55 protein-coding genes and 1 riboswitch (2 of these 56 cut by a window edge) are annotated in these 55,801 nt (G+C 66.0%); of the genes, 33 read left to right on the plus strand and 22 right to left on the minus strand.

Annotation, left to right across the window (positions count from 1 at the left end):
- On the minus strand, positions 1–301 hold the 5' portion of the coding sequence (locus tag NA5_RS24840; RefSeq protein ID WP_062990108.1) for a hypothetical protein. 14 nt of this gene lie to the left of the window's left edge; 301 of the gene's 315 nt are visible here — the first part of the coding sequence; the start codon lies at positions 299–301; the stop codon falls past the left edge of the window.
- 85 nt (positions 302–386) lie between these two features.
- On the opposite strand from NA5_RS24840, the gene NA5_RS24845 reads away from it, so the two are divergent.
- Together NA5_RS24845 and NA5_RS24850 are read left to right on the plus strand one after the other, a co-directional pair.
- The gene (locus tag NA5_RS24845) at positions 387–983 is read left to right on the plus strand and encodes a TetR/AcrR family transcriptional regulator (protein WP_062990110.1); all 597 of its coding nucleotides are present in this window, start codon (positions 387–389) and stop codon (positions 981–983) included.
- Positions 973–1,638, plus strand: coding sequence for a MerR family transcriptional regulator (locus NA5_RS24850; RefSeq protein WP_084484394.1), 666 nt, complete (start codon positions 973–975; stop codon positions 1,636–1,638). Before NA5_RS24845 ends, NA5_RS24850 begins: the two co-directional genes overlap by 11 nt.
- A 247-nt stretch (positions 1,639–1,885) precedes the next feature.
- Here the strand turns inward: NA5_RS24850 and NA5_RS24855 are convergent, their stop codons facing one another.
- From NA5_RS24855 to NA5_RS24865, 3 genes are all read right to left on the minus strand, one after another.
- The gene (locus tag NA5_RS24855) at positions 1,886–3,100 is read right to left on the minus strand and encodes an O-succinylhomoserine sulfhydrylase (RefSeq protein WP_062990114.1); all 1,215 of its coding nucleotides are present in this window, start codon (positions 3,098–3,100) and stop codon (positions 1,886–1,888) included.
- Positions 3,097–3,513 carry a rhodanese-like domain-containing protein gene (locus tag NA5_RS24860; RefSeq protein WP_062990279.1) on the minus strand — a complete coding sequence of 139 codons (417 nt, stop codon included), beginning with the start codon at positions 3,511–3,513 and terminating at the stop codon, positions 3,097–3,099. Before NA5_RS24860 ends, NA5_RS24855 begins: the two co-directional genes overlap by 4 nt.
- Before the next feature lie 14 nt (positions 3,514–3,527).
- Positions 3,528–3,643, minus strand: a riboswitch (SAM riboswitch).
- 65 nt (positions 3,644–3,708) lie between these two features.
- Positions 3,709–4,164, minus strand: a complete 456-nt coding sequence (locus tag NA5_RS24865) for an Rv0361 family membrane protein (protein WP_062990116.1) — start codon at positions 4,162–4,164, stop codon at positions 3,709–3,711.
- 307 nt (positions 4,165–4,471) lie between these two features.
- Here NA5_RS24865 and NA5_RS24870 point away from each other — a divergent pair, with 307 nt between their 5' ends.
- Together NA5_RS24870 and NA5_RS24875 are read left to right on the plus strand one after the other, a co-directional pair.
- A complete protein-coding gene (locus tag NA5_RS24870; RefSeq protein ID WP_062990118.1) occupies positions 4,472–5,860 on the plus strand; it encodes an FAD-dependent oxidoreductase in 1,389 nt (462 codons plus the stop codon).
- 124 nt (positions 5,861–5,984) lie between these two features.
- Positions 5,985–6,851 (plus strand): amidohydrolase family protein, encoded by an 867-nt coding sequence (locus NA5_RS24875; RefSeq protein ID WP_062990120.1) that lies wholly within the window; start codon positions 5,985–5,987, stop codon positions 6,849–6,851.
- A gap of 58 nt (positions 6,852–6,909) precedes the next feature.
- Here the strand turns inward: NA5_RS24875 and NA5_RS24880 are convergent, their stop codons facing one another.
- Positions 6,910–7,392 (minus strand): DUF456 domain-containing protein, encoded by a 483-nt coding sequence (locus tag NA5_RS24880; RefSeq protein ID WP_062990122.1) that lies wholly within the window; start codon positions 7,390–7,392, stop codon positions 6,910–6,912.
- Positions 7,393–7,521: 129 nt separating this feature from the next.
- Between NA5_RS24880 and NA5_RS24885 the strand changes: the two genes are divergently transcribed.
- The 4 genes from NA5_RS24885 (at position 7,522) to NA5_RS24900 (ending at position 9,984) form a co-directional block, all read left to right on the plus strand.
- The gene (locus tag NA5_RS24885; protein WP_062990124.1) at positions 7,522–8,265 is read left to right on the plus strand and encodes an SDR family NAD(P)-dependent oxidoreductase; all 744 of its coding nucleotides are present in this window, start codon (positions 7,522–7,524) and stop codon (positions 8,263–8,265) included.
- An 87-nt stretch (positions 8,266–8,352) separates the two neighbouring features.
- On the plus strand, positions 8,353–8,802 hold the full coding sequence (locus tag NA5_RS24890; protein ID WP_062990126.1) for an RpiB/LacA/LacB family sugar-phosphate isomerase: 450 nt from the start codon (positions 8,353–8,355) through the stop codon (positions 8,800–8,802).
- Positions 8,803–8,855: 53 nt separating this feature from the next.
- On the plus strand, positions 8,856–9,476 hold the full coding sequence (locus tag NA5_RS24895) for a DJ-1/PfpI family protein (RefSeq protein WP_245672380.1): 621 nt from the start codon (positions 8,856–8,858) through the stop codon (positions 9,474–9,476).
- A gap of 49 nt (positions 9,477–9,525) precedes the next feature.
- Entirely contained in the window at positions 9,526–9,984 is a 459-nt protein-coding gene (locus tag NA5_RS24900) for a MarR family winged helix-turn-helix transcriptional regulator (protein WP_062990130.1), read from the plus strand.
- Between the two features lie 83 nt (positions 9,985–10,067).
- On the opposite strand, the gene NA5_RS24905 is transcribed toward NA5_RS24900, so the two are convergent.
- On the minus strand, positions 10,068–10,823 hold the full coding sequence (locus NA5_RS24905) for an HAD-IIA family hydrolase (protein ID WP_084484400.1): 756 nt from the start codon (positions 10,821–10,823) through the stop codon (positions 10,068–10,070).
- Positions 10,824–11,230: 407 nt separating this feature from the next.
- Between NA5_RS24905 and fgd the strand changes: the two genes are divergently transcribed.
- Positions 11,231–12,241 (plus strand): glucose-6-phosphate dehydrogenase (coenzyme-F420), encoded by a 1,011-nt coding sequence (gene fgd / locus NA5_RS24910; protein ID WP_062990134.1) that lies wholly within the window; start codon positions 11,231–11,233, stop codon positions 12,239–12,241.
- Positions 12,242–12,435: 194 nt separating this feature from the next.
- On the opposite strand, the gene NA5_RS24915 is transcribed toward fgd, so the two are convergent.
- Positions 12,436–12,714 carry a hypothetical protein gene (locus tag NA5_RS24915; RefSeq protein ID WP_062990136.1) on the minus strand — a complete coding sequence of 93 codons (279 nt, stop codon included), beginning with the start codon at positions 12,712–12,714 and terminating at the stop codon, positions 12,436–12,438.
- A 267-nt stretch (positions 12,715–12,981) separates the two neighbouring features.
- Complete coding sequence (locus tag NA5_RS24920; protein ID WP_062990139.1) at positions 12,982–13,485, minus strand: nitroreductase family deazaflavin-dependent oxidoreductase; 504 nt, start codon at positions 13,483–13,485, stop codon at positions 12,982–12,984.
- A gap of 94 nt (positions 13,486–13,579) precedes the next feature.
- Between NA5_RS24920 and pta the strand changes: the two genes are divergently transcribed.
- Positions 13,580–15,652, plus strand: coding sequence for a phosphate acetyltransferase (gene pta / locus NA5_RS24925; protein WP_062990281.1), 2,073 nt, complete (start codon positions 13,580–13,582; stop codon positions 15,650–15,652).
- A gap of 90 nt (positions 15,653–15,742) precedes the next feature.
- Positions 15,743–16,990: an acetate kinase gene (locus NA5_RS24930; RefSeq protein ID WP_062990141.1), complete on the plus strand. Its 1,248-nt coding sequence runs from the start codon at positions 15,743–15,745 to the stop codon at positions 16,988–16,990.
- Between the two features lie 380 nt (positions 16,991–17,370).
- On the opposite strand, the gene NA5_RS24935 is transcribed toward NA5_RS24930, so the two are convergent.
- From NA5_RS24935 to NA5_RS24945, 3 genes are read right to left on the minus strand one after another with little or no spacing between them, the layout of a single operon-like run.
- Positions 17,371–19,749, minus strand: a complete 2,379-nt coding sequence (locus NA5_RS24935) for a serine/threonine-protein kinase PknG (protein WP_245672381.1) — start codon at positions 19,747–19,749, stop codon at positions 17,371–17,373.
- A 5-nt stretch (positions 19,750–19,754) separates the two neighbouring features.
- Positions 19,755–20,732, minus strand: coding sequence for a glutamate ABC transporter substrate-binding protein (locus tag NA5_RS24940; protein WP_062990144.1), 978 nt, complete (start codon positions 20,730–20,732; stop codon positions 19,755–19,757).
- Positions 20,729–22,108: a GlnX family signal transduction membrane protein gene (locus NA5_RS24945; RefSeq protein WP_062990283.1), complete on the minus strand. Its 1,380-nt coding sequence runs from the start codon at positions 22,106–22,108 to the stop codon at positions 20,729–20,731. The genes NA5_RS24940 and NA5_RS24945 overlap by 4 nt, the downstream gene beginning before the upstream one ends.
- 114 nt (positions 22,109–22,222) lie before the next feature.
- On the opposite strand from NA5_RS24945, the gene NA5_RS24950 reads away from it, so the two are divergent.
- Positions 22,223–22,918 (plus strand): NUDIX hydrolase, encoded by a 696-nt coding sequence (locus NA5_RS24950; protein ID WP_062990146.1) that lies wholly within the window; start codon positions 22,223–22,225, stop codon positions 22,916–22,918.
- Positions 22,919–22,931: 13 nt separating this feature from the next.
- On the opposite strand, the gene thiE is transcribed toward NA5_RS24950, so the two are convergent.
- A complete protein-coding gene (thiE, locus tag NA5_RS24955; protein ID WP_062990148.1) occupies positions 22,932–23,639 on the minus strand; it encodes a thiamine phosphate synthase in 708 nt (235 codons plus the stop codon).
- A 57-nt stretch (positions 23,640–23,696) separates the two neighbouring features.
- Between thiE and thiO the strand changes: the two genes are divergently transcribed.
- From thiO to NA5_RS24990, 6 genes are all read left to right on the plus strand, one after another.
- Positions 23,697–24,794, plus strand: a complete 1,098-nt coding sequence (thiO, locus tag NA5_RS24960) for a glycine oxidase ThiO (protein WP_062990284.1) — start codon at positions 23,697–23,699, stop codon at positions 24,792–24,794.
- Positions 24,791–25,003 (plus strand): sulfur carrier protein ThiS, encoded by a 213-nt coding sequence (gene thiS, locus NA5_RS24965; protein WP_062990150.1) that lies wholly within the window; start codon positions 24,791–24,793, stop codon positions 25,001–25,003. Before thiO ends, thiS begins: the two co-directional genes overlap by 4 nt.
- Before the next feature lie 4 nt (positions 25,004–25,007).
- Positions 25,008–25,769: a thiazole synthase gene (locus NA5_RS24970; protein WP_084484402.1), complete on the plus strand. Its 762-nt coding sequence runs from the start codon at positions 25,008–25,010 to the stop codon at positions 25,767–25,769.
- A gap of 687 nt (positions 25,770–26,456) precedes the next feature.
- Entirely contained in the window at positions 26,457–27,404 is a 948-nt protein-coding gene (locus NA5_RS24980) for an ABC transporter ATP-binding protein (protein ID WP_062990156.1), read from the plus strand.
- Complete coding sequence (locus tag NA5_RS24985) at positions 27,404–28,162, plus strand: ABC transporter permease (protein WP_062990158.1); 759 nt, start codon at positions 27,404–27,406, stop codon at positions 28,160–28,162. Before NA5_RS24980 ends, NA5_RS24985 begins: the two co-directional genes overlap by 1 nt.
- Before the next feature lie 528 nt (positions 28,163–28,690).
- The gene (locus NA5_RS24990; RefSeq protein WP_062990285.1) at positions 28,691–29,455 is read left to right on the plus strand and encodes an adenylate/guanylate cyclase domain-containing protein; all 765 of its coding nucleotides are present in this window, start codon (positions 28,691–28,693) and stop codon (positions 29,453–29,455) included.
- 182 nt (positions 29,456–29,637) lie between these two features.
- Here NA5_RS24990 and NA5_RS41390 read toward each other — a convergent pair whose 3' ends face one another.
- Positions 29,638–29,781 carry a CG2302 family histidine operon protein gene (locus NA5_RS41390; RefSeq protein ID WP_169811359.1) on the minus strand — a complete coding sequence of 48 codons (144 nt, stop codon included), beginning with the start codon at positions 29,779–29,781 and terminating at the stop codon, positions 29,638–29,640.
- A gap of 156 nt (positions 29,782–29,937) precedes the next feature.
- Here NA5_RS41390 and NA5_RS24995 point away from each other — a divergent pair, with 156 nt between their 5' ends.
- The 7 genes from NA5_RS24995 to NA5_RS25025 are packed head-to-tail and all read left to right on the plus strand — an operon-like array spanning position 29,938 to position 39,170.
- Positions 29,938–31,650: an acyclic terpene utilization AtuA family protein gene (locus NA5_RS24995; RefSeq protein ID WP_062990286.1), complete on the plus strand. Its 1,713-nt coding sequence runs from the start codon at positions 29,938–29,940 to the stop codon at positions 31,648–31,650.
- The gene (locus tag NA5_RS25000; protein ID WP_062990160.1) at positions 31,647–32,795 is read left to right on the plus strand and encodes an acyl-CoA dehydrogenase family protein; all 1,149 of its coding nucleotides are present in this window, start codon (positions 31,647–31,649) and stop codon (positions 32,793–32,795) included. The genes NA5_RS24995 and NA5_RS25000 overlap by 4 nt, the downstream gene beginning before the upstream one ends.
- Positions 32,792–34,390 carry an acyl-CoA carboxylase subunit beta gene (locus NA5_RS25005; RefSeq protein ID WP_062990162.1) on the plus strand — a complete coding sequence of 533 codons (1,599 nt, stop codon included), beginning with the start codon at positions 32,792–32,794 and terminating at the stop codon, positions 34,388–34,390. The genes NA5_RS25000 and NA5_RS25005 overlap by 4 nt, the downstream gene beginning before the upstream one ends.
- A 32-nt stretch (positions 34,391–34,422) precedes the next feature.
- Positions 34,423–36,549, plus strand: coding sequence for an acetyl/propionyl/methylcrotonyl-CoA carboxylase subunit alpha (locus NA5_RS25010; protein WP_062990288.1), 2,127 nt, complete (start codon positions 34,423–34,425; stop codon positions 36,547–36,549).
- On the plus strand, positions 36,549–37,709 hold the full coding sequence (locus tag NA5_RS25015) for an acyl-CoA dehydrogenase family protein (protein WP_062990164.1): 1,161 nt from the start codon (positions 36,549–36,551) through the stop codon (positions 37,707–37,709). Before NA5_RS25010 ends, NA5_RS25015 begins: the two co-directional genes overlap by 1 nt.
- Before the next feature lie 15 nt (positions 37,710–37,724).
- Complete coding sequence (locus NA5_RS25020; RefSeq protein WP_062990166.1) at positions 37,725–38,507, plus strand: enoyl-CoA hydratase family protein; 783 nt, start codon at positions 37,725–37,727, stop codon at positions 38,505–38,507.
- 51 nt (positions 38,508–38,558) lie between these two features.
- Positions 38,559–39,170, plus strand: coding sequence for a TetR/AcrR family transcriptional regulator (locus NA5_RS25025; protein WP_062990168.1), 612 nt, complete (start codon positions 38,559–38,561; stop codon positions 39,168–39,170).
- Here NA5_RS25025 and NA5_RS25030 read toward each other — a convergent pair.
- Positions 39,167–39,556 carry a hypothetical protein gene (locus tag NA5_RS25030; protein WP_062990170.1) on the minus strand — a complete coding sequence of 130 codons (390 nt, stop codon included), beginning with the start codon at positions 39,554–39,556 and terminating at the stop codon, positions 39,167–39,169. The genes NA5_RS25025 and NA5_RS25030 overlap by 4 nt on opposite strands.
- Positions 39,557–39,775: 219 nt before the next feature.
- Here NA5_RS25030 and NA5_RS25035 point away from each other — a divergent pair, with 219 nt between their 5' ends.
- Positions 39,776–40,549, plus strand: coding sequence for an SDR family oxidoreductase (locus NA5_RS25035; RefSeq protein ID WP_062990172.1), 774 nt, complete (start codon positions 39,776–39,778; stop codon positions 40,547–40,549).
- A 98-nt stretch (positions 40,550–40,647) separates the two neighbouring features.
- Here the strand turns inward: NA5_RS25035 and NA5_RS25040 are convergent, their stop codons facing one another.
- The 3 genes from NA5_RS25040 to NA5_RS25050 form a co-directional block, all read right to left on the minus strand.
- On the minus strand, positions 40,648–42,666 hold the full coding sequence (locus NA5_RS25040) for an ArnT family glycosyltransferase (RefSeq protein ID WP_062990174.1): 2,019 nt from the start codon (positions 42,664–42,666) through the stop codon (positions 40,648–40,650).
- On the minus strand, positions 42,663–43,919 hold the full coding sequence (locus tag NA5_RS25045) for a bifunctional glycosyltransferase family 2/GtrA family protein (protein WP_062990176.1): 1,257 nt from the start codon (positions 43,917–43,919) through the stop codon (positions 42,663–42,665). The genes NA5_RS25040 and NA5_RS25045 overlap by 4 nt, the downstream gene beginning before the upstream one ends.
- Before the next feature lie 69 nt (positions 43,920–43,988).
- Entirely contained in the window at positions 43,989–44,624 is a 636-nt protein-coding gene (locus tag NA5_RS25050) for an SAM-dependent methyltransferase (RefSeq protein ID WP_062990178.1), read from the minus strand.
- 140 nt (positions 44,625–44,764) lie between these two features.
- Between NA5_RS25050 and NA5_RS25055 the strand changes: the two genes are divergently transcribed.
- Entirely contained in the window at positions 44,765–45,487 is a 723-nt protein-coding gene (locus NA5_RS25055) for a TetR/AcrR family transcriptional regulator (protein ID WP_062990180.1), read from the plus strand.
- Positions 45,488–45,642: 155 nt separating this feature from the next.
- Here NA5_RS25055 and thiD read toward each other — a convergent pair whose 3' ends face one another.
- The gene (gene thiD / locus NA5_RS25060; RefSeq protein ID WP_062990290.1) at positions 45,643–46,485 is read right to left on the minus strand and encodes a bifunctional hydroxymethylpyrimidine kinase/phosphomethylpyrimidine kinase; all 843 of its coding nucleotides are present in this window, start codon (positions 46,483–46,485) and stop codon (positions 45,643–45,645) included.
- A gap of 92 nt (positions 46,486–46,577) precedes the next feature.
- On the opposite strand from thiD, the gene NA5_RS25065 reads away from it, so the two are divergent.
- From NA5_RS25065 to NA5_RS25085, 5 genes are read left to right on the plus strand one after another with little or no spacing between them, the layout of a single operon-like run.
- The gene (locus NA5_RS25065) at positions 46,578–46,850 is read left to right on the plus strand and encodes an LLM class flavin-dependent oxidoreductase (protein WP_062990182.1); all 273 of its coding nucleotides are present in this window, start codon (positions 46,578–46,580) and stop codon (positions 46,848–46,850) included.
- Positions 46,850–47,662 carry an ABC transporter permease gene (locus NA5_RS25070; RefSeq protein ID WP_062990184.1) on the plus strand — a complete coding sequence of 271 codons (813 nt, stop codon included), beginning with the start codon at positions 46,850–46,852 and terminating at the stop codon, positions 47,660–47,662. Before NA5_RS25065 ends, NA5_RS25070 begins: the two co-directional genes overlap by 1 nt.
- A complete protein-coding gene (locus tag NA5_RS25075) occupies positions 47,659–48,708 on the plus strand; it encodes a taurine ABC transporter substrate-binding protein (RefSeq protein WP_062990185.1) in 1,050 nt (349 codons plus the stop codon). The genes NA5_RS25070 and NA5_RS25075 overlap by 4 nt, the downstream gene beginning before the upstream one ends.
- Complete coding sequence (locus tag NA5_RS25080; RefSeq protein ID WP_371856455.1) at positions 48,692–49,501, plus strand: ABC transporter ATP-binding protein; 810 nt, start codon at positions 48,692–48,694, stop codon at positions 49,499–49,501. The genes NA5_RS25075 and NA5_RS25080 overlap by 17 nt, the downstream gene beginning before the upstream one ends.
- Before the next feature lie 33 nt (positions 49,502–49,534).
- On the plus strand, positions 49,535–50,680 hold the full coding sequence (locus tag NA5_RS25085) for a GTP-binding protein (RefSeq protein ID WP_062990189.1): 1,146 nt from the start codon (positions 49,535–49,537) through the stop codon (positions 50,678–50,680).
- Positions 50,681–50,744: 64 nt separating this feature from the next.
- Here NA5_RS25085 and NA5_RS25090 read toward each other — a convergent pair whose 3' ends face one another.
- Positions 50,745–51,368, minus strand: a complete 624-nt coding sequence (locus tag NA5_RS25090) for an NAD(P)-dependent oxidoreductase (protein WP_062990191.1) — start codon at positions 51,366–51,368, stop codon at positions 50,745–50,747.
- Positions 51,369–51,528: 160 nt separating this feature from the next.
- Positions 51,529–52,614 (minus strand): epoxide hydrolase family protein, encoded by a 1,086-nt coding sequence (locus NA5_RS25095; protein ID WP_062990193.1) that lies wholly within the window; start codon positions 52,612–52,614, stop codon positions 51,529–51,531.
- Between the two features lie 85 nt (positions 52,615–52,699).
- Between NA5_RS25095 and NA5_RS25100 the strand changes: the two genes are divergently transcribed.
- On the plus strand, positions 52,700–53,347 hold the full coding sequence (locus NA5_RS25100) for a TetR/AcrR family transcriptional regulator (RefSeq protein ID WP_062990195.1): 648 nt from the start codon (positions 52,700–52,702) through the stop codon (positions 53,345–53,347).
- A gap of 22 nt (positions 53,348–53,369) precedes the next feature.
- Here NA5_RS25100 and NA5_RS40630 read toward each other — a convergent pair whose 3' ends face one another.
- The gene (locus tag NA5_RS40630; protein ID WP_062990197.1) at positions 53,370–54,860 is read right to left on the minus strand and encodes an SH3 domain-containing protein; all 1,491 of its coding nucleotides are present in this window, start codon (positions 54,858–54,860) and stop codon (positions 53,370–53,372) included.
- A 176-nt stretch (positions 54,861–55,036) separates the two neighbouring features.
- Positions 55,037–55,801, minus strand: partial view of a thioesterase family protein gene (locus tag NA5_RS25110; RefSeq protein ID WP_062990199.1) — the 3' portion only. The gene runs 27 nt beyond the window's last position; only the last 765 of its 792 coding nucleotides appear in the window; its start codon lies off the right edge, out of view; the stop codon is at positions 55,037–55,039.

Consider the following 55,801-nt stretch of genomic DNA (forward strand, 5'->3'; position numbering starts at 1 on the left):
GGTTCGCGAGGCCCAAGGCGGAGTTGAGCCGATACGCCCCACCGCGTCCATGGAATACCGCCATCGGCAGCGCGCCCACCAAGGCGCCGCCGATACCGGCGTAGGCGTGCGCGGGCAGGTCGGCCCAGTATCCGATGACGACCGCGAGTGCGATTCCGAACGTCCCGGCCACCGCATTGCGCAGCGGATCGTTACCCCACACATTCGGAAACTGTTCGCCGACCATGCCTTTGACGAAATGCGGTACCGCGTTCGCGCCGAACAGTCCGGCCAGGGCGGACAACAGAATCGTGTGCCACATGACGATCCACCTTCTTTTCAGTCAACGGTTGTAGACCGAAATTAGCATGACGGTTCGTTTCGGTCAACGGCCGTAGACTGAGCGCATGAATTCTCGCCCTCGCAGCCGCGCCGAGCAACGGCAGAGCACACAATCCCGAATCCTGGACGCGGCCCGGCGGTTATTCGCAGAGGTCGGCTACGACCGGGCCACCATCCGCGCGATCGCCGCCGAGGCGCAGGCCGATCCCGGGCTGGTAATGCGCTATTTCGGGTCGAAGGACAATCTCTTCGCCCAGGCTTCCGGCTTCGAACAGGAAGACCTGGTCACCGGGACTCCCGAACAGGCGGCCGACCAACTGCTCGCCGCACTCGAAACCAAGCTCGCCCAACAGCCCACGGACGCACTCGCCGCGATCCGCTCCATGTTCACCCACCCCGACGCCGCCGCCGAAGTCCAATTCGCCATGGTGTCCCGGCAGCGGCAAGCCGCCCAGCACCTGGCCGACGACGATGCGGACTTGCGCGCCGGACTGATCGGCGCGATCACCATCGGGACCGTCATCGGTCGGCACCTACTCCAACTGGACGGACTGCGCGACGCCGAGCCCGAGCGCATCACCGCCCTACTCCGCGCCGCCTTCCACGACATCGCTTGCGGCCCAACGACAACCCCTCGGACCCGTGATCCAAATGACACTTGAATCCGACGTTACGTCAGGTTTTAGCGTGGTTGGTGCACATCGAGAGGAGGGCACGTTGGCCGAGCGGGTGTGGCGGGTCGGAGAACTCGCCAGGGAATCCGGCGTGACGGTGCGGACACTGCACCATTACGACCGGCTCGGGCTACTGGTGCCGTCGTCGCGGACATCGGGCGGACACCGGTGCTACACCCGGGCCGATGTCCGGCGGCTGCATCGCATCGTGGCATTGCGGGGCTTCGGATTTGGGCTCGAGGATATCGTGGCCGTCCTCCACGCCGAACCCGATCAGGATCCGCGCGACCTCGTACGGCAGCAGCTGGTGCTGGTCGAGGACCGCATCACCCGGGCCACCGGACTGCGTACCCGCTTGCTCGCTGTGCTCGACAGCCTCGACCACGCGGTCGAGCCATCGACGTCGGAATTTCTGCGATTGATCGAGGAGACCATCACGATGAACCAACCACTGACTCCAGAGGAATTCGCTCGGCTGAAGCGGCAGCGCGAAGAACACACGCGGCAGTTGAGTCCGGAAGAGCTTGCGGCATTGACGAAACGGCGGGAGGCGGCCTTCGCGGCGATGAGCCCGGCCGAGCGCGAGCGGTTGCAAGCCGCACGCGCGCAGATGATTCCGCCCGGCACCGAGCCTTCCGGCTGATCGCTGCGTTCGAGCCTGCTGGATCACCCCTGCAAGAATTCGATACAGCACCGGTGGCGATGCTCACTACGGCCGTCGACGTGCCTCCGCCATCATCTCCCGATACCGCGAAAAGCGGTCGCCTTCCCCGGTGCTGACGAGCCCGGCCCACGGAAAAAGGGCATGGATCGCCTCGCAGTCGATCAGGCAGGGACAGCTACAGACCATGTCATCGACCGCAACCATGCGGCCGCGCCTCGCAGACCAACTAACTCAGCGCGAAGTCCAAATCGCCCAGCAGATCCTCGACATCCTCCAGTCCCACCGAGATGCGCACGACGCCGTCGGATAGTCCGATGGTGGCGCGGCCTTCGGGGCCCATGGCGCGGTGAGTTGTCGTGGCCGGGTGGGTGATGAGGGTTTTGGAGTCGCCGAGGTTGTTGGAGATATCGATGACGCGCAGGCGGTTGAGGACCTCGAAGGCGCGCTTCTTGGCCTCGTCCTCGGGCGCGTTCAGTTCGAAGGTGACCACGGTGCCGCCGCCGCTCATCTGGCTGGTCGCCAGGTCGTGCTGCGGATGCGACTCCAGGTAGGGGTAGCGCACCCACGAGACGGATTTGTTGCCCTCGAGGAATCGCGCGATGCGCAGTGCGGATTCGGTCGAATGACGCACCCGCAGCGGCATGGTCTCCAAACCCTTGAGCAGGGTCCACGCATTGAACGGGCTCAGCGCCGGACCGGTATGGCGCATAAGGGTTTTCACCGGACCGTCGATGTAGTCCTGGGCGCCGAGGATCGCACCACCGAGCACCCGGCCCTGACCATCGATGTGCTTGGTGCCCGAATACACCAGCACATCGGCACCGAGTTCGAAACCGCGCTGCAGCAGCGGCGTGGCAAAGACGTTGTCCAGCACCACTTTCGCGCCCGCGGCATGCGCGAGTTCGGTCACCCGACGCACGTCAACCAGGGTCTGCATCGGATTGGCCGGTGTCTCGAAGAACACGGCCTGGGTCGGCACCGAAAGTGCCTGCTCCCACTGATCCAGATCATCGCCGTCGACGAAGACGGTCTCCACACCCCAGCGCGGCAGAATCTCGTTGCACACCACGAAGCACGAGCCGAACAGGCTGCGCGCGGCCACAAGCCGGTCGCCCGCGCCCAAAAGCGCACCGAGCGCGGTGAATACGGCCGACATACCGCTCGCGGTCGCGAAACATGCTTCGGCGCCGTCGATCAGCCGCAGCCGCTCCTCGAACATGGCGACCGTCGGGTTGCCGTAGCGGGAGTAGACGAAATGTTCGATATCGCCGGTGAACGCGGCCTCGGCCGCCTCGGCGCTCTCATAGACGAAACCGGAGGACAGATACAGCGCCTCGGCGGTTTCCTCGAATCCCGAACGGCGCAGGCCACCTCGCACGCCGAGCGTCGCGGGGCCGACGCCTTCGGGCAGCGGCTTGTCGAACGCACCACCGGTGATCATGACTGCCGCCACGGCAAGCCGATGGCGCGCCAGCCGGAGCCGCCGCGATGCCCGTACTCATCGATCGGGCCTTCGAAGCCCTCCAGCACATTGAACGACGGGGCGATACCAGCCCCGGTCGCGGCCACGGCCGCACCGACCGAACGCTGTCCGGAGCGACAGAGGAAGACGACCGGCGCCGCCGGATCGCGACCCTCCAGCGCCTTGCTCAGCTGCTCGACGAACTCACCGTTGCGGGCGCCGTTGCTGTCGACCCATTCGATCAGCACCGTCGGCCGGTCGATCGAACTCGTATCCGGCACACCGACGAAGCGCCATTCGGCCTCGGTGCGCACGTCTACCAAGACGGCTTCGGGATTGTCCTGCAACAGCTCCCACGCCTGCTGTGGGGTGATGTCACCGGCATATGTCATGCGATCCTCCTGTGAATCCACGCTTGCCGCACCTGGGATTGGGTCGCGGCCAGGTCGTCACCCGGAGCACCCCACCGCGGAGGAGGGTTGCCGACCAGCCAGCCGGGGCTTGGCACTGGTACTCATGACCTGAAAATGAGATTGCCTGGGCAGGGGCCGCCATGTCAAACCCCATTTCGCGTCCCGCATAAGCAATCAACCGCAGACGATCCAGCGGTCTTGTGAGCGGGTCAGATTCCAGGTCGCCGGGGTCTCCCGCCCGTCGATGGCGATGGTCACCGTCGCCTTGGCCTTATCGCCGTCGACCATCGCATTCTCAATCTTGGTCACCTTGATCGACTTTCCGGCCGCGGCCCCGCCGAACTGACCGGCGAGCGGCGTCTTGCTCTCGTCGAATCCCGAACACGCCACGCCGGGCGGCGGCGTGTTGTCGGTGGTGGCGCGGGCCTCCGCATAGCGCTGCACCGCCGCCGCGATCTTGTCCGATTCTGTGACATTTTTCTCAGCGGGCGAGAGCACCGCACCGAGCACGATCGCGAGCAGCACGACAGCGGCGAAGACGGCCGCCGCGATGAACGGCGCGATGGAGCGACGATCGGTCTGATCGACCTCGATTACGGGTTCTTCATCGGCGCCCTGCTGCTCTGTCATGGGTCGATCATCCCTGGTGGGCGGTGGTATCCGGCATTCGGCCCCGATACCGGCGACGCACGGATCCGATAGAAGCCCGCAGAGCGGGTAGTCACGGGTAGGTGGACCGGGGCAGCAAACACCCGGTGTACGCACCGCCGCAGGGTGCGCGCAGTGCCACCGATAGAATCGCCAGACTGCGGCGTGGCTGTCATAGCCGAGATGGCCGCCTGTTCGCATCGGCAGATGCGATCGAGAGGGTGCGTCTAGTTAGCCTAAGCTAAGACTGACGCCGTTAATTGTTTCGACCATAAGGGTGCGCGTAAAGATGACCGAAGACAGTGCAGCGACTCGCCCGCTTCGCATCGCGATCGTGGGCGCGGGACCGGCCGGTATCTACGCCGCCGACGCGTTGATGAAGTCCGATGCCGAGGTGAGCATCGACCTGTACGAGCGCATGCCCGCGCCGTTCGGGTTGATCCGCTACGGCGTCGCGCCGGACCATCCGCGCATCAAGGGCATCATCACCGCCCTGCACAAGGTGCTGGACAAGCCGCAGGTCCGCCTGCTCGGCAATATCGACTACGGCACCGACATCACCCTCGACGATCTGCGCACGTTCTACGACGCGGTGATCTTCTCCACCGGCGCCAACGCCGACCGCGCGCTGCCGATCCCGGGCATCGACCTGGACGGCAGCTACGGCGCAGCGGACTTCGTCTCCTGGTACGACGGCCATCCGGACGTGCCGCGCACCTGGCCGCTGGAGGCGGAGAAGGTCGCGGTCCTCGGCGTCGGCAATGTCGCGCTCGACGTGGCGCGGGTGCTGGCCAAGACCGGCGACGAACTGTTGCCGACCGAGATCCCGCCGAACGTCTACAACGGCCTGAAGGCCAATAAGGCGATCGAGGTGCACGTCTTCGGGCGCCGCGGCCCGGCGCAGGCCAAGTTCACCCCGCTCGAGCTGCGCGAACTCGACCATTCCCCGACCATCGAGGTCATCGTCGATCCCGAGGACATCGACTACGACGAGGGCTCCGAGGCCGCGCGTCGGCACTCCAAGCAGGTCGACATGATCGCCAACACGCTGGAGCAGTGGGCCATCCGCGACGTCGGCAACCGTCCGCACAAGCTGTTCCTGCACTTCTTCGAATCCCCGGCCGAGATCCTCGGTGAGGACGGCAGGGTCGTTGGTCTGCGCACCGAGCGCACCCAGCTCGACGGCACCGGCAATGTCAAGGGCACAGGCGTGTTCAAGGACTGGGACGTCCAGGCCGTCTACCGCGCCGTCGGCTACCTGTCGCAGAACCTCACCAACCTGCCGTTCGACGATCAGGCCGGTGTCATCCCGAACGAGGCCGGACGCGTCCTCGCCGACGAGGACGCCGACGGTGCGGACCGCTATCTGCCCGCCACCTATGTCACCGGCTGGATCAAGCGGGGTCCGGTCGGCCTGATCGGCCACACCAAGGGCGACGCCAACGAGACCGTGGCCTGCCTGCTCGACGACAGCGTGAACTTCACCCCGGCCGCCAAGCCGGAACTGGACGCGGTCACCGACTTCCTCGAGGGCAAGGGCATCCCGTTCACCACCTGGCAGGGCTGGTACCGCCTCGACGCGCACGAGCGCGCCCTCGGCGAGCCGGAGGGCCGCGAGCGCGTCAAGGTCGTCGAGCGCGAGGACATGCTGCGCGCCAGCGAGCCGCACAAGGTCTAGGGCGAGTGCCGCAGGGGGTGAGCGTTACCTCCTGTGGTACTCGACAAACCGACACGGCCGCGACGGCACGAAATCTGTCGGGTCCGTGGCAGCGGAAATTCCGTCACTGAGGCATTCTGTACAAGTGTTCGATGCCCATCTCCACATCTTCGACCCGCGGTTCCCGCTGGCCGAGAACGAGGGCTACCTGCCCGACCCGTTCACCATCTCCGATTATCGAAAGCGTATGTCGCGCTTCGATGTCGGCGGTGGCGCCGTGGTCAGCGGATCCTTCCAAGGCACCGATCAGACCTACCTGAGAGCGGCGCTGGCGGAGCTCGGCGAGGGGTGGGTCGGCGTCACCGCGCTGGACCCGGACACCACCGACGAAGAGATCATCGAACTCGACCGGATCGGGGTGCGGGGGCTGCGGTTCAATGTCAAGCGCGCGGCCGCGGATATCACCGCGATGACGCTGCAGGCATTGCGTGCGCACGACCTCGTCGGCTGGCATGTCGAGGTGTATATCGACGGCACTATGCTCAGCTCGATGGAGCCGGTGATCTCGAAGCTGCCGGTGCTCTCCATCGACCATCTCGGCATGTCCGAGGAGGGCCTGCCCTATCTGCTGGATCTGGTGGATCGCGGGGCGCGGGTGAAGGCGACAGGTTTCGGGCGCGTGCAGATGAAGGTGTCCGACACGCTGCGCCGGATCCACGCGGTCAATCCCGAGGCGCTGATGTTCGGTACCGATCTGCCCGGCACCAGGGCCGGGCGGCCGTTCGAGGATTCCGATGTCGATCTGATCTGCGATGTGGTCGGCACCGATATGTTCAAGGTGCTGGAGGACAATGCGCGGGCGTTCTATCGACTGCCCGCCCGCGAACGTGCGATTGCGGCCGATCCGATGCCGACGCTGCCGATCCACCGCACCGAACAGCCGACGTTGCCGCTGCGGCGCGATCAGCTACCCGAACCAGCGGATACGATTCCATTCCCGATCATCGAGTGAGCGGGGCCGCAGCGTGTGATGCCCTTGGTAATGGGGCGGCGCGCACTGACGCTGACGATCAGGCGATGATCGCGCCGATGACCCACACGCCCGTGGCCAACAGCGCACCGAAGAGCTCGATCAGCATCGATAATCCGACGCCTTTGAGCGCGTGAACCGTTGCCTGCCAAGCGGGTTGGTTGTCGCGGAGCCGCTGCAGCTCCGAAAGGTATACGCCGAGAACGAATCCCACGAACAACCCGACCACGGGGATGAGGAAGAAGCCCACGATTCCGAAGATCGCGCCGACGAACAGCGCGCGATTGGATACGCCCGCATCCTTCATCTTCCGCCCCGGCCAGGTGTATTTGATGACGCCGGACAGCACCAAGAAGGCTGTGCCGATGGCGACTACGATCCACGCCGTGGTGCCCCCGGTCATGAACGCCCACACCGCGATCGCCCCGAAGATCAGGATGGCCCCCGGCAGAATCGGGACGATGATCCCGACCAACCCGACCAGAATTACCAGGCCGACAACGACCTCACCCCAAGCTGACACTGCCGGTCCCTCCGCTTTCCGCGTCTTGTCACGCTGCCAGGATTCTGGCCTACTCCCATGAATTCCCGCTATATGTGAGGCCGCTCACAGGTTGTCACAGCCGACGCGGGAGCGAGCGTCTCAGTGGGCATGACGAACACAGAACAGACCACAGTATTGATCACCGGAGCCAACAAGGGACTCGGTCTCGAAGCGGCGCGGCGGCTCGGGGAACAGGGGTGGACGGTATTCCTCGGCTCGCGCGACGAAGCTCGGGGACAGGCGGCCGCGGACAAGCTCGCCGCTGATGGGGTGAAGGTAGTCATGGTCCCGCTGAACGTGACCTCGGACGAGTCGGTGGCCGACGCGGTGCGGCTCGTTCGCAAGCACACCGACCGGCTGGATGTGCTGATCAATAACGCCGGTGCGCCAGGAAATATTGTCGCGCCCGCGGACGCGACGGCTGACGAGATTCACTCCGTCTACGACACCAATGTGTACGGGCCGATTCGGGTCACGCATGCGTTTCTGCCACTGTTGCAGGCGGCGGACAATCCGCGGGTGGTGATGGTGTCCAGCGGTGGCGGTTCGTTCGCGGTCGTGACCGATCCGGATCAGCCCGTCTCGAAGATGCACGAACTCGCCTACAGCTCGTCGAAAGCGGCGCTGAACATGATTACCGTGCGTTACGCCCAGGCGCTTCCGAAGATCAAGTTCAATGTCGCCACTCCCGGCGAGGTCGCGAATCGTAAGTTCGCCGCCACTGATATGAACAATCACACCGGCCAACTGACGGTCACCGAGGGGACCGACTCGATCGTCGAACTCGCGACGATCGACGCCGACGGCCCGACCGGGATCTTCATCGACCGCCTCGGCCCTGTCGCCTGGTGAGCGGCGTGGTGGCCCGTCCTCGGAACCGGGGACGGGCACTCGCCATTTTCCCCGGTTGTGTGGTGCGGGCGTTATTACGCTTGGGGTATGCGAATTTCGGTTGCGGCGGATGAGCGGGTTGGGGTGGCCGAGGAGCTGGTGGTGGAGCTCGGGCGGCGGGGGTTCGAGACGGTGGTGCACGGGGCGTTGTCGGATAGCGAGCGCGATGACTGGGCTTGGGCCAGTGAGGCGGCGGCCAGGGATGTGGCCGAGGGGCGGGCGGAGCAGGGTGTGGTGTGCTGTTGGACGGGGACGGGGGCTTCCATTGCCGCCAACAAGGTGGCGGGGATCAGGGCCGCGCTGTGTACGGATGCGGCGACGGCGGCTGGTGCGCGGAAATGGAATGACGCGAATGTGCTTGCCCTGAGCCTGCGTTCGACTTCCCGGGCGGAGCTGACGGAGATTCTGGACGCGTGGTTCGGCGGTGAACCGAGTGCGGATGCGGAGGATCGCGCCAATATCGCGCATCTGGCGAAGATCGAACGCGGACATCATTGACAGTATGCTGTCATACATGACAGCATACTGTCATGGCTACGCAAATAGTTCACATGGCTGTTTACGACACGCTCGCCGACTGGGAGGTCGGCGCGGCGACCGCGCATATCAATCGCCCCCTCTGGCAGAAGGCGCCGGGAACCTTCCGGGTGCAGACCGTTGGGTTCACCGCCGATCCGATCACTACGACGGGCGGGATGCGCATCGTGCCGGATATGGTGCTCGCCGATCTCACGCCCGCCGCGAGCGCGATGCTGATCCTGCCGGGTGCCGACACCTGGGAGACGGGGGAACTCGAGCCCTTCGCGCACAAGGCGCGGGAGTTCCTGGACGCGAGGGTCCCGGTCGCGGCGATCTGCGGTGCCACTTTCGGATTGGCGAAAGCGGGCCTGCTCGATGGCCACGCGCATACCGGTGCCGCCGCGGAATACCTTGCCTACAGCGGATATTCGGGAGGTGATCGCTATCTGGACCAGGCGGCGGTGCTGGACGGCGATCTCATCACGGCGGGCCCGACCGCGCCGTTCGAATTCGCTCGCGAGGTGCTGCGCAGGCTCGATGTCTATGAACCGCATGTGCTCGACGCGTGGTACCGCTTGTTCGGTCAGAGCGATCCGGCGGCATTCGCCGAGCTTTCCGAGTACGAGGCGCAGCGGGCCACCGCTTCCGTGTGAGGAAGAATTCGCGGATGATCGCCGAAGCGCGCAGAACCGGAGTTCCGATATGACCGACACGCCCGAGCAGGAACTCTTCGCCGCGGTCGCCATCACCTCATTCCAGCTGAACGGTCAATTCCTCACCATCGCAGAGGAATTGGCCGCACCCGGCGGAATCACGGCGGCGTGGTGGCAGGTGCTCGGCGCGGTACTGCGCGAACCGCTGCCGGTGGCCGGAATCGCCCGAGCCATGGGGATCACCCGGCAGAGTGTGCAGCGAATCGCGGACCTGCTGGTGGACAAGGGACTTGCCGAGTTCCAGCCGAATCCGGCGCACCGCCGAGCCAAACTCGTCGCGGTGACCGACGCGGGTCGCGCGGCGATCAAACGCATCAACCCACACCACGCGGTCATGGCGAAGCGCCTGACCGACCAACTCGGCGCCGACCAACTAGCCCGCACCGTACAACTCATGACCCAACTCTCCGCCGCCCTGGACGCAATCACACCCGCCCCTGAGTCATAACTGGACGGATGATCACGTGGAAATCAAGGCGGCAAAACGCGAGAAGCCTCCGCCACCAGTGCCATCTGATCTTGATTCTCCGGTCAGGCGAAGGGTTTGTCGGTTCGGCCGACCAGGTCGGCTACCGAGTCGACGACCATGGTGGGGCGGTAGGGGAATTGCTCGACGGATTCACGGGTGGAGATGCCGGTGGTGACCAGAACGGTGCGCATGCCCGCCTCGAGACCCGAGACGATATCGGTGTCCATTCGGTCGCCGATCATCACCGTCGACTGGGAATGGGCGCCGATTCGGCGTAGGGCCGAGCGCATCATGAGCGGGTTCGGCTTGCCTACGTAGTACGGCTCCCTGCCGGTCGCGCGGGTGATCAGCGCGGCGACCGAGCCGGTCGCGGGGAGCAGGCCCTCGCGCGACGGTCCGGTCGCGTCCGGGTTGGTGGCGATGAAGCGTGCGCCCCGGTCTACCAGGCGGATCGCGGTGGTGATCGCTTCGAAGGAGTAGGTGCGGGTTTCGCCGAGCACCACATAGTCCGGATCGCTATCGGTCAGCACATAGCCGATTTCGTGCAGTGCGGTGGTGAGACCGGATTCGCCGACCACATAGGCGGTTCCATTGGGGCGCTGGTCATTGAGGAAGGTCGCGGTGGCCAGCGCCGAGGTCCAGATCGCCTCCTCCGGAATGTCGAGTCCGGTGTGGCGCAGGCGGGCCTGCAGATCGCGCGGCGTGCGGATGGAGTTATTGGTGAGCACAAGGAACGGAATCTCCTTGCTGCGCAGCTCGGCAAGGAACTTGTCGGCGCCGGGCACCAGATGGTCTTCGTGCACCAACACCCCATCCATATCGGTGAGGTAGGACAGGATCGGCTCATCTGGTGTGCTCACGAGTCAATTGTCGGCTATCCGCCGACTCCGCGCGCGGATACCAACTCCGATGCGACCATCCCCACACCGCACGGACTCTGCTGTCGCATATCCAGTGCGGACCTCGCAGAAGCTATGAGTTGTGCGCGATGCCCACTGGGTATGCGACAGCAGGGGGCGACCTTGGATGTGGGGGCGGGCTGACTATGGTCGAGGGGAGGCCGTGTGAGAACCGATCGCGCAGCGCTCAGGTAGGCCGATCGCGGCCCGGGAACTCCCGTGTCGCCCTTGCGGTTGTACCGGGATGCGGTCGCGGGATTCAGGCGGCCGACGGTGTGCGGAACCTCCCGCACGGACCGTTGAGCGAAGCGACAGGAGTGGCGCATATGGGTGATCTGAAGCTCGGATACAAGGCGTCGGCAGAACAGTTCGGACCGCGAGAATTGGTGGAAATCGCGGTGGCGGCCGAGGAACACGGCCTCGACAGCGCGACCGTGAGCGACCATTTCCAGCCGTGGCGGCACAAGGGCGGACACGCGCCGTTCTCGCTGGCCTGGATGGCCGCGGTCGGCGAGCGCACCAAGCGCATCCAACTCGGCACCTCGGTGCTCACCCCGACCTTCCGCTACAACCCCGCCGTGATCGCACAGGCCTTCGCGAGCATGGGTTGTCTGTACCCGGACCGGATCATGCTCGGTGTCGGCAGCGGTGAGGCGCTCAATGAGATCGCCACCGGCTACACCGGCGAATGGCCGGAATTCAAGGAGCGTTTCGCCCGGCTGCGCGAATCCGTCGACCTCATGCGCGCACTGTGGACCGGTGAGCGCACCGACTTCGACGGCGAGTACTACAAGACCGTCGGCGCGTCCATCTACGACGTGCCCAAGGGCGGCATCCCGATCTACATCGCCGCGGGCGGGCCGCTGGTCGCGCGCTATGCGGGCCGCGCGGGTGACGGTTTCATCTGTACCTCCGGCAAGGGCATGGACCTCTACACCGAGAAGTTGATGCCCGCCGTCGCGGAGGGCGCCGCCAAGGCCGGACGCACCATCGAGCAGATCGACCGGATGATCGAGATCAAGATCTCCTACGACACCGATCCCGAACTGGCGCTGGAGAATACGCGCTTCTGGGCCCCGCTCTCGCTGACCGCCGAGCAGAAGCACTCTATTACCGACCCGATCGAAATGGAGGCCGCCGCCGACGCCCTCCCGATCGAGCAGATCGCCAAGCGCTGGATTGTCGCCAACGATCCGGACCAGGCCGTCGAACAGATCAAGCCCTACCTCGATGCCGGACTCAACCACCTGGTCTTCCACGCCCCCGGCCACGACCAGTCCCGCTTCCTCGACCTCTTCCAGCGCGACCTGGCCCCCCGCCTCCGCGCCCTGGGCTGAGCCGAACCGCTCCGACCCGGCGGTCGTCCCGGCTGAATATCGTTGGCTCCCAACCGTCGATATTCGGCCGGACACCACAGTCGGGCCAATCCCGTTTCCGCGAGCTGTTCTAGCGCAACCTGGAATCCGCGCTCTCGGCAGACCCGCAACCGGTCGTACCGACCGAGCATCGTCAGCCCACCCGCCGTGTTCGGTCAGCTCCGGCGCGCTTGGTCGGGTCGCGCCGTGTTCGGTCGGGTCCCGTCATATTCGGTCGGTCCCCGCCGCGCTTGGTCGGATCGTCGTGTTGTGTTCGGTCGGGTCGCGTTGTGTTCGGTCGGATCGCGCCATATTCGGTCGGTCCCGCCGCGCTTGGTCGGATCGTCGTGTTCGGTCGCGTCGTGTTCGGTCGGTCCCGGCGTGTTCGCGGCGACGAGGGTGTGCTCGTCGCGCACGGTGATCCGCTCGGCGGCTATGTGCTCTACCTCGAGCACGGCCGAGTTGTGGTCGGGTCGCGTCGTGTTCGGACGGTCCCGTCGTGCTCGGCCGGTCGCGTCGTGTTCGGACGGTCCCGTCGTGCTCGGCCTGATCGCGCCATGTTCGGTTCCGCAATGGCCGGTCGGCTCGGCGGAAGGATCCGCGAGGCGAGTCGAACCGCGACGAACTCCGCCGCGGCCATTCGACTGGTCTCGGTGCGCTGGTCGGCTCGGACTCAGCGTGGCCCTGCGAAATCCGCAACTCATCGGGATGGTGCGGAATGGTCAGGCGCGGGTGAGGGCGAAGATGCGGAGGTCCCGGGCGGTGCGGGTGCGGTAGACGCTGTAGGCGCTGGTGATTTCGACGAAGCGGGCGAACAGATCGTCTTTATCGGATTCCACCAGGGTGGCGCGGACGGGGATGCGTTGGCCCGCGATGGCGACGGTGGCGTTCGGGTTCGCCAGCAGGTTGGTGGTCCAGGCCGGGTGCTTGTGCTGGCCGAAGTTGCTGCCGATCACGTAGATGGTGTCGCCGTCGTGCAGGCAGAGCAGTGGTTGGGTGCGCGGCGCACCGGATTTGCGGCCGGTGGTGGTCAGCAACATGACCGGGGCGCCGATCGGGCCGAGGAGGGTGTACTTGGCATTCGTGCGCTCGAGTATGGCCCGATCCAGCGGGGTGACCTTCCGAATCAGCCACGACCCGGGTTTGGTCGAAGCGAGCTTGGTCGCTAGGCGGGCAAGAAAATTGGTGTTCGAACCCCACTGCCGCTTCGGGAATTGCTCAGCCATGCCCGGACTATATCCGGATCGGCGCGAATCGGAATTCGTGATCGCTGTCTCGCCGAACGGTCCAGGTAGCCGCCGGTTCACTAAGCTCTCGAACATGGCCGATACCGCTCCATCCGCTGTGTACATCGCATCTCCGGAGGGTGACACCGGAAAATCGACGGTGGCCCTCGGCATGCTCCAGATGCTGTGCGCGACCACCGCCCGGGTCGGCGTATTCCGGCCGATCACCCGCTCCACCACCGAGCCGGACTACATCCTGGAACTGCTGCTCGAGCACAGCACCGCCGATATCGACTACGCGCAGGCCATCGGCGTCACCTACGAGCAGGTGCACGCGGATCCGGATGCCGCGATCAGCGAGATCGTGATGCGGTTCCATGAGGTCGCGAAGCTGTGTGACGCGGTGGTGATCGTCGGCAGCGATTACACCGATGTGGCCAGCCCGAGCGAGTTGCGCTTCAATGCCCGTATCGCGGTGAACCTCGGCGCGCCCGTTCTGCTGGTGGTGCGCGGTGCTGGCCGCACGCCGGACGAGGTCAAGCAGCTGGCCGAATTGTGCGCGCATGAGCTTTCTCTCGAACATGCGCATCTGATGTCCATCATCGCGAACCGTTGCGAGCCGGAGCAATTGGATGAAGTCCGCGCTGCACTGAAGGGCTTCGATGTACCGTCCTGGACGTTACCTGAAGTGCCACTGCTCATTTCGCCTACCATGGCCGAGCTGTGTACCGCGATCGACGGCGAAATATACAGCGGCGATGTGGAATTGCTGCAGCGCGAGGCGCTGAAGATCATGGTCGGCGGCATGACGGCCGAACATATTCTGGAGCGGTTGGTCGACGGCGTCGTCGTCATCGCGCCGGGCGATCGCTCCGACGTTTTGCTCAGCGTCGTGAATGCGCATGAGGCGGAAGGCTTTCCGTCGCTGTCGGGCATCATCATGAACGGCGGTATGCTGCCGCATCCGGCCATCGCCCGGTTGATGAACGGCCTCAAACCCAAGCTGCCGATCCTCACCACCGAGTTGGGCACCTACGACACCGCGAGCGCCGCCTACCGCACCCGCGGCCGTATGTCCGCGGGCAGCCCGCGCAAGGTCGATACCGCGTTGGCCCTGATGGAACAGCATGTCGAGGCGTCGGAGTTGTTGCGGCGCATCGAGATTCCGGATACCTCGGTGGTGACGCCGCAGATGTTCGAATATCAGCTGATCGAACGCGCCAGGGCCGACCGCAAGACCATCGTGCTGCCGGAGGGCGACGACGACCGGATTCTGCGCGCCGCCGGTCGGGTACTGCAGCGCAAAATCGCGGAACTGGTCATCCTCGGTGACGAGTCGGCCGTGCGCGCCCGCGCCGCGGAACTGGGCGTCGATATCTCGGCCGCGCGGGTACTCGACCCGCGCACCTCCGGTTACCTCGACGAATTCGCGGCCGAATACACCGAATTGCGCAAGCACAAGGGCATGACGCTGGAGCGGGCCCGCGAAACCATGGCCGATATCTCGTATTTCGGCACCATGATGGTGCACAAGGGCATTGCCGACGGCATGGTCTCCGGTGCCGCGCATACCACCGCGCACACCATCCGGCCGTCCTTCGAGATCATCAAGACCGTGCCGGGTGTCTCCACCGTCTCCAGTGTGTTCCTCATGTGCCTGGCCGATCGGGTGCTCGCCTATGGCGACTGCGCCGTCGTGCCCGATCCGACCTCGGAGCAACTGGCCGATATCGCGATCTCCTCCGCGCACACCGCGGCCCGCTTCGGCATCGACCCGCGCGTCGCGATGCTGTCCTACTCGACCGGTGAATCCGGCAGCGGCGTCGACGTGGACAAGGTGCGCGTCGCGACCAAACTGGTCCGCGAGCGCGCGCCGGAACTGCTGGTGGAGGGCCCGATCCAGTACGACGCCGCGATCGAACCCACCGTGGCCACCACCAAACTCCCGGACTCCGAAGTGGCCGGGCGCGCGACGGTCTTCGTGTTTCCCGACCTCAACACCGGTAACAACACCTACAAGGCGGTCCAGCGCAGCGCCGGTGCGATCGCCATCGGCCCGGTGCTGCAGGGACTGCGCAAGCCGGTCAACGACCTGTCCCGCGGTGCGCTCGTCGCCGACATCGTCAACACCGTTGCCATCACCGCGATCCAGGCGCAGGAGGGCTGATGTGCGGTGTGGCACACGGCGGAACAATGCGCCCGGATTCGCGGTTGCGGACCGAGTGCGGGACACGCGCGTGATGCAGGAGGTGCAGATATGAACGCGGCATCGCGGAGCGATTCGATAAGCGGCGGTGGCCACGATGATCTGGTGTTGGTGATCAATTCCGGCTCGTCGTCGATCAAATACCAACTGCTCGAGCCAGAGTCCGGCGTGGTCGCGGCATTCGGCATGGTCGATCGGATCGGCGAGGAGCAGGCCGGGATCGAGCATCAGGTCGACGGCCGAACCGTCGAACGTCGCGAGCCGATCGCCGATCACACGGCGGGGTTGCGGCTGGTCTTCGATGTGTTCGCCGAATCCGGCCACGATCTCGCCGCAGCCGGTGTGCGCGCGGTCGGGCACCGAGTTGTGCACGGCGGCGAGGTGTTCTATCGGCCGACGCTCATCGATGATGCCGTGGTCGCCGCCATCTCCGATCTGTCTTCGCTTGCGCCGCTGCATAATCCGGCGAATGTCGCGGGCATCGAGAGTGCGCGCGAACTGCTGCCCGGCGTCCCGCAGGTGGCGGTCTTCGATACCGCGTTCTTCCACGGCTTGCCCGATGCCGCCAAGACGTACGCCATCGACGCGAAACTCGCTGCCGCGCATGGTATTCGGAAGTACGGCTTTCACGGCACGTCACACGAGTACGTCTCCGGCCGGGTCGCCGCGCTGCTCGACCGAGATCCCGCCGACCTGAATCAGATCGTCTTCCACCTCGGCAACGGCGCATCGGCATCGGCCATCCGCGGCGGCCATCCGATCGACACCACCATGGGCCTTACCCCGCTGGAGGGGCTGGTGATGGGCACCAGGGGCGGCGATCTCGATCCGGGGATCATCGCGCATCTGGTCCGTGCGGCCCGCATGGATGTCGACCAGATCGACGAAATGCTGAACCGCAACGCCGGACTCAAGGGCCTGTCGGGTGTCAACGATTTCCGTGAGTTGCAGCGGCTGATCGACGCGGGCGATGCCGCGGCCCGCTTGGCCTATGACGTGTACATCCACCGGCTGCGCCGCTATCTCGGCGCGTATCTGATCGAGCTCGGCGGCGTCGACGCCATCACCTTCACCGCGGGTGTCGGCGAGAACAGTCCGCAGGTCCGCGCCGACGCGCTCGCCGGACTGTCCCGCTTCGGCATCGAAGTCGATCCGGACCGCAATACCGCCAGGGAGCGTGCCGCCCGGCATATCTCCGCACCGGGGGCCGAGGTGGCCGTGCTTGTCGTGCCGACCAATGAGGAATTGGCGATCGCACAGGCCGCGCTCGGCGTTGTCGCAGCTCAGCGTACTGATTGAGCGACCCTAGAAAACCTCACGGAATCCTCACAGTCGCTGCGGCAGTATTGGTGTCGGATCAGGTTCGCGCCGGACGCCGAAACCGGGGCCGGACCTCCGCCGCTATCGGGACCGCGACGCCCTCGCCGCTCCCGATGTGCCCGCTCCGGCTGCCCCCGGGGCGGGCCGAGCGCGGAACACCGGGGATTATCGGCGTGCCGACTGCTCCGCGAATCGCGATCCGAGCCCGGCCGGATTCCCTCCCGGCCGGGTTTTGCGTTGCGCTGCCGGTCGTTGGAAGGCGGGGGATTATCGGCGCGGGCCGACGGTTGCGAGGGTCGCTCGGTTCCGGTCCGGCGAGTTACCCATGTCCCTGCGGAACCAGTCGTCCGGCTTCGAACCTATATCCAGGTCTTTGCTCGGATCGAGTTCGCGAGGTCGACGAGGGCGTAGCGGTGATTGCGACCGGGGGCGGTGCGGGCCAGGGCGCGCAGTCCGGCCTCGGTGCCCGCGCGCAGCTCGCGCTCGGCGAACGGCGCGCCGAAGAGGGTGGCCTCGTCGCTCGCGGGCGTATTGCCCGATTGCAGCCAGGCCAGCGCGGCACCGAGGACGAGCACGCGCATCTGGGTAGCGCGGCTCTCCCCGCTGGGCAGGCTGGCAACACGTGCGGCCGAAATGTGCAGTGTGGATTCGGGGAGTTCGGCGATCGGCGCGGCGGTGAGCAGCAGCCATACCGCGGTCATCCGGGCCGTTGTGTAGTGCCGGGAGGTGGCGGGCACCTCATCGAGCGCGCGCACGGCCTCGTCGACCTGGCCCGCCGCGGCCGACTGCCTGGCCAGGCCGAATGCGGCGCTCACCACCGCGCGGTCGGTGCGCCACACGGTGGCGTAGAACTGCTCCGCATAGGCTCGCCATTGTTCGTGGTCGGCCGAATCCCAGTGCTGCAGAACGAGTTCCGCGGTCGCCGCGAGTGCGAGCTTGGGTGCGATCTCACCGGGCAGCACTCGCAGCACCGCATCGAAGCTGTTGTAGGCCTGTTCGTAATCCAGCTCCAGCAGCTGGGCGTAGCCGAGATACCAGTCGATGCGCCAATCGTGATCGCTGGGCAGTCGCGACAGCATATGCAGCACCGCCGCCGATTCGCCGAGTTCGAGCCGGAGCCTGGCCTCGGCCAGCGTCAGCTCCAGATCCCGTGTCTCCTGGGGTTTTTCCGGATCGGCCGCGGCGCGCTCATGTGCCTCCTGCAACGCCGCGAGCGCGTCGTTCGGCTCCGGATGTGCCACGGCCGCGAGCACCGGCACGGATGCGTCGGTCGGATCGATGAGTGGAACCGGAAGTGCCGCAGCCACTTCGCTGGCGCGCAGCAGGTTGCTTCTGGCGATGCCGTCGGCATACGCGTCGGTCTGACTGATCAACTCCTCGGTGCCGAAGCTGCCCCGCTGTGGACTGAAAACTGTGGACAGCTGTGGATGTTCGGCACCGGTGTCCATGGCGATAATCTCGCGCAATACACCCGCCAGCTGGGCGGACATGACGCGTGCGGAGGGGAAGCGGCGCTCGGGATCGGGATCGGTCGCACAGAGCAGCAGGCGATGGAAGAACTCGTAGCGTTGGAGCACCGGATGGTCGGCGGGATCGGGAATGCCGTCGAGATAGCGGCCCTGCTCCATCGGCATGCTCAGCGTCAGCACGGCAAGCGTCCGCCCGACGGTGTAGATGTCCGAGGCCACCGTCGGCCCGGTCCTGGCTATCTCGGGAGCCTGAAAACCCCTGGTGCCGTATAGGTTTCCGTATGCGTCGATGGTGGCGACGGCACCGAGGTCGATGAGTTTGACCTGATCCTCGGTGACCATGATGTTGTCGGGTTTGAGGTCGTTGTAGGTCAACCCGATCGAATGCAGATACTCCAGCGCGGGCAGGATCTCCAGCAGATACGCGATCGCCTCGGGGACCGGCATCCGCTGCGGCCGCGGGTAGGTGTCGAGAATATCGCGCAGGGAGCGACCGCCGACGTACTCCATGACGATGTAGCCGATGGACTCGCCGTCCGGGCCGGTGTGCTCGACGAAGTTGTGGATCTTGACGATGCTCGGATGTGCCACCTCGGCGAGGAATTGGCGTTCGGCCACCGCCACCGCTTGGGCCTCGGTATCGCCCGCGTGCAGCAGGCCCTTCAGCACCACCCAGCGGTCGCTGACATTGCGGTCGATCGCGAGGTAGATCCAGCCGAGGCCGCCGTGCGCGATGCAGCCCTGGACTTCGTACTGGCTCGACACCATATCGCCCTCGTGCAGCGACGGGCGGAAATCATATGGCGCACCGCAGGTTTCGCAGGTACCAGCGGTTCTCGCGGGACGGGTCGCGGTGGCACGGCCGACCGGATTGCCGCAGCGCCAGCAGAAGCGTCTGCCCTCGGAGACAACGGGATCGGCGAGCACCGCGGTGCGTGGATCGGCGGGCGGGATATTCGGAATGGTGACCAGTCCGGCGCCGAGTTTGCGCGTCGTCGGTCGCGACCGCGCGGTGCGCACGCTGCGACCGGAGGTGCGCACGATCGCGGCTGAGGTGGGCTCCGGCGCGTTCCATGCGCCAACGGTGAATTCGGCGGCCATATTGTCGCCGCGGACGGTTTCGCCGGAGGCGGTTCGGCGGCGGGTCTCGTGGGAGGCGCGGTGGTCACGGATCGTTTCGGCGGAGGACTGGTGACGAACCGTTTCATCGGAAGCGGCGCTGACATTTTCGCTCTCGGTCGAATCGGCGGCATCGTGCGGTGATGTCATCGCCGTCAGTCCTGATAGGTCGGCGCGGGCGGGGCTGGTTCCGGCCCGAGTGCGATGAGGTACTGCTGATACAGCCGGGCCCAGGTGCCGTCGTTGCGGATGCGCTCCAGCGTGCCGTTGACGAAGCGGACCAGATCGTCGTTGCCCTTGGGGATTCCGATTCCGTAGGGCTCGACGCTGATGCTGGGGCCGACCAACTCGGTGTACGCCGAGTCCTGTACACCGAGTCCAGCGAGAACGGCGTCGTCGGTGCTGATCGCGTCGACTTGACGCTGCTGCAGCACGACCAGACAGTCCGCCCACGTCGGCACCGTGAGGATGGTCGCGGCGGGCTGCTCGCGGCGCATGTGGTCCAGCGAGGTGGTGCCGGAGACGATGCACACCCGCTTACCGGCCAGATCGGCCAGACTTCGGATACCGGAGTTCTTCACCGCGAGCACACGCTGATTGGCCCGCAGATAGACGGTCGAGAAGGAGACCTTCTGCCGCCGTTCGCAATTGATCGTCATCGTCTTGGCGACGATATCGACGACATGATTCTGCAGCGCGGATTCACGCTCGGCGGATCCGAGACTGCGGTATTCGATCTGGTCTGGACTACCGAGCAGATCCCGGGCGACCTCCCTGGCGATATCGGCATCGAATCCGACAATCGTGCCGCTGACCGGATCTCGGAAGCTGAAAAGGTTACTGCCGGTATCCAATCCGACCACCAGCCGCCCGCGGGCGCGAATCGCATCGATGGTCGGTCCGTGGGCGGCCGCACCCGCTCCGGTAGGTCGCAGACTCGCGGTCGGATCGCCGCATTGCTCGTCACGTTCCGGTGGAATTGGTGAATCCGTCGGTATCGCAACGGCTTTGGCGGGCAGCGGCGGTTCGGTGTACTTGGTGGTCTTGGTATCGATCGTGTCCGAGCCCGCCGCGCACCCGGCGAGCAGAGCGGTTGCGGCGAGCGCGGCGAGCAGTCCGCGCACGCGGTTCATCGGTACTCCCGAAGTCGCGGCCAGATACCGAGGCCGACATAGGCCGCGGCCAATATGCCGAGCACCATCGCGCCCGGCGCCAGGAAGTCCAGTGACCTGGCCGCGCCGGAGATGTTGTCGCGCAACGTCTCGCGCGTCGCATCCAGGCCCACTCCCAGTGCTCGGTCCAGCGATTCCACTTGCGCCGTGGCGTCCGCCGAGCCCGGTCCGGTCGTCGCGGTCGCCGCGCCGACGAAATCGCCGTGGGCGAGGGCATCGTTCATGCGTTGATGAGCCGCTCGCCAACGGGTGAGTGCCTCACGGGCCTTCGCGATCTCATCGGCCTCGGGTGCGTCGGACGGATAGCCGCTGAGCAGTTCGTTGAGCCGGGTGACGCTGGACTCGTAGGTGCGGTCGTAGTCGCCGGTGGCGTCGCGGCGCACCAGCTTCAGTGTCTCCGCCGAACGCGCCTGCTGGGTCAGAATGCGGCTCTCGGTCAACCGAGAACTCGGCACCGCGCCGTGATCGCGGCCGCCGATCATCTCCGCGGCCGAGACGGATCCGGCGATCAGCGTCCACGCCAACAGGATCAGCATCCCGGCCGAAGCGAGCAGCAGTCCCGGATTGAGTACCCGGTGCCAGCGCTTCGACAAATCGAACTGCGCCCAGACCAACGCTCCCAACGCCAGGATCAATAGGCCGATCGCGGACCACGGCGGCTGCACGTGATGCCGCTGGGCCGCGCTCACGGCGTCGGAGCGGTGACTCTGCAGCTGTGCGGCCATCGGCAGCAGGACGGTCTGCATCTGATTCGATGCCTCGCTCAAATACGCGGCGCCGACCGGGTACCCGTTGCGATTGTTCGCACGGGCGGTTTCGACCAGACCAGAGTAGACCGGCAGGCCGGTGGCGATGCCCGTACGCAGCCGGGTATCCGGATCGTCATCGGTGGCCTGTCCAGCCGCGTGCCCCGATTGCGTCACCAATTCCGCGGACGCCTCGCCCAGCGCCTGGCTGTAGCGGTCGCGCACCGTCTCCGGTTCCAGACCGCCCGCGATGAACGCGGTACTCGCCGCGGCATCGGCGATGGACAGCGAGGTGTAGAGGTGATGGGAGGAGTTCGCGTCCGGCTCGGTGTCGTCGAGCAGGATGTCCAGCGACTGCTGGCGATCGCTCACCGTCGCGGCGGTCATCATGCCCGCGGCCAGGCACAGGCCGATGAGCAGCAGTCCGATGGCGATGAGCCGACCCGGGGTCGATAGCGCGAAGGTTCGTAGGTTGGCCAGGTCCAGATGGGCGCGTAGCCCGGCCTCGCGCGGCACGTCCAGCCGCTCGGGCCCGACATCGGCCGTGACCGACGGCGGCCGCGGGGCCGTCGTCGAGTCGAGCGCTGCCATCTCCACCTCCCCGGTTGGTGCGCACATGTGCTCCTGCTCGGAGCTTATTGTGGTCTTACCGGCGCCGTGGCGTGTGAAACAACCGCGCAACGGCTAGATGAGGATGGTAACCAGATGCGTGGTGACGGTGACGGTTGGTCACACGGCCCGGACGGATTGCGGCATTGGGGCCGCTTCGGGGCCGCTGGACTGCTGCTGCGCGCACCGCTCGCGGGCGGCGGTTCGGCGGTGTTGTTGCAGCACCGCGCGCCCTGGAGTCATCAGGGCGGCACCTGGGCGCTGCCCGGCGGCGCCCGCGACAGCCACGAGACCCCGGTGCACGCGGCGGTCCGCGAGGCTTGGGAGGAAGCGGGTATCGATCCGGCCGATGTTCGGGTGCGCGGCGAGCGAATCACCGCGACGGCACTGAGTGGCTGGACGTACACCACCGTGGTCGCCGATGCGGTGATGACGCTGCCGACCAGTCGCAACCGGGAAAGCAGTGCGTTGGCCTGGGTTCCCGAGCAGGAGGTCGACAGCCATCCGCTGCACCCCGGCTTCGCCCTCTCCTGGCCCGCGCTGCGGGCCGCTCCGGCGCGCGTCTGCCTCGACGACATCGACGTGGACGACGCCGGTACCGTCGCGGCCGCGCTGCCCCGCACCGTCGACCTCGCCGATCAGGGCTTCGTCTGGTTGCACGCCGATCCGGAAGGACCTGGTGCCTACGCCCGCATCGTCGATGCGGATATGGATTCGACGGATGCCGTGCGGCCGGATGCGGATTCGAACGATTCGATCTTGGCGCTTACCCGAGTTCAGGTGCTGTCCTGAAGATGGGCGAGTCTCAGCCGAATTGAGCGTTTTGCAGAAGTGCGGTCTTCAGCTGACGCGCCGCCGCCTCCGGATCGCGCGCTTCGGTGATCGCGCGCACCACGACAACGCGCTGGGCTCCGGCGGCGAGCACCTCGGGTAGGCGCTCGGCGTCGATGCCGCCGATTGCGAACCACGGGCGGGTGGGGTGGGCGTCGGCGGTGGAGCGCACCAGGTCCAGGCCCGCCGCCTGACGTCCGGGCTTGGTCGGTGTCGCCCACACCGGGCCGGTGCAGAAGTAGTCGATGTGTTCGTCGATCGCGGCGAGCCCGGCTTGCGCCCGATTGTTGGTGGAGCGCCCGATCACCACATCGGGGCCGAGAATGCGCCGCGCGTACCACGGCGGCAGATCGTTCTGTCCCAGGTGCAGCACATCGGCTCCGGCGGCGAATGCGATATCGGCGCGGTCGTTCACCCCGATCAGTCCGCCGTGCCTGCGGGCCGCGGCCTTCAATTCGGCGAGTGCGCCGATTTCGGCCTTGGCCTCGAGCGGGCCGAACTTCGCCTCACCGGGAGAGCCCTTATCCCTGAGCTGAATGATGTCGACACCGCCCGCGAACGCGGCCTCGGCGAACTTGGCCAGGTCGCCCTTCTCCCTGCGTGCGTCCGTGCACAGATACAGCCGGGCGGTAGCCAAACGCTCTCTGGGCGGTAGAGACCGGAACGGGTGGGAGGGTTGCACCTGCTCGACCGTAGTCGCGCTACCGTGGGGATGCGAATAGTGAGGCAGGTGGATCTGATGCGGACTCTGGCGGTCGTCGGTGGCGGCGCCATCGGACTCGCCGCCGCCTGGCGGGCGGCCGAGGCGGGCTGGTCGGTCACCCTATTCGATCCCGCCGTCGGCTCCGGCGCCTCCTGGGTTGCCGGGGGAATGCTCGCACCACTGTCCGAGGGCTGGCCGGGGGAGGATCTGGTCTTGGAATTCGGCGCGGCCTCGCTGGCCCGCTGGCCCGAATTCGCCGCCCGCCTCGAATCGACGGCCGGTGTAGCGGTATTCGTCGCCGACGAAACCCTGACCGTCGCGTTGGATGGCGCGGACGCCGCCGACCTGCGCACGGTAGCCGAATGGGTCGGTGCGCGCGGCCATGAGCTCGAGGTGCTCGACCGAGCCGGTGTACGAGCCCTCGAACCCGCGCTGGCACGCACCGTGCGCGCCGGTCTCCGCGCCACCGCCGAGCCCGCCATCGATAACCGACGACTGCTGGACGCACTCCAAAAAGCTTGCGGCACAGCCGGAGTCGCGGTGCGCGCCGAAACGGTCGACTCGGTCGACGCGCTGCCGTACGACCAGATCGTGCTCGCCGCGGGCGCGGCATCGTCGCGCCTGTGGCCCGACCTTCCGGTCCGCCCGGTGAAGGGCGAAATCCTGCGGCTGCGTCATCGTCCGGGCGCGACACCCCCGCCGCGGCGCGTGATTCGCGCGCGCGTGCACGGCAGGCAGGTCTATCTGGTGCCGCGTGCGGACGGAATCGTCGTCGGCGCAACACAATACGAGGCGGGCTTCGACACAACGGTGACAGTCGCCGGGGTCCGCGACCTGATCGCCGACGCCGAGGCGGTGCTGCCCGGTATCGGCGAATACGAATTGGCCGAGGCCAGTGCGGGTTCCAGGCCGGGCACCCCCGACAACCTGCCCCTTATCGGGCGGCTCACCGACCGAGTCGTGGCCGCCACCGGACACGGCCGCAACGGCATGCTCGCGGTACCGCTCACCGTCGACGCGGTGCTGAGCCTGCTCGACGGCGCACTGCTCGATGACGCGAAAGCCGCCGACCCGCAACGTTTTTCGACGGCGCACCCGTCGTCACTCGCTAGATCTGCAGGAGGAGTTCGATGACCTCGGTCCCCATCGGTGTCACGGTGAACGGGCAGGACCACGAATTCGACCGATCCCTCACGGTGCGTGAACTTCTCGACCGTCTCGGGCTGCCGTCGCAGGGCGTCGCGCTCGCGGTGGACGGTGCGGTTTTCCCGAAGTCCCGCTGGGACGAGCCGGTCGGTCGCGGCTGGGAGATCGAAGTGCTGACGGCGGTTCAGGGTGGCTGACGCACTGGAAACCCCTGACACACTGGAGATCGCGGGCAAGCGGTTCGGTTCCCGCCTCATCATGGGCACCGGCGGCGCCGAGAATCTCGCGGTGCTGGAGGAGGCGCTGATCGCCTCGGGCACCGAGCTGACCACGGTCGCCATGCGCCGGGTCGATGCCGTCGGCGGGACCGGCGTGCTCGACTTGCTCAAGCGCCTCGAGATCACGCCACTGCCCAATACCGCGGGCTGTCACACTGCTGCCGAGGCCGTGCTCACCGCGCAACTGGCCGCCGAGGCGCTCGACACCAACTGGGTCAAACTCGAGGTGATCGCCGACGACCGCACCCTGCTCCCGGACCCGATCGAATTGCTCACCGCCGCAGAGCAATTGGTCGACGCCGGATTCGTCGTACTGCCGTACACCACCGACGACCCGATCCTGGCCCGCCGACTCGAGGATGCGGGCTGCGCCGCCGTCATGCCGCTCGGCGCCCCGATCGGCACCGGACTCGGCATCGGCAATCCGCACAATATCGAGATGATCGTGGCGGCCGCGGGCGTCCCGGTCATCCTCGACGCGGGCATCGGCACCGCAAGCGACGCCGCACTGGCCATGGAACTCGGCTGCTCTGCCGTCCTACTCGCCACCGCCGTCACCCGCGCCCAACACCCGGCCCTCATGGCCGCCGCCATGAAGGATGCGGTCAATGCCGGTCACCTGGCGCGTCGAGCGGGACGCATTCCCAAACGCTTCTGGGCCCAGGCGTCCTCACCAGCGCGCTGAGTCCCCGCCCTGAGCCGTCGCATATCCAGTGAGCACCTCGCACAAGCTATAGCCTGTGCGAGGTACTCAGTGGATATGCGACGCTTCTTCAATCGCTCCGAGACTGCCGAGTGCATCGTGGTCGACGCGATCCGCGCGCTGGCGGTGGCGGCGAGGCCGAGCACTCTAACGCCTGAATGTGTTTGCGGTGAGCGCGATCATGAGTGTGGCCGATGTGGAGACCGTGCTGCCACGGCTGTCGTTCCATCGGTGGGCGGCGGTCGGACCGCCGCGGTCAGTGAGCACCATCAGCACAGCATGCGATAGAGCCGAGCGTCGGCGAGGCGCGGTCGTGAGCGGGACAGTTGCGTTCGAGTTGGCTGTGGCGGCCGGTTTCCGCTGGGTGCCGGTCGCGGCGGTGGCCTGGCCGACCCATGAGCGCGATGACGAGTAGACAAGGCCCCGGTCGACTCCGGCATGGTGTTGGCCCGGCTACCGTGATCGGCGAGGGGACGGCCTACAGTCCACTGACAGCGGCTGTTATGTGGCGGCCCGCTCGGCGCCTGTGCTCGTTAACGGGGGCACCGCTCAGGGGGATTCCCTGATGGCGACTCGGGGCCGACCGCATCCCTGGTCATCCTCGAGGATGATCGAACTAGGCACCATTTAATGACGCGCATGGCCGCGTAATGAGGAAAGCTGGTCACCATGATCGAGCTGAGAGGCCTGACCAAGCATTTCGGGCAGACCGTCGCGGTTCAAGATCTCTCCTTCACTGTTCGACCCGGACAGGTGACGGGCTTTCTTGGGCCGAACGGCGCTGGTAAATCCACCACCATGCGGATGATCCTCGGGCTGGACAAGCCCACCGCGGGCACCGCGTTGATCAATGGCAAGCCGTACCACGAGCTGGAACATCCGCTGCGCGCCGTCGGTGCGCTGCTGGATGCCAAGTGGGTGCATCCGAACCGTTCGGCCCGCGCGCATCTGCAGTGGATGGCCGCCTCCAACGGCATCGCCATATCCCGGGTGGACGAGGTGCTGCGGCTGGTCGGGTTGTCCGAGGTAGCGGGCAAGACGGCCGGTGGCTACTCCCTTGGCATGTCGCAGCGGCTCGGCCTGGCCGGTGCACTGCTCGGCGATCCGCCGGTGCTGCTGTTCGACGAGCCCGTGAATGGCCTGGACCCCGAGGGCATCCTCTGGATCCGCCGCTTCATGCAGCGGCTCGCGGCCGAGGGCCGGACCGTGCTGGTCTCCAGTCATCTGCTCTCCGAAATGGCCCAGACCGCAGAGCATCTGGTCGTCATCGGACGCGGTCAGCTGATTTCCGATTCGACCACCCAGGAATTCATCGAGCGCGCCTCGGAACAGTCGGTGCGCGTGCGCAGTCCGCAGCTCGAGCAGCTGCGCAGCCTGCTCACCTCCAATGGCATGACCGTCCGGGAGGACGGTGTCGTCGGCCAAGACGGCGCCGCATTGGTCGTGGCCGGAGTGACCAGTGACGCGGTCGGCAAGCTGGCCGGTGCCAACGAGATCACGCTGTACGAATTGGCGCCGCAGCGGGCCTCGCTGGAGGAGGCCTTCATGCGGATGACCGGTGGCGCGGTGCAGTACCACGGCGAAGGCTTCGACCAGGTGATGGGAGGTGCGCTCTGATGGGCGTGTTGGCAGCGGAACGGATCAAGCTCACCTCGACCAGGTCGCCATGGTGGTGCTCGGCGATCGTGGTGGTGCTCGCCCTCGGCCTGGCCGCGCTGTTCGCGGCGGTGGCCCGCTCGTCTTCTGGCAAGGAGAATGCGCTCGATCTCACCGTGTCCACGGCGGTCGGCGGGATCAGCGGATTCGGCGTCATGGTCCTGATGATCATGGCCACCTTGACGGTGACCAGCGAATACCGCTTCGGCATCATCCGGACCACCTTCCAGGCGACACCGCATCGCGCCAAGGTGATCGCCACCAAGGCGGGTCTGGTCGGCGTGTACGGCGCGGTGCTCACCATCGTGCTGGCCTTCGCCGCCTATGCGATTGCCAAGGCAATCGGTGGTGATGCGGCCAACAATCTGACGCTGTCCGGCGGTGATGCCTGGCGTGAGATCTACGGCATTCCGATCTATACGTTCCTCGGCGTGATCCTCGCGGTCGGCATCGGTGTACTGGTCCGGCAGTCGGCCGCGGCGATTTCGCTGATCGTGCTGTGGCCGCTGCTGATCGAGCCGCTGCTCGGCGCCTTCGGCAGCTTCGGGCGCAATGTGCAGCCGTTCCTGCCCTTCGCGAATGCGAGCCACTTCTACAGCGCCTCTGAATCGACGGCGAACTGGCACTGGGGACCGTGGGGCGGCCTGCTCTACTTCGCGGTTTTCGTCGCAATTGTCTTCGGCGCCGCACTGGTAATGGTCAACCAACGCGACGCATGATGGAACTGCCCGAGTTGCCCTCCCTCGCCGCTCGGGTGATGGGTGCCGACCTTGTCGGGAGGTCCGGGCACCCCGCGCATCGTCTGCCACTGCCCGGCAGATGATGCGACATCGGCCCGGTGTGCGATCCCCTTCCACACCGGGTCGGTGTATGTATCGGGACAATCCGGGCGACGTGTGAACATCCCGGAAACTATGACCGGCACCGCTTCCATCCGGAATCAACCCTGGCTACGCTCGGGGTTTCAGCAATCAGTGAGTTATCCATTGGCGGACCCGTCGAAGTGCCCGCTCAGTCTGATCGAGGGGGCGCAGGTGGCGACAATAAGTAACCCGCCGACGGTTGGTCGGCTGAGATACGCTCGGGGCGTGACCGAAACACCTTCCGGCGGTGCTGAGCCGGGGATGGGGCAGGAAGACAACGGGGGCGCTCCGTCCGAGGTGACCATACCGTTGGTGCCCGCCGATGCGGACCGATCCGCTCGTCGTCCCGGCTCGGGAATTCGACGCGGGCAGTTCTCCGCCTTGATGAATGCCGCGAACCAGCGGCCCGACTTCATCGGCGTGCTGCGCAAGGCACGCGAACAACTGCCCGGTGACCCGTCTTTCGGTGACCCGCTTTCGGTTTCGGGTCCCGGCGGCGCCCGCGCGGTGGCCCGCGCGGCGGATAAGTTGGTCGGCGATACGCCTAGCGCGGCCCGCGAAATCGGGTTCGGCGCACTGCAGGTCTGGCAGGCCATGTTGGAGCGCGTCGGCCGCGGTCGAGGTAGCGAAGAAATAACTGTGATGTTCACCGACCTGGTGGCATTCTCCAGTTGGTCGCTCTCGGCAGGCGATGAGGCGACCCTCGAATTGTTGCGCGGGGTTGCCAAGGCCATCGAGCCGCCGATCGCCGATCGCGGCGGTCAGGTGGTCAAGCGCATGGGCGACGGCGTGATGGCCGTATTCACCTCGGCCGATCGCGCGCTGCGCGCCGCTGTGCAGGCCAAACAGAATCTCGCCGACGTCAGTGTGCGCGGTTATCGCCCGCAGATGCGCATCGGTCTGCACACCGGCTCGCCGCGCGAAATCGGCGGCGACTGGCTCGGCGTGGACGTGACGATCGCCGCTCGCGTGATGGAGGCCGGTGGCAACGGCAACACCATGCTTTCGCATGCGACATTGCAGTCCCTCGCGCCGGACACACTCGACGAACTCGGCTTCTCGGTCAAGCCGTATCGGCGCAGTTTCTTCGCCGCTCCCCTGAGCGGCGTACCAGAGGATCTACGCATCTTCCGCCTCTCGGCGAACTGAGCTGTATTGGATTCGCCCCGCCTGCAGCCCGCCGTATTCGCTCATGGTGCCCTAAACGCCCAGCTGGACTGATGATCACGTGGACACCATGGCGGCAAAACGTGAGAAGTCCCAACCGCCAGTTCCACGTGATCATCTGTCCAGCTGTTGGTGGAGTTCGGGAGACTGCTCCGTGGTCGTGCCTACATCAACCAGGCGACCGCTCCCGCGGCGGCGAGTACGGCGAGTACCACTAGGGCGATGGCGAGGGGGCGGGCGGTCTTCCGGGTGGAGTAGGCCCCGCCCAGCAGGAACCCGGCCAGCGCGAACAGGATGACGGACGACATCTGGTCATTCTGCCTCGCAGGCGATCGGCAATTAACAAGCACGCGTGCTTGCTTTTTTCTGGATCCGGTGTGATGCTGGAGCCGGAACGCGGACTCCACCGGCGGCGCAACGCGGCGCGCCGGGACGGTTCGCCGCACAGGAGGGCCTTCCAGCTGATGACTATGCTGGCCGCCGATCCGGAGCTGATCCGAATCGGCAACTGTTCCGGGTTCTACGGTGATCGGCTCAGTGCCATGCGGGAGATGCTCGAGGGCGGGCAGCTCGATGTGCTCACCGGGGACTATCTTGCCGAGCTGACCATGCTGATCCTCGGCCGGGACCGGATGAAGGATCCCAGCCTCGGCTATGCCAAGACCTTCGTCCGGCAGATCGAGGACTGCCTCGGCCTGGCACTGGAACGCAATGTTCAGATCGTCACCAATGCGGGCGGCCTCAACCCGGCCGGGCTCGCGGAGAAGCTCCGCAAGGTTGCCGCTGATCTCGGACTGGATGCCAAGGTCGCGCATGTCGAAGGTGACGACTTGCTCAGCCGGGCGGGCGAGCTCGGCCTCGGGTCGCCGCTGACCGCCAATGCCTATCTCGGTGCCTGGGGCATCGTCGAATGCTTGAATGCGGGCGCGGATATCGTGGTCACCGGTCGGGTCACCGACGCTTCGGTGATCGTCGGCCCGGCGGCCGCTCATTTCGGTTGGGGGCGAACCGATTACGACCAGTTGGCCGGTGCCGTGGTGGCCGGACATGTGATCGAGTGCAGTACCCAGGCCACCGGCGGCAACTTCGCCTTCTTCACCGAACTGGCCGATCTGGGACGGCCCGGTTTCCCGATTGCCGAAGTGCGCAGGGATGGCAGCAGCGTCATCACGAAGCACCAGGGCACGGGCGGTGCGGTTACGGTGGATACCGTTGCGGCACAGTTGATGTACGAGATCCAGGGGGCGCGTTACGCGGGGCCGGATGTCACCACGCGGCTGGACAGTATCGAGCTGAGCCACGAAGGTCCGGATCGGGTGTTGATCAGCGGTGTGACCGGTGAAGCGCCGCCGCCGCAGCTCAAGGTGTCGCTCAATACCCTCGGTGGTTTCCGCAATGAGATGGAGTTCGTGCTGACCGGACTCGATATCGAGGCGAAAGCCGAACTGGCGCAACGACAGCTGGAGTCCTGGCTGCCGGTGCGGCCCGCGGAACTGACCTGGACGCTCGCGCGGCTCGACCGGCCGGATGCCGAAACCGAGGAGCAGGCAAGCGCTCTGCTGCGCTGCGTGGTGCGCGATCCGGATCCGAACAAGGTCGGCCGCTCCTTCTCCAATGTCGCGGTCGAGCTGGCATTGGCCAGTTATCCGGGGACGACCTTCACCAGCCTGCCCGGCAATGGTTCGCCGTACGGCGTGTACACGCCGGGATTCGTCGATGCCGCCGAGGTGCCGCATGCGGCGGTGCTGCCGCAGGGCGCGCGCGTCGATATCGCGCCCGCGTCGGACACTCTCGAATTGGCGGAGGTGGCCGAGCCGGAACTGCCGGAGCCATTGTCCACCAATGGAACTCGCCGAGCGCCGCTCGGCACGATCGCGCTGGCCCGCAGCGGCGACAAGGGCGGCAATGCCAATATCGGCGTGTGGGTTCGCACCGATGAACAGTGGCGCTGGCTTGCGCATACGCTGACGGTGGCGCGGATCAAGGAGCTGCTGCCCGAGGCCGCGCCGCTGACCGTGACCCGGCACGTACTGCCGAATCTGCGTGCCGTGAACTTCATTATCGAAGGTCTGCTCGGACAGGGTGTGGCCTATCAGGCGCGCTTCGATCCGCAGGCCAAGGGGGTCGGCGAATGGCTGCGCTCGCGTCATGTTGATATCCCATTGGAGTTGCTATGAGTCCGTGGAATACGCCGGAGCGGCGCGAATTGCGTGCCACTGTAAGGGGTTTCGTCGAGCGAGAAGTTCTCCCGTACCTCGATGCCTGGGAGCGCGACGGCGAGATCCCACGTGAACTGCACAAGCGGGCTGGCGCACTCGGCCTGCTCGGTATCCAATTCCCGGAATCCGCGGGCGGCTCCGGTGGTGACGGTATCGACGCCATGATCGTCTGTGAGGAGATGCACCAGGCCGGTTGTTCCGGCGGCCTGTTCGCCTCGCTGTTCACCTGCGGTATCGCGGTACCGCACATCATCGCATCGGGCAATGAAGACCTGATCGAGCGCTTCGCCCGCCCGACACTGGCCGGGGAGAAGATCGGCTCGCTCGCCATTACCGAACCGGGCGGCGGCTCCGATGTCGGCCACCTCACCACCACCGCGCGCCGCGATGGCGACCACTACATCGTCAATGGCGCCAAGACTTACATCACCTCGGGTGTGCGCGCCGATTTCGTGGTGACCGCCGTGCGCACGGGCGGCCCCGGCTCCGGCGGGATTTCGCTGCTTGTGGTGGAGAAGGGCATGCCCGGCTTCACGGTCAGCCGCAAGCTGGACAAGATGGGCTGGCGGGCCTCCGATACCGCCGAACTGTCCTATGTGGATGTACGGGTGCCGGTGGAGAATCTGGTCGGACCGGAGAATTCCGGCTTCTATCAGATCGCCGGTGCCTTCGTCAGCGAGCGGGTCGGGCTCGCGGTGCAGGCGTATTCGCAGGCCCAGCGATGCCTGGACCTGACCCTGGACTGGGTGCGCAACCGGGAGACCTTCGGCCGCCCGCTGATCAGCAGGCAGGCCGTGCAGAATACGGTGACGGAAATGGCCCGCCGCATCGACGTGGCCCGCGTCTACACCCGAGATGTGGTGCGGCGCAGCGCCGAAGGCGAAGCCGATTTGATCGCCGAGGTGTGTTTCGCCAAGAACACCGCCGTGGAGGCGGCCGAATGGGTGGCCAATCAGGCCGTACAACTGTTCGGCGGCCTCGGCTATATGCGCGAATCCGAGGTCGAGCGGCAGTACCGCGATATCCGCATTCTCGGCATCGGCGGTGGCACAACCGAAATCCTGACCGGCCTGGCGGCTAAGCGATTGGGGTACCAGTCTTGACGACATTACGCACCACCCTCGATACCGCATCGCCGGAGTACGCGGCCGCGGCCGAGGCCATGACCACCAAACTCGCCGAGGTGGAGGCAGAATTCGCCAAGGCCATCGCGGGCGGTGGGCCGGATAAGCTGGCCCGGCATCGCCAGCGCGGCAAGTTGACCGCGCGTGAGCGCATCGAACTGCTAATCGACGAGGATTCGCCATTCCTGGAGCTCTGCCCACTTGCCGCATGGGGCAGCGACTTTCACGTCGGGGCGAGCGTTGTTTGCGGTATCGGCATTGTCGAGGGCGTCGAATGCATGATCGTCGCGCCGGATCCCACGGTGCGCGGCGGCACCTCGAATCCGTGGACGTTGCGCAAGAACCTGCGCATGAACGACATTGTCATGCAGAACCGGCTACCGGTAATCGGACTCGTCGAATCCGGCGGCGCGGATCTGCCGACGCAGAAGGAAGTCTTCGTACCCGGCGGACGGATGTTCCGCGACCTCACCAGGGCGTCGGCGGCCGGAATCCCCACCATCGCATTGGTTTTCGGCAATTCCACCGCCGGTGGCGCGTATATCCCGGGCATGTCCGACTACACGGTGATGATCAAGGAACGCTCCAAGGTATTCCTCGGCGGACCGCCGCTGGTCAAGATGGCCACCGGTGAGGAATCCGATGACGAATCGCTCGGTGGCGCGGATATGCACGCGCGCGTCTCGGGTCTGGCCGATTATCTGGCGGTCGACGAGCAAGACGCCATCCGCATCGGCCGATCCATTATCAAGCGGCTGAACTGGAAGAAGCAGGGTCCGGCGCCACGCGCCGAGGTGATCGAGCCGCGGTACGACCAGGAGGATCTGCTCGGCATCGTCCCGTCCGATCTGAAGATCCCGTTCGATCCGCGGGAGGTGATCGCCCGCGTGGTCGACGGCTCCGATTTCGACGAATTCAAACCGCTGTACGGCAGCAGCCTGGTCACCGGGTGGGCGGAACTGCACGGATATCCGGTCGGCATCCTCGCCAATGCGCGCGGTGTGCTGTTCTCGGAGGAATCGCAGAAGGCGACCCAGTTCATCCAGCTGGCCAACCAGTCGAATACCCCACTGCTGTTCCTGCACAACACCACCGGCTACATGGTCGGCAAGGAGTTCGAGCAGAAGGGCATCATCAAACACGGCGCGATGATGATCAACGCGGTCTCGAATTCCAAGGTGCCGCATATTTCGCTGTTGATGGGGGCGTCTTACGGTGCGGGCCATTACGGCATGTGTGGTCGCGCCTACGACCCGCGGTTCGTCTTCGCTTGGCCCAGTGCTAAATCCGCTGTGATGGGTGGCGCGCAGCTCGCCGGTGTGATCTCGATCGTTGGGCGGGCGGCCGCCGAGTCCAAGGGCATTCCGTTCGACGAGGAGGCCGATGCCGGGATGCGCGCGATGGTGGAGGCGCAGATCGAGGCCGAGTCGCTGCCGATGTTCATGTCGGGGCGGCTGTACGACGACGGAGTGATCGATCCCCGTGATACCCGCACGGTATTGGGAATGGCGTTGTCGGCCATTCACAATGCCCCAGTCAAGGGCGCCGATGGCTTCGGCGTCTTCCGGATGTGAGGGCCGAGATGACAGCATCGCGCAGCGATTCGATGAGGGGTGGCGGTCGGGTGACGGGTGGGCGCATTACCACTGTTCTGGTGGCCAATCGCGGTGAGATCGCCCGTCGGGTCTTCGCGACTTGTCGTCGCATGGGTATCGGCACCGTCGCGGTCTATTCCGATGCGGATGCCAGGGCACCGTATGTCGCCGAAGCCGATGCGGCGGTCCGTCTTCCTGGCAATACACCTGCGGAGACGTACCTGCGCGGCGAGCTGATCATCGAGGCGGCCTTGGCCACCGGTGCCGACGCCATCCATCCCGGTTACGGATTCCTTTCCGAGAATGCGGAATTCGCACGAGCCGTGCTGGCGGCCGGACTGGTGTGGATCGGCCCGCCGGTCGAGGCCATCGAGCAGATGGGTTCGAAGGTCGCAGCCAAGAAGTTGATGGATGCGGCCGGAGTCCCGGTACTCGCCGAACTCGACCCGGCCGAGGTCACCGCGGCGCAGCTGCCGGTGCTCATCAAGGCCTCCGCCGGTGGTGGCGGGCGTGGTATGCGCGTGGTGCGCGATCTCGCCGATCTGGAACCGCAGATCGCCGCCGCGCGCAGGGAGGCCGAATCGGCATTCGGCGACCCGACGGTGTTCTGCGAGCGGTACCTGGAGACCGGCCGACATATCGAGGTCCAGGTCATGGCGGATACCCACGGCACCATCTGGGCCGTCGGTGAGCGGGAGTGCTCCATTCAGCGCCGCCACCAGAAGGTGGTCGAGGAGGCGCCGTCGCCGCTGGTCGAGCGCATCGACGCCATGCGCGCGTCAGGCCAGGAGGCACGCGGCGGGGGGCGTCGAAGCGGTACTCCGCAAGATGTACGCGCGCACGCAGGGCCCGCGCGCATGGCCGATGGACAGAGCATGCGTGAGCGGCTGTTCGAGGCGGCCAAGCTGGCGGCCGGTGCGATCGGCTACACCGGTGCCGGGACGGTGGAATTCCTCGCCGACGAGGCGGGCGAGTTCTTCTTCCTGGAGATGAATACCCGGCTGCAGGTGGAACATCCGGTCACCGAATGCACAACCGGACTGGATCTGGTACGGACCCAGCTCGAGATCGCGGCTGGCGGCGAGTTGGCTTCCGCACCGCCACCGCTGCGTGGGCATTCGATCGAGGTGCGGCTGTATGCCGAGGATCCCGCGCACGAGTGGCAGCCCCAGAGCGGGACGGTGCACCGGATCGATATCCCCTCGGTAATAACCGAATTCGATATTCTCGACCGTCCGGGCGTACGCCTGGATACCGGTGTGGTGGACGGTTCGGTTGTCGGCGTGCACTACGACCCGATGCTCGCGAAGGTCATCTCCTACGCCGAGACCCGCGGTGACGCGGCACGGCTATTGGCAACGGCCCTGCAGCGAGCCAAGATTCACGGTCTGGTGACCAACCGCGATCTACTGGTACGCGTACTGCGCCACCCCGCCTTCCTGGCCGGGGACACCGATACCGCATTCTTCGGGACGCACGGATTGGATTCCCTCGCAGCGCCTTTGGCGTCCGAATCCGATGAGGCGCTGTCCATTGTCGCCGCCGCGCTCGCGGATGCCGCAGCGAACCGTAAGGCGGCCAGGGTCGGCGGCGGGCTGCCCGCGGGCTGGCGAAATCTGCCGTCCCAGTCGCAGCACAAGTCGTACGAAAGCCGAACCAGCGGAACGCATGACATCGGCTACCGCTTCACCCGAACCGGTGTCACGGTTTACGGTCATGATGGCCTCGAACTGGTGGAAATGGGTCCCGAGCGCGTGGTCCTCTCGGTTCCCGGCGAACGCGGCCTGGTGCGTAGGCAATTCGACATCGCCCGCTACGCCGATCTGGTCTGCGTCGACTCACCGCTCGGACCGGTGGCGGTGCGCAGACTGCCGCGTTTCAGCGATCCGGCCGACCAGGTAGCGCACGGTTCACTGCTCGCGCCCATGCCGGGCAGCGTGATTCGCATCGGCGCGCAGGTCGGCAGCGCCGTCGAACAGGGCCAGCCGATTCTGTGGCTGGAGGCCATGAAGATGGAGCACACCATCTCGGCGCCCGCCGCGGGCGTGCTCAGCGCCCTCAATGTCACCGTCGGCCAGCAGGTCGATGTCGGCGCAGTGCTCGCCGTCGTCGATCCCACCGAATCCCAGGAGAACTGATGAGTTTCATCGAAACCGAAGAGCAGAAGGCGCTACGGTCCGCGGTCGCCGCGCTCGCCGCGAAATACGGCTTCCGCGATTACGTGCTGCCGAAGGCGCGTAAGAACGAGCCGCTCACCGAATTGTGGGATGAGGCAGGCAAACTCGGCTTCCTTGGGGTGAATCTGCCCGAGGAGTACGGCGGCGGTGGCGCGGGCATGTACGAGCTCGCGCTGGTCATGGAGGAGCTGTCCGCACAGGGCGCGGGCCTGCTGCTGATGGTGGTCTCACCGGCCATCTGCGGCACCATCATCACCAAATACGGCACCGACGAGCAGAAGCAGCAGTGGCTGCCCAAACTCGCCGACGGCACCGCCAAGATGGTCTTCGGCATTACCGAACCCGACGCCGGTTCCAATTCGCACCAGATCACCACCACCGCGCGGCGTGACGGTGACGACTGGATACTCAACGGCCGCAAGATCTTCATTTCCGGCGTGGATCAGGCCGAGGCCGTGCTCATCGTGTCGCGCACCGAGGACCACAAGACCGGCAAGCTCAAGCCCGCGCTGTTCATCGTGCCCACCGACGCCCCCGGCTTCGTCAAGACGCCGCAGGAAATGGACATCATCGAGCCGGACCACCAGTTCACCCTCTTCCTCGATGACGTGCGCCTGCCGTCGGATGCCTTGGTAGGCAAGGAAGATGCCGCACTGATGCAGCTGTTCGCGGGTCTCAACCCGGAGCGCATCATGGGCGCGGCCATGGCCGTCGGCATGGGGCGCTACGCCATCGATCGTGCCGTCGAATACGCCAAGGAACGCACCGTGTGGAAGACGCCGATCGGTGCGCACCAAGGTATTTCGCATCCGCTCGCCGCGGTGAAGGTCGAGGTGGAGCTGGCCAAACTGATGATGCAGAAGGCCGCCACCCTCTACGACGCGGGCGATGAGATGGGTGCGGCCGAGGCGGCGAATATGGCGAAATACGCTGCGGCGGAGGCCAGTATCAAGGCACTCGATCAGGCCATCCAGACCCACGGTGGCGCGGGCCTCACCAGGGAGTACGGACTGGCCGCCATGCTCGCCGCGGCCCGCATCGGCCGCATCGCGCCGGTCAGCCGGGAGATGGTGCTCAACTTTGTCGCCCAGTACTCCCTCGGCCTGCCCAAGTCGTACTGACCCAGAGGAGGCTCGATGCCTGAAACATCTACCGCTCCGTATGTGCGGTACGAGGTGCGCGACGGGTTCGCCACACTGACCCTCGATTCGCCGCACAACCGCAACGCACTGTCATCGCGGTTGGTCGCCGAGCTGCTGGGTGGCCTCGATGATGCCGCGGCCGATCCCGCCGTCCGCGGCATCGTGCTCGCGCACACCGGCAATACCTTCTGCGCGGGCGCGGACCTCAGCGAGGCCAGCAATGCCGATCCGGCGGCGGCCGCCGACGAACGCACCCGGGTGATGATCGGCGTACTGCGTCGACTCGTCGAAACGCCGAAGCCGATCATTGCCCGGATCGACGGCAATGTGCGCGCGGGCGGTATGGGTATCGTCGCCGCCTGTGACATCGTGGTGGCCGGTCCCGGTTGCAGTTTCGCGCTCACCGAGGTGCGAATCGGGTTGGCGCCGTTCATGATTTCGCTCACCCTGCTGCCGCGGCTCAGTCCGCGCGCGGCCAGTCGCTACTACCTCACCGGCGAGAAATTCGGTGCCGATATCGCCGAGCAGATCGGCCTGGTCACGATCACCGCCGACGATCCGGCGGCCGAGGTGGTCCGGCTGTGCTCGGAGCTGCGCAAGGGCTCCCCGCAGGGGCTCGCCGAGGCCAAGCGGCTGGTCAATGCGGGCATCCTGGCGGAGTTCGACGGCTCCGCCGAGGAGCTGGCGAATCGTTCCGCGAGCTTCTTCGGCACCCCGGAGGTACAGGAGGGCATGCTGGCCTTCTTGCAGCGACGTCCACCGACCTGGGCAGAATAGCGCCGTGACATCGCCGATGACCAAAGCCGCCAGCCTGTTCGGAGCGAGCCGATGGTGACACCCCACGAACCCAAGCAGGACCGCAGCCGGGCCACCCGACAGCGCCTGCTCGAGGCGACCATCGACTGTCTTGCTGAAATGGGCTGGGCGGCGGCCACGGTCTCGGTCGTGGCGGAACGGGCGGGGGTGTCGCGCGGTGCGGCCCAGCATCATTTCCCGACCAGGGAAGACCTGATCACCGCCGCACTCGAGTACATGTTCGACAGCCGCACCCAGCAGTCCAATGACGAGGCGCTGGCGGTGGCGGCGCTGGCCGGAGGGGTCGAGCGCACCGAGGCAGTGGTGGCAGGGCTGGTCGACTCCTACACCAGCCCGCTGTTCAAGGCGGCGCTGCAGGTGTGGACGCATGCGGCCGCCGATCCGGCGCTGCGGGAGCGAATTGTGCCGCTGGAGGCCAAATTCGGTCGCATATCGCATCGGCGGGCCGTGGAAGCGTTGGGCGTGGACGACGCTGATCCGGTCGCCCATCACCTCGTCCAGGCAACTCTCGACATGGCTCGCGGACTGGGTCTGGCCGACGTCCTGACCGATGACTCGGCGCGCCGCAAGCAGATCGTGGCGCAATGGGCGGCCACACTACACGCCGCCCTTTCGTCGGATTAGCAGAGGCCTTGCTGCTGCATGTGCCCTTCATCGACCGCGTAGGAGGTGGAACCGATGAGGACGCCGAGGATGCCGCCGATGACCAGTCCCGGAATCGCGCCGACGAAGAAAAGCGGCAGACCCGCGATGCCGCCGATGGTGGCGCCGAGCAGACCGCCGACCAGCGTCCTGACTTCGATGGTGTCACCGGGAGCCAGGCACTGCCCGATAAGGTTGGCCTGCGGGGTCGGTTCGGCTGCCGCGGCGATCGGCGCGGTCGCGACCGGTGCGGTCGGCTCCGGTGATTCGCCCGGTGCGGCCGATGCGGTCGAGGCGAAGCCGACGGTGAGCGCGATGGCGACCAGCGCACCGATGACGGTCAGAACGAATCTCGAAATGCTTCTCACGTTTTTCCTGATGGTTCGAAAGTTTGGCGCAACTGGCTCATCATTCCCGGAGTTCGCGGCGCGCGAAAGGGTTTCGGATGAATGTCGCATTAAGAGGATTTCGAGGAAGCAGGTAAAGGAATCTCGAGGAACAGTCCGAAACGCCATGTCACACTCGTGCCGCCCGCGTCGTCAGCACTGTGAAAGCGGAACAACGCAGCGAAAAAGGGAGCGGGAATCATGTCGAATATCAAGATGATCGCGGTGGCCGGAGCGACCGGACGGCTGGGCCGACATGTGGTGGATGTGCTGAACGAGCAGGGACACGAGGTCGTCGCCTTCTCCCGCGCGAACGGGGTGGATATCGAGACCGGCGTCGGCCTGGTGGAAGCACTCGATGGTGTGGACGTCGTCATCGATGCGTCCAGTACACCGTCCGCGGACCAGACCATCGCGACCGAATTCTTCCGGGCCGCGGCGCGCAACCTGCACGAGGCGGGGCAGAAGGCCGGTGTCGAGCGGCTGGTCGTGGTGTCCATTATCGGCATCGACGGATCGCGTGCCGGATACAACGCCGCGAAGCTTGCGCATGAGGCCGCGCTGCTGGAAGGGCCGCTGCCGGTGCAGATTCTGCGGGCCGCGCAGTTCCACGAGTTGGTCGAGGTGATGATGCAGTGGGGAACCCAAGGCGACGTCGCTTATCTGCCGAAGATGCGCACCCAGCTGGTTGCGGCGCGTGCGGTGGCCGAGGCACTGGTGGCATTGGCAGTGCATCCGCTGCCGGACTCGCTCGACCGGCCGTTCCCGGAAATCGCGGGTCCGCAGCCGGAGACGATGGCGGGTGCGGCCGGGCTGCTCGCGGCAAAGCGCGGTGCGCCCGCGCAGGTGATCGAGTCGAGTGATCCGGCGAACCCGGATCACGAGCAGTTCGAGAACGGTGGGCTGCTGCCGGGTGCGCATGCCGAGTTGGCGGGTCCGACGTTCGCCGAGTGGCTCGAAGCGACATACGCGTGACCACAACGCAATTCGCCCGGTGCGTGTCCACCGGGCGAATTGCCGTGCGCAGTCCCACAGTGGTTCTCGGGATCCGCGGGTTCCTGCAAGGGGTGTGATCAGTGGGCGGTCAGGTCGTAGAGGGTGATGCCGTCGACTTCGGTCGCGGTGAAGTGCTCTTCCACCCACTTGCTGATCTCGCTGCTGGTGCCGGAGCGGCCGAAACCGAATCCGCCCTCCGCACCGCCGCGATTGCCACTGCCGATGAAGTAGTGGATCTTTCCATCGGCGACATACTGCTTGAACTGGTCCAACGTCGGTGACGGATCGCTGCCGTTGAAGCCGCCGACCGGCATGACCGGCAGTTCGGTGGCCAGCTGGAATCCGGCGGCGCTGTTGGAGCCGGTGGCGGCGGCGACCCAGGTGTAGTCGGAGCCATTGTTTTCCAGCAGTGCGATGACCTTCTCGCTCGGCCTGCTCGCGCCGAGCAGACCACCGGCTGGGCCGCCCATCATCGGATTGCCTGCTTCGCCAATGCCTTGTTCCCTAGCGCCATTGCGTGCAGCGCCATTCGCATTCCGTCCACCCGGCATACCGCCACCGAAGCCGCCTTCGGAGTTGGCTTCGGCCCAGGGTGGAGGTCCGAACATGCCGAACCGCCCGACATTCGGTCCCGCCGACGGGATCCCGCCCTCGTGTCCGGTCGAAATGGTCTGGGCCGAGTACGCGACGGGCCCGGCCAATCCGGTGAATGCGGCGGCCACGGCCGCGACCAGCGCCAGCTTCCGCGGTGCGGGCAACAGCACCGCGATGGTCGCGAGCACACCGACCACCAGCACCGCCCAGCGCAGCCACGGCACGAAGCTCGAACTGCGCGACAGCAACATCCACGACGTCGCCGTGGTCAGGCCGACCCCGAGCCCCGCGAACAACCGGACCCACAGGCGGTGCCGATCCCGCCACAGCTGAACCGCGCCGATACCGACCAGTGCGGCGACCGCCGGAGCCAGTGCCACCGTGTAGTACTGGTGGAAGATGCCCGCCATGAAGCTGAAGGTCAGGCCGGTCACCAGTAGCCAGCCACCCCACAGGATCAGTGCCGCGCGCCGTCCATCGGTGCGAGCAGCCTTGCCGCGCAAGAGAATTCCCGCCACGAGCGCGACCAATGCGGCGGGGATGAGCCAGGCGATCTGACCGCCCTGCGCAGGTTCGAACATCCGGGTGATCCCGGTGCTGCCCCACATGCTGCCGCCGCCACCGCGCGGCATATCGCCACCGCCAGGCGTGACGCTGCCGCGTTCGTTGCCGTTCAACCGGCCGAGCCCGTTGTAGCCGAGGGTGAGTTCGACGATCGAATTATCATGTGACCCACCGATCCATGGCCGCGAAGACGCGGGCCACAGTTCGACCGTGAGCAGCCACCAACCCGCCGCGACGATCATCGACAACCCCGCCGCGAGCAGCTGCAGGATTCGCTTGCCGAGCTTGGGTGGACCCGCGAACAGATAGGTCAACGCCAGCGTCGGCACCACCAGCAATACCTGCAATTGCTTGGTGAGGAACCCGAATCCGATGAAGACACCGGTGAGCACCAGCCAGCGGGTTCGCCCGTCCTCGACCGCCCTGGTCATCGCCCAGGCCGCCGCGATCATCAGGAATACCAGCAGCGCATCCGGGTTGTTGAACCGGAACATCAGTGCGGCGACGGGCGTCACCGCGAGCGCCAGTCCGGCGATGAGTCCGGCCGCGGGGCCGAATGGCCTGCGCACCGTCGCCCATAGCAGTGCCACCGACGCGACGCCGAGCAGTACCTCCGGAACCAGGATGGTCCAGGAATTCAGTCCGAACGCCCGCACCGATAGTTCCATCAACCACAGCGAGGCCGGTGGTTTGTCGACGGTGATCGAGTTCGCGGCATCCGAGGAGCCGAAGAAGAAGGCCTTCCAGGAACTCGAACCCGCCTGTACCGCGGCGGAATAGAAGGAATTCGCCCAACCGCTGGCACTGAGGTTGCACAGGTAGGCGATTCCGGTGCCGAGCAGCAGTACCGCCAATGCGGGGTATTCCCAGCCGATCTCGCGCTTGCGGCGCGATTGCGGCGGTACCGCTGTCGACGGTGCCGTGAGCGTAGCCGTCACTGCTGTCCGCCCTCGGTGACCAGCGCCGTGCGGGTGGCCGTCGGGTTACGGAAGACCCATCGCAGACCGACGAATCGGATCAGCGTGGCAATGAGATTGGCAACCACGAGTACGAACAATTCCAGATGCACGGCGGCGTCGGGGGCCCATCGGTGCAAGGCGAACAACGAGCCGCTGGTGACCAATAGGCCGAAGCCGAATATCAGCAGACCTTGGAATTGGTGCGACACAACGCCATTCGATCCACGCACCCCGAAGGTGAAGGCGCGGTTGGCGGCGGTATTGCCGATCGCGGTGATCAGCAGCGCGACGAAGTTCGCCACCTGCGCGCCGGTCATGGGCTGCAACACCAGGTACAGCAGCATGTAGGCGAGCGTGGAGATCACGCCGACTATCGCGAACCGCACCACTTGCCCGACCATCCCCAACGGCACACCTGGCACCAGTGGTTCCCGTCCGACCGAGCGGCGCAGCTCGTCCAACGGCAGCGCGCCGGTGGTCAGCCCGCGCAGCAGTCGCCACACGCCGAGCAGGTCCTTGCGCGCGGTGTCGATGATGTCGACCCGGCTGTCCGGATCGTCGATCCAGTCGACCGGCACTTCGTGGATGCGCAGTCCGGCCCGCTCGGCGAGCACCAAGAGTTCGGTATCGAAGAACCATTCACCGTCTTGCACCAGCGGCAGCAGTCGCCGCGCCACATCGGTGCGCATCGCCTTGAAACCGCACTGGGCATCCGAAAAGCGCGCCTGCAGAGAGGCTTTCAGGATCAGGTTGTAGCAGCGCGAGATGATTTCGCGCTTGGGTCCGCGCACGACTCGCGACGCCGCGTCGAGCCGGGTGCCGATGGCCAGATCGGAGTGGCCCGAGATCAGCGGAGCGACCAAGGGCAGCAGCGCATTCAGGTCGGTGGACAGATCCACGTCCATGTACGCGACGACCTGGGCGTCGGAGTGCTCCCACACCGCGCGCAGCGCACGGCCCCGGCCCTTCGCGTCGAGGTGCACGACCCGCACGTCATCGAGTTCGTCCGCGAGCAGCTGGGCCACCTGCATGGTGTCGTCGGTGCTCGCGTTGTCGGCTACGGTGATCCGGGCCGGGAACGGGAATCCGTCGCGCAGGTAAGCGTGCAGCCGTCGCACACAGACGCCCAGGTCGGCCTCTTCGTTGTAGACGGGGATCACGACGTCCAGCACGGGCGTGATCACCGTTTCGGTCATTTCCGCCCGGTGCGCGGCGGTCGTCGATTCGGTCATGGTGACTACCCTCGCGAACCGCGCTGGCCCCTGGCTGGGCCCTACCTGTGAGGTTCCTGGGGACTGCGGCTAGCGCACTCGCCGGATCCGCAGCACGGTGTCGGTACGAAGCCCCACCTGCCCCTCCGGCCCGGTTACTTCCCGCTCGACCGCGTCCTTGGTCTCGACGTGCCAGTCCGTCCCGAGCGCAAGTCCGTCGATGACCTCATCCATGGTCGGGAAATGCACGTCATGGCGGTCCTCGATAAACGAAGGCCACCCCGCATGCCCCGCGATCAGCAAAACCCCGCCGACACCCACCGCCTCCGCGGCCCGCCGCAAAACCTTCGTCCGCTCGTCGTCCTGCGCCACCGGTGAATGGAAGAACTGCGCCGAAACCAGATCGAACTCACCGTCCGGAAACGATTGCGCCAGATCGTGTTCGGCGAACGTGATGCGCTCCCCGACACCTGCCTCGTCGGCATGCACTGCCGCTCGCCGCAGCGCTGTCACGGACACATCGACCGCGGTGACCCGCCATCCCCGTGCCGCAAGCCAAACAGCGTCCGCACCCTCACCACAGCCGAGGTCCAATGCGGTCCCCGGCTCGAGCTCCGCGGCCTCACGCACCAACAGCGGATTGGGATTGCCGGTCCAAATCTGATCCCGATCCTGATAAAACCCCTCCCAGAACTCCTGGGTGCCGGTTGCGGTGCCCTCGCCCATGTGTCGCTCCCATCGATATCGCGTATCTCGGCCCTGTTCGGATGATGTATGACCGACCCGCCATAACGCCAACTTTGTTGCCGTTTCGGCAAACGGGTCCGCTGAGGTGCGCGGCGGGGGTTGGTACGGTCGGATTCGTGATGCGCAGTGGGCGGGGAGTAGATGCGGGGACGCCCAGGCGGGTCGATGCTCGGACCGAGCGGTGGCGCGAGCACCGGGTGAAGGTTCGGGCCGAGTTCGTGGATGCGGCGTTTCGGGCGCTGGACAAATTCGGGCCCGAGGTGAGCATGGGGGATATCGCCAAGGAGGCCGGGGCGGCCAAGCCGAAGCTTTATCGGCACTTCGAGGATAAGACGGATCTGTACAACGCGATCGTCGACCGGGTGCGCGACATGCTGTGGGAGCGGATCGTTTCCAGTGCCGATCTGACCAATGATTCGGCGCGCGAATTGATTCGACGGGGCGCGGCCGAATATGTGCTCGTGGTATCCGAGCACCCCAATGTCTTCCGGTTCATGCTGCACAGCCACTTCACGCAGCGGGCCGATGAATCCGAGCGGGCACTGCAGTCGGCTCGGCAATCGGCCAAGCGGGCCGCGGACCTGTTCACCGGACTGCTCGCCGACAAATCCGTCGAAGTGTCCAGCGTCGAACTCGTCAACTATTCGGTATTCGGTGCGGTGGCCTCGGCCACCGACTGGTGGCTGGGCGTGAACCGGCTACAGGCACACACAATGCCCAGCGAGAAATTCGTCGCCTACCTGGCCGAGATCATCTCCGCACTGGCCGAGGCCAATGCGCGGCTCAACGGCATCCGCATCGACGCGGACCAACCGCTGCACCTCGCATTCGCCAGCGACTGATCTGTACCCACCGGTGGCACCGACCGCGAGCGCGCCATTAGCGGTCGGCTCTCGCATCCACTTCGAACCACATCGTTCTCGTCAACCGCATCGTCGAGGCCAACGGTGTCTGCGATGCCCACAGTATGACCCCACCCACCGACAAGTTTCGGCGGTCAGGAATGGGACAGACGCCAGAGCGGGGAGACGGGGCCGTGGCCTGCGCCGAGGTCATACGAGGCGGCCAGGCAGCGGTAGGTCCAGTCCTTGGCGAATTCGACGGCATCGGGAACCGAGTAACCGTTGGCGAGGGCGCATGCGATGGCCGCGGCCAAGGTGTCGCCGCCGCCGTGGTCGTTGCCGGTGGTGATTCGCGGGGCGGTGAATTCCAGGAAACGATCGCCGTCGAAGAGCAGATCGGTGCTCACGGTCGAGGATCGCAGATGGCCGCCCTTGACGATCGCCCATTGCGCCCCGAGCTTGTGCAGCGCCTGCGCCGCCTGCCGCGCCGAAGCATCGTCGACGACCTCGATTCCGGTGATCAGCCGTACCTCGTCGAGATTCGGTGTCACCACCGTGGCCAGCGGAATCAGCGTGTGCCGCACCGCGTCCAGCGCCTCCTCGTGCAGCAGCGGATCGCCGTGCATGGATGCCGCGACCGGATCGACCACCAGCGGCGTCCGATCCCTGCCGATCCCGACTTCCTGACACACCGCCGCGACCGACTCGATGATCGCGGTAGAGGCCAACATGCCGGTCTTGGCCGCCCCGACCCCGATATCCCCGACCACGGACCGCACCTGGTCGGCCACGACCTGCGGCGGAATCTCGTGGAACCCGCTCACCCCGACCGAGTTCTGCACCGTCACCGCGGCCACGGCCACACAAGCGTGCACCCCGCACAGAGCCATGGTTCGCGAATCGGCCTGGATGCCCGCGCCGCCGCCGGAGTCGGTCCCGGCGATAGTGAGGACGCGAACCGGGGTCTGCCCGTCGGGCACGAGCGGCAGGAATTTCACATCCCAGACCCTACTCAGCGTCGCCCCGACCATTCCGATCTGCCCGATCGCATACCTGTGCGGTGCACCGGTATGCGCGTTGGATCGTAGGAGTGTCCCTCACCCTGCACTGGTTTCTGTCGACCAATGGCGACAGCCGCACTGTCGTCGGTGGTCACGGTGCGAACGCAACGCACTGCGCGGGCGAGCGTCCGCCCATCGCGGACTACCTCGGTCAGCTCGCGACGGCCGCCGAGACGCTCGGCTTCGACGCGGTCCTGACCCCGACCGACGCAGGGTGCGAGGACGCGTGGCTCACCACCGCGCGCTATGTCCGCACCGGCGAAAAGCCGGAAGTCGGGCGTCTGGAAGTCGTGTCGTCCTGATGGCGGTATCCACTGAACCGGTCCGTGTGCACCGCTTCACCCGAAATCTATTGCCGCTATTGTCGGTTGCCGTCTTCCTGATCGTGTGGCAACTCGTCGCGGCGGCCGGAATCTGGAGCGAAACCTTTGTGCCGCATCCGATTACGGTGTGGCGGGCGGCCATAGACCTTTCGACGACGCACGACGGCGTTCGTGGTTACCAGGGCTATCTGCTGTGGGAACACCTTTATATGACGCTGCGTCGGGTGCTCGCGGGCGTCGTGGTCGGTGTCGCTATCGGTGTCGCGCTCGGTGTCGCCATGGGAACCATCGGCTGGTTGCGCAGCATTCTCGAGCCGTGGCTCACCTTCCTGCGAACCCTGCCGCCGCTGGCCTACTTCTTCCTGCTGGTGATCTGGCTCGGCATCGACGAAGCGCCGAAGGTCACCCTGCTGGCGCTCGCGGCACTGCCCGCGGCGGCGATTGCCACCACAACGGCGGTGGCGGCCGCGCCGATCGGATTGGTCGAGTCCGCGCGAGCGCTGGGCGCGACTCGCGCGCAGGTGATTCGCGATGTGGTGTTCCCGGCCGCGCTGCCCGAAACCTTCACCGGTGTGCGGCTCGCGGTCGGCATGGCGTATTCGTCGGTCGTCGCCGCGGAGCTGTTCAACGGCCTGCCCGGCATCGGCGGCGTGGTGAAGGACGCGAGCAATTACAACAACACCCCCGTTGTGCTGGTCGGCATTGCCGCGATCGGAATTTCGGGATTGGTCATCGATGGCCTGCTGCGCGCGGTGGAACGCCGCGCGGTGCCGTGGAGAGGAAAGATATGAGTTCCCAGTCGTTTTCCAGACGCGTCGTGCGCGCGGTGGCCGCCGCGGCCATCGGTGCGGTGGCCTTCGCCGGATGCGCCGTCGACCACTCCGGCACCGATGCCAGCAAGCCGACCATTCGCATTGCGTACCAAAGCTTTCCGAGCGGTGACCTGGTCGTGAAGAACAATCGGTGGCTGGAGACCGAACTGCCCGGCTACAACATCAAATGGACGAAATTCGACTCCGGCGCCGATGTGAACACCGCCTTCATCGCCGAACAGGTCGACTTCGGCGCATTGGGTTCCAGCCCGGTGGCCCGCGGTCTGTCCGCGCCGCTGAATATTCCGTATCAGGTCGCCTTCGTGCTCGATGTCGCGGGCGACAATGAAGCGCTAGTGGCGCGCAATGGAACCGGCATCGAATCGATCGCCGACCTGAAGGGCAAGCGCATCGGCACCGCCTTCGCCTCGACCGCGCACTACAGCCTGCTCGCCGCGCTGGATCGAAACAGGTTGAGCGCCAATGATGTCAAGCTCGTCGATCTGCAACCGCAGGCATCGCTGGCGGCCTGGGAGCGCGGCGATGTCGATGCCGTCTACACCTGGCTGCCCACCCTGGACCAGCTGCGCAAGAGCGGCAAAACCCTGATCACCAGTCGCGAACTCGCGACCGCGGGCAAGCCGACCCTCGACCTGGGCGTGGTCTCCAAGGAATTCGCCCAAGCCCATCCCGATGTGGTCGATACCTGGCGCAAGGTGCAGGCACGCGCACTGGACACGATCAAGAACCGTCCCGACGAGGCGGCGAAGGCGGTATCGGCCGAAATCGGTCTCAGCACGCAGGATGCCGCGCAGCAGTTGGGGCAGGGCGTATTCCTGACAAAGGAACAGCTCACCTCCAAGGAGTGGCTCGGCACCGAGGGCGCGGTCGGCGATATCGCGGTGAGTCTGCGGAGTGCGGCCGAATTCCTGGTGGCGCAGAAGCAGATTCCGGCTGCGCCGTCGCAGGAGGCGATTCGAGACGGCATCTATGTCAAGGGATTGCCCAGTGTCCTCGGCAGCTGAAGAACTCACGGTGACGGCTGAACTGCCGATCACTGAGGGTGGCATCGTAATTCGCAATGTCTCGCACCGCTACGGCCGCGGCGCGCAAGCGGTCACCGCGGTCGGGCCGATCGATCTCGACGTGCCGCCGGGCGAATTCCTGGTCCTCGTAGGCGCATCCGGCTGCGGCAAAAGCACCCTGCTTCGCCTGATCGCGGGCTTCGAAACCGCGACCGAGGGCAGTATCGAGGTCTCCGGCGCGACACCGGTGCCGGGTAGATCCGGCGGCATGGTCTTCCAGCAGCCGCGGCTGTTTCCATGGAAGACCGTCGGCGGCAATATCGATCTGGCATTGAAATACGCAGGGGTGCAGCGTGATCGACGTGCTGAGCGCCGAGTGGACCTGCTGCACCGGGTCGGACTCGACGGCACTGCGGGCCGCCGGATCTGGGAAATATCCGGCGGACAACAGCAGCGCGTCGCCATCGCCCGAGCACTCGCGGCCGAGCACTCGCTGCTGCTGCTCGACGAACCATTCGCCGCACTCGACGCCCTCACCAGGGAACGTCTGCAAGACGATCTGCGCCGCGTGGGACAGGGGCGCACCGCGGTCTTCGTCACCCATAGCGCGGATGAGGCGGCCTTCCTCGGTTCGCGGGTGGTGGTGCTCACCAAACGGCCGGGGCGGATCGCCCTCGACCTCCCGGTGGACCTGCCGCGCACCGGTGTCGACGCGGACGAACTGCGCGCCTCTCCTGAGTTCGCCGCACTGCGTCGCGAGATCGGCCTTGCGGTGAAATCGGCGGCCGCCTGAATGTATCTAAATGAAAACCATTATCATTAAGGAGTGACCACTTCATCGCCCCCTGACCTGCTGCCCGTCACCGTGCTCTCCGGCTTCCTGGGCGCGGGCAAGACGACCCTGCTCAACCACATCCTGGCCAATCGGGACGGTCGCCGCGTCGCGGTCATCGTCAATGACATGAGCGAGGTCAATATCGATGCCGCGCTGGTCGCCGGGCAGGGCCACCTCGATCGCACCGAGGAGAAGTTGGTCGAACTGACCAATGGCTGCATCTGCTGCACACTGCGCGAGGATCTGATCGAGGCGGTGGGCAGGCTCGCTCGCGAGGGCCGCTTCGATCAGTTGGTCATCGAATCGACGGGCATCTCCGAGCCGATGCCGGTCGCCGCGACCTTCGACTGGGAATTCGAGGACGGCTTCAAACTCGGCGATATCGCTCGGCTGGACACCATGGTCACCGTGGTGGACGCCTCGACCTTCCTCGCCGAAATCGCCCGCGGGCAGGCCCTCGCCGAGCGGAATCTCGAAGCGGGCGAAGGCGATACGCGCACCATCGCCGACTTGCTCGTCGATCAGGTCGAATTCGCCGATGTCCTGCTGATCAATAAGACCGACCTGGTCAGTGCCAATGCCGCAGGAACCGTGGAAGCCACTGTGCGACGGCTGAATCCGCGCGCTCACGTGCTGCGCACCGAGAAAGGAGCGGTCGATCTCGCGGAAGTCCTCGCGACCGGCCGCTACAACCCCGTCGTCGCCGCCGAATCCGATGGCTGGGCCGAGGAACTGGCGGGCGGCCATACCCCGGAAACCGAGGAATACGGCATCCGCAGCCTCACCTACACCGCCGAGCGCCCCTTCCACCCGGAACGCCTCGCCGACGTCCTCGCCCAACTCCGAGGCATGTTGCGCAGCAAGGGTTTCTGCTGGCTCGCCAGCCGCCCCGAACTCGCCGCCATCTGGTCCCAAGCCGGGCCCAACCTGACCTTCGAACCCGCCGCCTGGTGGTCCGCCCTCGAAGTCCCCGCAGGCCAGGAAATAGTCTTCATCGGCATAAAACTCGACACCACCCACATCCGGACCCTCCTCGATACCGCCCTCCTCACCGACGACGAACTCAGCGCGGGCCCCACCACCTGGACCACCTACCCCGACCCCTTCCCCTCCTGGGGCGCCCTCCACCAGCACTGACCTGGACAGCTGCTCTCCATGCAGGGCAAACGTCGAGCGCCCGCCACCAGTACATTTCCGGTCACTAGTTGGAGATGCCGGGGGACTGGTGGATGTAGGTGGGGTCGGTGAGTTGGGTGAGCATGAAGGCGGCGATGTCGGCGCGGGCAATTTTGAGGGACAGGCCCTTGGCGTCGGCGGGGAAGCCTTGGCGGTAGGCGTCGGTGCGGGGGCCGTCGGTGAAGGCGCTCGGGCGGACGATGGTCCAGTCGAGGTTGCTGGCGCGGACGTATTTTTCCTGCTCGACGTGGTCGGCGTAGGCCGCGCGCAGCAGCATACCGAACATCACGTACTTCCAGAGGAAGTTCAGGTTGCCGCGGCTGTCGCCGACGCCGAGGGTGGTCTGGCAGATCAGGCGCCGCACCCCGGTCCGGTTCATCGCCTCGAGCACCGCACGGGTGCCTTCGGCCCGGATGACGCCCTTGCGGCCCGCGCCCAGCGAGATCAGTATCGCGTCCTGTCCGGCAACGGCCCGCTCCACCGAATTCGTATCGAGCACATCGCCCTCGACGATGTGCAGCCGCTCGTGCCGCTGCTGCACACTCGCCGCATTGCGAGTAAAGGCGGTGACCTCGTGGCCCTGTTCGAGCGCCTGCTCGACGACCAGCCGACCGACGGTGCCAGTGGCTCCGAAGACTGTGATGCGCATGATGTTCTCCTGTGTTGAAAGTTGTTGTGCTGTTGGTGAATCCAGTACATCAACGGAGAACGAGACGAACCATGGCCGTGCGTCTCGAGAACATACGCACGTGTCTACGCCCGCGCCCCGAAACCGGGACGCGGGCTGATGAACAGCGGTACTGAGCTGATCAGCGGTACTGGGCGAAGAACTCTGTGATCTCACCGGCCATCAAGGCGGGCGCGGCGTGGTGCAGGTAGTGGGTGTACACGTCATGGGTCTTCCAGGACACGATATTGGCGTGATCGCGGTCGGCGAACCGGCGGATTCCGTGGAAATCACCGTTCGATCCGGACAATGCCAGCGGCACCGTGGTCGGTTCGGTCGGCTGCTGCGCCTTGGCCTTCTCGAAGTAGTGCCGAATCGCGGAACCAGCGGTGCCGGTGAGCCAATGGATCGCGATATTCGTGAGCACGAATTCGTCGTCCAGGTCCGGACCGAGCAGCTGGCTGTTCCAGCCGACCAGCCCGGTCGGCGAATCCATCAGCGCATGCGCCAGCGTCTGCGGCTGCTGCGACTGCAGGATATTGAAGCCCATCTTGTTTTTGACGAACCAATCCAGCGTCGCCAGTGACTGCTGCTCGTCCTCGGTGAGGTCGGCCAGTTCCGCCGGATCGCCCGACGGGAACGAGTACACCTGCGAAACCTGAATGCCGACAACGCTTTCCGGCGCCACCCGACCGAGTTCCGGCGAGATCTGCGCGCCACCGTCATTGCCGACGGCGCCGTACTTCGCATACCCGAGCCGCCGCATCAGCTCGGCCCAGGCCTTGGCGATGCGCTGATCGTTCCAGCCGGATTCCGTTGTCGGACCGGAGAATCCGTAGCCCGGCACCGACGGAATGACCAAATCGAATCCGGCCGCCGTCAACGGCTCGATGACACCCAGGAATTCGACGAACGTGCCGGGCCACCCGTGGGTCAGGATCAGCGGAAAGGCGTTGTCCTGCCGCGCCTTCACGTGCAGGAAGTGGATGTTCTGCCCGTCGATCTCGGTGCTGAACTGCGGGTAGGCGTTCAGTTTCGCCTCGATCTCGCGCCAGTCGAACCCGTCGCGCCAGTAGTTCACCAGATGCCGCACCCGATCCACGCTCACCCCGTAGGTGTCATCCGAACCCGGAATCTGATCTGCCCAGCGGGTGCGGGCCAGCCGGTTCTGCAGGTCGTCCAGCTCGGCCTGGTCGATGTGGATGGTGAAGGGGGTGATGGCGTTCATTTCTACTCCTTGTGAAACGGAATGCTTCGTTCTGTTTAAACAGTATCAGAACGGATCATTCCGTTTCAAGTGCTATTCTGAACTCATGCCGAAAACAGCCGATACCCCAGCTCAAAAGGGTCTGCCCGGGCGCAAGGCGCAGGCCGCCCGCAATGATGGGCTCATCCTCGAGGCCGCCCGCGCGGTCTTCCTCGCCGATGCCAATGCCCCCATCGCCGCCGTCGCCGAGCGCGCGGGAGTGGGCATCAGCGCCCTCTATCGCCGCTATCCGAGCAAGGAGGTGCTGCTGCGCACCCTCTGCCAACAAGGTCTACGCCGCTATAACGCCGAAGCAGATGCCGCACTGGAGGATTCGGACGGCTGGCGCGGTCTGGTCGGATTCCTGGAACGGGTAGTCGACGCGGATGTGCACTCGTTGGCGGTACATCTGGCTGGCACTTTCACCCCGGATGAGTCGATTCTTCCGGATGTCACGCATTCGGGTGAGGTCACCGAAGAACTGGTGCGGCGGGCTCACGCGTCCGGTCGGCTGCGCGCGGATGTCAATGCCAACGACCTCGGTCTAGTCCTGGAAGCGTGCGCGGCCATCGCCATGCCGGACCAGGCCCGAACCGCGGAACTACGCAGGCGCGTGCTGGCCATGTTGATCGCGGGTCTCTCCGGAAAAGGTGAACTGCCCGGTCCGCCGCCGCAGGCGGGCGAATTCGCATGGCGCTGGCAACCGCGCGAGTAACGCCGATGAGATCTGCTACGGCTCAGGCGGTGGATGTCCATGGTGCGCCGGGACGGGACAGGGGGCGGATCGCGCGGCCGTCGACCCATGCGGTCCAGCCGTTGTTGCAGGCGATTTGCGCCCAGTCCCCGGCGCGGCCGAGGATCTGCAGTTCGACGCCGGGATCGATGCTCGAGATCGGATCGAGGCTCGGATCGGGCGCGGCCCAGGCGTCCAACCCGCCCTCGGGCACCAGGTGGGTCGGGTACCAGAGGGCGGCGAGGGGTTCGATGGCGCGGCCGTCGACCCATGCGGTCCAGCCGTTGTTGCAGGCGATATGTGCCCAGTCGCCGGAGCGCTCCAGGATCTGGAGTTCGACGCGCGGATCGATGCGGGCGACGGGTGGTCGAGTCGAGTCGGGAGTGGCCCATGCGGGCATGCCGTTGGCGGGCACCTGGTGGGTCGGATGAAATGCCGGTGTGCCGCCGCGCTGGACCTCCGGCACGATATCCGTGGGTACGGCGGATGCGTCCAATGCCGGTATGCCACCGGCGAACGGCTTGACCACGGCGGGATCCAGCACATCGCGCACCAGTCGGAGCGCGACTTCGGTTGTGGTCTCGAATAATTCGGCACGCGGGTTGCGCGCCGTCAGCTCGCGCCAGCATGCGAACCGGGTCGAGAACGTGGAACGGAACACCGTGAAATGGGCGAGTGTGTCCTGTTTCGTTGCCGCACTTGACATTACGACAATTCTCCCGATCGTCAACAGTTGACCGAACGACCGCGCCACCGCGATTCCGGCATCGGTGAATCGGTAGCTACCGAGCGCCTCCAGTCGAACAAGGCCGAGCGACGCCAGCCTGGCCAGTCCCTCCGGCATCCGACCGGCCGCCGCCGCGAGTGATATCGGTGTCGCGCCCTGTGCGGCGGACAAGGCCCAACGGGTGTCGCCGGAGGCCAGCCCCTTGGCGAGTTGCTCCTCCAGCTCGAGCGCCCGCAGTTCGAGTGGTCCGGGCGCGACGTTTCGACGCAGGACCCCGGCCAGGCGGGCCTCTTGGGCCGCATCGGCGGCGGCGAGCAGTGCGGCGAATGTGATGAGATCGAGGTCGATCGGCGGTGATGCGAATCCGGGGCCGTAGGAACTGAGATCGAGCAGCTGGTCGACCAGCATGGTGGCCTGGGTGAGCGTTGGCACGACGGTGAAGTCGAAGCCGCCGTCGGTCTCGGTCTGCATGACGAAGGTGTCGTCTTCGTCCCCGCGCAGCACCAGCGCAGCTGTCCAGTGGTCCTGCCCGACGTGGTTGGCGGTGATGGCGGTGGTGTGGGCGGGCTCGGCGGCGATCCGTAGTGCTCCCGTCGCGGGTCCGGTGAGTCGGTCGTCCGCTTCGAGCAGTCCGGTGTCCCGCAGCGCCGCCACCGGGTCGTTCGGCGGGGTCGTCAGCGGCAGGGCGGACTGCGGTCCAGCCTTCAGCTCGGCGATGGACAAGGCCGCGGCGAGTTGGTCCGGGGCCAGTCGGAAGCGCATCAACATCGTCGACTCCTTCCCGCGCCCGGGTTCTTGGGTCGACCGAATCACATTTATGGTTTCACATGCGGCGATTGCTCAGCAACATGCCGTCTGAGGTCTCGACCTGCGAAGTTTCGGACCGGGTTGCCCGCTTGGATCTGCCGCGCAACCCGCTCCGGTAGGGGCCGGATGCAGCCGAGCTAGCGCGGTGCCAGAAACAGCGTCTGGGTGCTTCGGCCGAGCGGGCCCTTTTCATCGAAGAGCGACGACTCGGCCAAGCCGATGCCGTGCGGTTGCGGATAGGTCGCGGCATCCAGGCAGACCCATTCGCCGACCGGCTGTCGGTGCAGGGTGACGGTGAGATCGGTATTGATGAACAGGTATTGGTGCCAATCCAGCACCCGGCTGACACCATTGCCCGAATCCGCCGCGGCGAGAGTACGTTCCAGCGGACTCGGCGTGGTACCCGCGACGATCGGATACTTCAGCCGGATCCAGCAGATCGCCGGGCCGGGATCTTCGAAGGACCCGGTGACGAAGCGGTAGTCGATACCGGTGTGAAACCCGATGGACTGCGTCGACGGAAAGTGCGAGGTCACCGCCTGATCCGGTCCGGGACGGACACCGCTCGGCAGGAACTGCTCGGGCAGTTCGAGTTCCGGCTCGGCGAGCTTGAATCGCCAGGCATTCGCTCGCATGACCGGTCCGTGATCGGTGGACAGGGTCGCCTCGATCAGCTCCACACTGCGTCCCGGGCGGCCCACCCGGGCCGTCACCGTCAGCGGCTCCAAGGGAACCGGGCCAAGGATTTCCACCGCGACCCGCCCGATCTGGAATCCGGCTCGCGGCTCACACCGCTCGATGGCGTGCCCGAGTAGCGCCGATGGTGGTCCGGCATGCTGGGCGTCGGGTGACCACGGACCGCGGGTCAGTTCGGTAGAGACGAACCGATTCGGATTCGCCGG

The organism is Nocardia anaemiae NBRC 100462 (assembly GCF_001612725.1).
Lineage (GTDB): Bacteria > Actinomycetota > Actinomycetes > Mycobacteriales > Mycobacteriaceae > Nocardia > Nocardia anaemiae.

What these genes read in the sequence shown, in the direction of transcription:
- NA5_RS25050 (WP_062990178.1), bottom strand. Translation starts at nt 44,624, where the DNA reads ATGGGCGAGGGCACCGCAACCGGCACCCAGGAGTTCTGGGAGGGGTTT.
- NA5_RS25010 (WP_062990288.1), top strand. Translation starts at nt 34,423, where the DNA reads ATGAGGGGTGGCGGTCGGGTGACGGGTGGGCGCATTACCACTGTTCTG.
- pta (WP_062990281.1), top strand. Translation starts at nt 13,580, where the DNA reads ATGGCCGATACCGCTCCATCCGCTGTGTACATCGCATCTCCGGAGGGT.
- NA5_RS24950 (WP_062990146.1), top strand. Translation starts at nt 22,223, where the DNA reads ATGCGTGGTGACGGTGACGGTTGGTCACACGGCCCGGACGGATTGCGG.
- NA5_RS24895 (WP_245672380.1), top strand. Translation starts at nt 8,856, where the DNA reads ATGGCTGTTTACGACACGCTCGCCGACTGGGAGGTCGGCGCGGCGACC.
- NA5_RS24935 (WP_245672381.1), bottom strand. Translation starts at nt 19,749, where the DNA reads ATGACATCACCGCACGATGCCGCCGATTCGACCGAGAGCGAAAATGTC.
- NA5_RS24920 (WP_062990139.1), bottom strand. Translation starts at nt 13,485, where the DNA reads ATGGCTGAGCAATTCCCGAAGCGGCAGTGGGGTTCGAACACCAATTTT.
- NA5_RS25070 (WP_062990184.1), top strand. Translation starts at nt 46,850, where the DNA reads ATGGCGGTATCCACTGAACCGGTCCGTGTGCACCGCTTCACCCGAAAT.
- NA5_RS24980 (WP_062990156.1), top strand. Translation starts at nt 26,457, where the DNA reads ATGATCGAGCTGAGAGGCCTGACCAAGCATTTCGGGCAGACCGTCGCG.
- NA5_RS40630 (WP_062990197.1), bottom strand. Translation starts at nt 54,860, where the DNA reads ATGTTGATGCGCTTCCGACTGGCCCCGGACCAACTCGCCGCGGCCTTG.
- NA5_RS24985 (WP_062990158.1), top strand. Translation starts at nt 27,404, where the DNA reads ATGGGCGTGTTGGCAGCGGAACGGATCAAGCTCACCTCGACCAGGTCG.
- NA5_RS25090 (WP_062990191.1), bottom strand. Translation starts at nt 51,368, where the DNA reads ATGCGCATCACAGTCTTCGGAGCCACTGGCACCGTCGGTCGGCTGGTC.
- NA5_RS24885 (WP_062990124.1), top strand. Translation starts at nt 7,522, where the DNA reads ATGACGAACACAGAACAGACCACAGTATTGATCACCGGAGCCAACAAG.
- NA5_RS24845 (WP_062990110.1), top strand. Translation starts at nt 387, where the DNA reads ATGAATTCTCGCCCTCGCAGCCGCGCCGAGCAACGGCAGAGCACACAA.
- NA5_RS24945 (WP_062990283.1), bottom strand. Translation starts at nt 22,108, where the DNA reads ATGGCAGCGCTCGACTCGACGACGGCCCCGCGGCCGCCGTCGGTCACG.
- NA5_RS24870 (WP_062990118.1), top strand. Translation starts at nt 4,472, where the DNA reads ATGACCGAAGACAGTGCAGCGACTCGCCCGCTTCGCATCGCGATCGTG.
- NA5_RS24930 (WP_062990141.1), top strand. Translation starts at nt 15,743, where the DNA reads ATGAACGCGGCATCGCGGAGCGATTCGATAAGCGGCGGTGGCCACGAT.
- NA5_RS24865 (WP_062990116.1), bottom strand. Translation starts at nt 4,164, where the DNA reads ATGACAGAGCAGCAGGGCGCCGATGAAGAACCCGTAATCGAGGTCGAT.
- NA5_RS24850 (WP_084484394.1), top strand. Translation starts at nt 973, where the DNA reads ATGACACTTGAATCCGACGTTACGTCAGGTTTTAGCGTGGTTGGTGCA.
- NA5_RS25075 (WP_062990185.1), top strand. Translation starts at nt 47,659, where the DNA reads ATGAGTTCCCAGTCGTTTTCCAGACGCGTCGTGCGCGCGGTGGCCGCC.
- NA5_RS24900 (WP_062990130.1), top strand. Translation starts at nt 9,526, where the DNA reads ATGACCGACACGCCCGAGCAGGAACTCTTCGCCGCGGTCGCCATCACC.
- NA5_RS25000 (WP_062990160.1), top strand. Translation starts at nt 31,647, where the DNA reads ATGAGTCCGTGGAATACGCCGGAGCGGCGCGAATTGCGTGCCACTGTA.
- NA5_RS24990 (WP_062990285.1), top strand. Translation starts at nt 28,691, where the DNA reads ATGAATGCCGCGAACCAGCGGCCCGACTTCATCGGCGTGCTGCGCAAG.
- NA5_RS25035 (WP_062990172.1), top strand. Translation starts at nt 39,776, where the DNA reads ATGTCGAATATCAAGATGATCGCGGTGGCCGGAGCGACCGGACGGCTG.
- thiS (WP_062990150.1), top strand. Translation starts at nt 24,791, where the DNA reads ATGACCTCGGTCCCCATCGGTGTCACGGTGAACGGGCAGGACCACGAA.
- NA5_RS24940 (WP_062990144.1), bottom strand. Translation starts at nt 20,732, where the DNA reads ATGAACCGCGTGCGCGGACTGCTCGCCGCGCTCGCCGCAACCGCTCTG.
- NA5_RS25055 (WP_062990180.1), top strand. Translation starts at nt 44,765, where the DNA reads ATGCGCAGTGGGCGGGGAGTAGATGCGGGGACGCCCAGGCGGGTCGAT.
- NA5_RS24855 (WP_062990114.1), bottom strand. Translation starts at nt 3,100, where the DNA reads ATGATCACCGGTGGTGCGTTCGACAAGCCGCTGCCCGAAGGCGTCGGC.
- NA5_RS25100 (WP_062990195.1), top strand. Translation starts at nt 52,700, where the DNA reads ATGCCGAAAACAGCCGATACCCCAGCTCAAAAGGGTCTGCCCGGGCGC.
- NA5_RS24860 (WP_062990279.1), bottom strand. Translation starts at nt 3,513, where the DNA reads ATGACATATGCCGGTGACATCACCCCACAGCAGGCGTGGGAGCTGTTG.
- NA5_RS24905 (WP_084484400.1), bottom strand. Translation starts at nt 10,823, where the DNA reads ATGGATGGGGTGTTGGTGCACGAAGACCATCTGGTGCCCGGCGCCGAC.
- NA5_RS41390 (WP_169811359.1), bottom strand. Translation starts at nt 29,781, where the DNA reads ATGTCGTCCGTCATCCTGTTCGCGCTGGCCGGGTTCCTGCTGGGCGGG.
- NA5_RS25015 (WP_062990164.1), top strand. Translation starts at nt 36,549, where the DNA reads ATGAGTTTCATCGAAACCGAAGAGCAGAAGGCGCTACGGTCCGCGGTC.
- thiO (WP_062990284.1), top strand. Translation starts at nt 23,697, where the DNA reads ATGCGGACTCTGGCGGTCGTCGGTGGCGGCGCCATCGGACTCGCCGCC.
- fgd (WP_062990134.1), top strand. Translation starts at nt 11,231, where the DNA reads ATGGGTGATCTGAAGCTCGGATACAAGGCGTCGGCAGAACAGTTCGGA.
- NA5_RS24890 (WP_062990126.1), top strand. Translation starts at nt 8,353, where the DNA reads ATGCGAATTTCGGTTGCGGCGGATGAGCGGGTTGGGGTGGCCGAGGAG.
- NA5_RS24995 (WP_062990286.1), top strand. Translation starts at nt 29,938, where the DNA reads ATGACTATGCTGGCCGCCGATCCGGAGCTGATCCGAATCGGCAACTGT.
- NA5_RS25020 (WP_062990166.1), top strand. Translation starts at nt 37,725, where the DNA reads ATGCCTGAAACATCTACCGCTCCGTATGTGCGGTACGAGGTGCGCGAC.
- NA5_RS25045 (WP_062990176.1), bottom strand. Translation starts at nt 43,919, where the DNA reads ATGACCGAATCGACGACCGCCGCGCACCGGGCGGAAATGACCGAAACG.
- NA5_RS25025 (WP_062990168.1), top strand. Translation starts at nt 38,559, where the DNA reads ATGGTGACACCCCACGAACCCAAGCAGGACCGCAGCCGGGCCACCCGA.
- NA5_RS25095 (WP_062990193.1), bottom strand. Translation starts at nt 52,614, where the DNA reads ATGAACGCCATCACCCCCTTCACCATCCACATCGACCAGGCCGAGCTG.